The following is a 57,671-nucleotide window of genomic DNA, read 5'->3' on the forward strand; positions in this document are numbered from 1 at the left end:
TTTGGTTGTTCAGTATTATGTCCTTCAGGAATCTTAGATACAGGAAAATCGTATGATTTCAAGTACTCATTGACTTTTGTTAGTCTCTCTAGGTCCTTTTCATCAACTTTTTTGTTATACCTAGACCCTTTATAGGTATAGTTTATAATTATTGGTTTAGTTTCTAACTTTGTTATTATTTTATTTAGCAGTACATCATTTATAGTTATTAATTTTTTATCTAAATTTCTTTTAGTTAGAGTTGCATTACAAGATTTACAAGGAAATTTTTCTCTTGTCTTATTATTTTCCAAATCTACCGCATGATCCCAATATATTACTTCTTCTAAGCAATTAGGGCAGGTAAATATGTCACTCCAAATCACATAATTTATTTTACCTATCTCAGTATTAGAATGATTCGTTTCAAACATCCATCCAAGTTCTCTTTCAACATTATCAATTAATTTTGTTAATTCATTATAAAAACTTAATGAATCGAATGGTTGATTATAGTTTTTAGTTATAAAAGTTGCTATTGGTGAGAGATCATTTAGAATTACATTTCTTAATCCAATTTTCGAAATTTCATTTCCAGAATCGTCTTGCACTATATTATTATCCACTTTATAATTTAGTTCTTTAACTTCCTCTGTACAATCACAAAATCTTGAAGCTACGCCTGTCATACCAGTCCCAGAGTATCCATCTAATACAATGTCACCTGGATTAGTATAGTGGAGTAGATACCTCATTATCGCTCTATGCGGTACTTTAGTATGATAGGAATGCCCCATATATATAGGATGGTTTTTACCTTCACTAACATTTGATGCGAATGGAACTCTATAATAAGTTTCATTTAAATCTCTATTATATTTATCTTTTTTATCCTTCTCCCACTCATCAATAAAATCATTAATCCAAGGATTAGGACAAGCTGTATAATATGGAGGATCAGATAAGGCAATAATATCCTCATCTTCTCCAATAGGAAATCCTTCTATTTCTTTTAGTTCTGGCAGTTTTTTTCTTAGTTCATTTCTAAAATATTCCCTGCGTTCATCATCATTGTTAAATGTTATCCCTAAGCAGACAACGGTCCCGTTGTCTGCCTTTTGAGATTCATCTAGTAGAGTAAGTTGTTCGTTGTTTCCCATAAATTCTTCCCCCTATTACTTTTGAATGATTAGACGTACACGATTCTTCTCATTTGCACCAATCATTTGTTTAATCAATCGATTAAAATTAGCAGTAGCATCATCTACAGATATTGGATTACCTTCCCCAAGCACTTTTAATACTTCATCCATATTAACCGGCACTTTGTGTATTCCTTGTAAAACCGTATTAATGGCTGTAATTAAAGTCGGTGAAACCGGTAAAGACAATGTTTTACTATTAATAAATTCATCAATTAATTTTCTTTGTTCACCGTCTAATAACTCAATGCTTTCTTTCACTATTGGATCGTTAAAATTGGTTAAAAGCGTATCAATCCAACTAGTGTATATTTCATCTAATTTTTCATCCAATTCTTTTAGAGATATTTTCAAGTGGTTGATTTCTTCTTTTGGATTGTAACTACAATTTGGACATATAACAGAATGATTAAGTTTATCTGCCGTTAAGTTATAACAATCCTTCAAAGATTTAACGGTATTTTTCCATTCATCGAAAACACCGCTTGGTAAAAACGAAATTTCTCTTGCTAGCAATTGTAACGCAACATAACGATTATCTTGTAAGAGTTGATTTTTCTTTTGGTTCTCACTTGCATTCAGTCGGGCATTTGAATGCAATTTCATATAATGATCAATGTATTGCTTTTTCAGCTGTTCTAATTCATGGATTTCATTGATACAATCTTCATCATGCTTCAAAGCAATGCTTAAATTGTCTAATGCTACCTCTACTTCGTTAATCCAAGTCTGATTGGGAGATGAAACAAATTTTGCTCTATTCACATAATCAGCCACTTTGGAAAATTCAGTAATCTTATGTTGCAATTTTTCTAGTTGGTTCACTAAAGAAAGATGTTCCATCTCTTTTTCTATCCGGCTGACATCAAATTTTAAATGTACCATTTTAGCTCGACTATTGTATACTTGAAGAGTTTGTAAGAACTCACTTAAACTTTGCAACTTCTGTATTTTATCTTGCTTTTCTTGCTCATTAAATAATTGTCCATCCCAAATCACAAAATTATCTCTTACATAATTGATTATTTCGATTGTCTTACTTGTAGCTTTAGTTGCTTCAGATATAATTTGTTTAATTGAAAAATCAACTGAACCAGGATTTGTGAAATCAGCATTTGCTACATCAAACATTTTAATCAATGACTGTACAGCAGGAATATTTAACCCTGTTGGCTTCTTAATATGACTAAAGTATGTTAAATCAGTAATTGGCAATTTACAAAATTCAGGATAATTCATCGCTTCATATGTTTTCCCATTAACCGTTACAACAATCTCACCTGTTTGGATTAAAGCCCCTAAAACAATGACTAGCAATTCTGGCTCCATATTAAAGTTTTTAGTCAGGCGTTGATCTTCTGAACCATGGACAGTGTTGATCACTTCAATAAGCTCATTTTGATTTAAGACTTGCCCTTGTTCTTTCTGGTTCAATAATTGCATTACCCATTTTGCATAACCCGAATCATTAGTGTTTATATGTCCATTCTTATCAAGTAAGACCAAACCTGTTAAAACGGCAGCACCTTGATTGGTTTTCTTGCCATTAATATAATCAAGAGCATCCTTAACATACGTATTCATATTATTCTTAGTCAATAATGACTTTTCTAACTTTCGAAACGAAGGATAGTCACTATACTTTTGTTCAAACCATTGCGATAACAAATCAGATGAAACAGAATCTATGACCTCTAATAAAGAATCAGGATTGCTCGGCAAGAAGAAACCATGTTCTAAAACATTTGCTGTTTTCCCTTTGTATACGATTTCAAAAACATCTACAAATTGTTCTTTTAATAATTTGACTAGCTCCTTGCGATAGTCATCTCTTTTTGGTTTATACAACTGCTTATTCGTTGTCGTATCGTTATACATTAAGCTGGCGCCACCGTATAAGCGAAGTATACGGATGAAATCTTCGTTTTTATGCTTTAAACGGAAAAATACTTCATCTTCTCTTTCTTCATCTTTAAACTTCGGCTCTTCAAATGGCTGTAACATGTAAATATAAAAATCACGTTCCGGTTGTGCTGTGGATCGCTCATTTGGTGCTCCAAAGAATAAATACCCTTGTCTTTTCACACGACGACTTTCCCATGGTAATTCATGCAGCCATATTTTGTAATTTGTCACATATGTTGTTTCAGCTACTTCAGTTGCTTGTTTTAATACTTCAAAATAAAATCGATCTAGTTGATTATTAGCTAAGCCTTCTCCACGCTCTTCAATCAATTCATCTACTGCTGTTACTTTTTGAATGTCAATATAATACTGTCCATTATCCTCATTCACCGATAAGAACTGATAGCTGGCAGCTAATCTTACATCTTTCAAGACAGAATCAATGAATGTTTTCAAGAAATCAGCGGCCTCATCATCCATCTCTAAAAGCATCGGATTACTAATGAACAATTTATCTCTTAAAAGTTCAGATGATAACCCAATTGGCGTTTTTATATCATCAGTTGTTAAACGATAAACAGCCAAAGCATCTACCAATTTATTAGCGACAGCTTTATATGGACGTTTAACACTGTTTTGTATACAACTTTTTAATGTTTCCACTTTTTCTAATATTAATTTGACGTTATCTTTAGTACGGAAAGACGAATCACCTTCTATAAACTTCCAATAACCATCAAAAGAAATCATACCCGTAGATTCTTCAGGTACTTCCTTATTTAACAATTGTTTAATTTCTTTACTTATAGTTTGTAAAACTACACGTCTTTCCGCAATATTTACTTTTTCGAATGTTTCTAAATAAGCTGGATGAATCGGATACATATTCACGTAAGTCTCTAAATCTTCACTTAATCCATTATATAATTTTGTGAATTTCTTCAAATGCTCCCTAATGAGGTCTTTTTGCTCGTCATTTTTAGTTAATAAACGCTCTGAAACAACATATGCTATATCTTCTCTAACAATACGAACTTCATTAAAACGTTGTTTAACACGAGCAAGCGAATCTGCAACAAATTGAAACTTTGGATTTTCAAATAGCATTTCTTGGATACCTGAAATAAAACGGAAACGTGTTTTGGAGCATACTTCACCGACTTCACGTAAAAAGCCTAAATCTAGCGTTAATTCCATTTCATTTCGACCACGTAAATAATCTAATAACTCGTCAATAACCAATAATAGCCCTTTTCCAGGATACTGCTCGTCAAATAACTCCATCATTTCATAGAACATGTCTTTATTATTCGTTACCGTATCAATTCCTGGGAATGTATAATCTACTCCCATTTTTGATAAGCCTCTTTCTAGCTCTTTACATATAATATCTCTAAGAGGCATTGTAACCGCACCAAATTCAGCACGAATAACTTTAAATTTCCCTTCGATTTCCTTCGATTTCTCAGCTACATCTTTATTTTTTATGTAACTACTAGCTCCATCTAATTCAGCAATAGTAGAAATAACACTCATTAAGTGTGATTTACCAGTTCCGTAATTACCAACAATCAATAAACCTTTATTATCCACCCAACGGTCAAATTGTATGCTTTCGATGATTTCATGTGTTATTTTTTCTGCCATACTATCAGAAATTACATACGAATTTAGCAATGATATAGCGTAGTCCTTATCATTTGCGTCTTTTAATTGAACAACAGATTCTACTGCTTCAAATGCTATTAAATCTCCATAACGTACCATTAAAATCCACTCCCTGTTAATAAATAACTTTTCCCTCAAAATTGGTACAAATAAAATGTTCAGGGTGACCACTTTCTGCATAGCATAAGGAGTTATGCTTATATTCCCCTGGCCAATGAACAATCAAGCAATATTGCTTACTAATATTTTCGAATAATCGTATCGGATTAACTTCTAAACTTTTATCAAACAAAATCTCGATATGTTGAAGACAATAAATCTTGTCTTTATCCTTACAAAAAGACCTAACATATTCCTCTACATATAGAGGATATTCTCTAATAGAAAGCATTAATAATTTTTCACTTAATAAGAAGTTTAGATTAATTGTTTCAAATTCAAGCTGCTTACTCTCCAATACCTGTTCAATGTTCACTTCTTTACATAGAAAGATCAGTTTATGATATTGATCATGCAAATCTTTTATTTCTCCCAGTAAATCGCCCGTATTCATTTTTATCATCCCTTAGCATGCATATATATGAATTATCAATCAATTTATACATTGAAAAATGGCAACTCTTCAAACCCTAATAATGAAACTAACGTACGGCGATCAAGCAATTGATTATTCCATTCGCAAGAAGTCTCGGACACGTATAAGCATGCATGACATGCCGCTCCATTAACAGAAGTCTGTAAATCAAAATCACCATCAGAACAATGCGGATCAGATGAGCAATGCTCCATTCTTTCCAAAGCGCGAACAAAGATTGGATATAACTTCTCTGGCTTCGTTAATTCAATTAGACCTCCTAGACTCCCTTCTGAATCTGAAGAAGCTGTATAGATTAAAACGCCCATCATTCCTGGACCGCAATATAGCCTTTCTCGAAGTGAAGTGGTAGAGTATCCAGAATGAGCAGCAAATTCTTTCATTAACATATGAGAAAAGGAATGAATTAATATATCCTTAGATGAAAGATCCCTAGAGCTATAACCTAATTCTTCTCTCTTTCGGTTGTATTTCAGAATGATATTCTGCAACTGTTCCTGTATGGTTTGATTGGATTGCCATCCATTTATTTTATTTGGGTTGAACTCAAAAAATACTCCTTCACCATGAACAAGAGCTCCTGGTAACCAAGGTTGTTTTCTCTCCATGATAGATATAGCTTGTATATCTTCTTCAAAAAAAGGGTCAGGATACTGCAACCTTGTAAATCCATGTAAGACTCTTACTTCCCTTAATCGATCGACACGCGTAATCTTCTTAAAATAAGGCTTTAAGTCATCATGCACCATTACGTCCTTGCTGATAAACCCTGTTGTTTCTTGATCATTCACATTACCTATGGTTAAAGTGGACCATTCTTGTTTTCTAATTGAATCATAGGTTACCATTTGTTCGTTAACATAATAACTCATAATTTTTTCATAATCAGATTCATCCCTGCCAAGAGCCGAACATATAACCATCTTCTTCATATTTTCATCAAAATTCATTGAATTTAGTAAGTTCGAGATAATTTCTCTCTTACTGTCAACAAGGAACATCAAATCATCTTCCTGTGAAGAACTTAAAGGAATCGATAAGACACTTGTGATTAGTGGTGTATAAACATTAGAAGCTGCTCGTAAACTAGTCACCATTTTACCGTCACAACTTTCAGAATCACCTATCCATGGTCGATTACCATTACAAGACGGCACGTACTTTTCTAGTTCTGATTCTTTAAAAATATTTGCTAGATTGTTTTCTTCTCCACATTTTACACATTTGATCTTGATATCTGATAAAGAACCTGCAGAACCTTTGGACTTATATTTTAATACTGGTTTCCCACTACTACATGTTTTCCCTTTATGCACCCAATCAATCCAAGGAAAATCACTCAAATGACCTTTTTCACACACCAGTATAAAACGAGCTGGAAACAACTTTACTTCTTTCTCTTCATTTTTGTAGCAATAGTAACACTTTCTGCTTGCATACATATCCATCATGCCGCAGGAAGGACATATTCTCCATTTTGGAAAAGGTTTTGCCCCCACTTTTATTCTATCTTCTCCTTCACTAACTAATCTTATATAGTCTATATTCAGCATTCTTTCTAATCTGGTTTCATGATATCGATTCTCTCTAGGTATATACCATTTATCTGCCGGGGTGATTACCACACTATCTTCTAATAGATCCACGATAGCACCAGGACCATAATACTGTAATAATTGAGACGGACGAAGTTTGCCTATTTCTGTATTATTCATAGTTTCTTTCCTCCACTATCCGTATCTCCCCTTCAACATTTCTCAATGAATGTAAAGCAGATTTGGCATCACAATCACTTGTTTTTTCTTTAAATCCTTTTAAAATATGCTTTACTCTTCCCTGTTTTGGGTTATATTTATAACTCAACTTTTCTTCATGCTCTGCTCGATTTTCCCACCATTTATATATTTCAAGAACTGCTGTAGCTATTTCTTCATAATCTACTTCACTAGTTAAAGAAGCACGTTTAGCAATGAAATCCAAAATTTCTTCCGTTATACTATTTTCTCTAAAATTTATTGCTCCTGTCTCTTTCCTTAAATAAGCATCCGTCTGTCTAATCATTCCTACAACTAGACCTGTTAGCCCTCTATCTATACTTCCTCGAGCAAATGAAGTCACGCTTGTTGGCTCAACATAACGATACATCGCTTCATGGAAAGACTTGAATCTTTCAAAATGCGATAAATCTCTTGATCTCATAGAATTAAATAATGTAATTACTAATCCTGGGTATTTACGTCCAACTCTACTAGTAGCCTGAATATATTCAGATGAAGTTTTAGGCTGCCCATGCACAACCATTACACCCAATCTATCTACATCGACACCTACTGAAATCATATTAGTAGCTAAAACGATATCAAGAGCATTTTCATTGTACTTAGATTCCATTGCACTTAACACTTGTGGTATTTCAGCCGCTTTTTTTCTGGAAGTTAATTCTTCATGTATTAACGTATCGATTTTCTTATTATCCCTAGAGAGCATTTTTAAACGTATAGGTATCTCATCTTGAATCTTGGTGGCTGTTCCTGATAACTCTTTAACAGTATTAAAATATCCTAGCACAGTCCAATAAGGATCTATCGAATCATCATACATCTCTATATTTCTTACAATAGCCAATAAAGCAGCATAGGTTTGAACGGTGTGGATGGCACTACTTACCCCTGGTGAACAAACTCCCATATAAAAGCGTCCCGGTTTCTCCTCAAAAGGAACTTCATATGAAAAGTAATTATCTCTTGCATCCATTACCGGAACAGGAAATTGTGATACTTTTCTTCCATATAGACGCTGCACTTGTTCATCTGCACCTCTTATTGTGGCAGTAGAAGCTATAATTTTAGGACCATAACCATCATATTGACATAAATAATCCACTGCTAACTCATATAATCCAGTAAGAGAACCTAATGGACCGCTAATTAAATGTAATTCATCTTGAATAATTAGTTCTGGAGGGATTAATCTATCTATCTCAGTTGTTTCAACCCTTTGCTTATTTACTATTCGATAACAAGGGTGATCCATGTTATTTACAAATCCTTCAATTGGATCGTAATGTGTTTTCATACCAAATAACTCACAAAAGCGCTTATTCCATGCAATTTGAGCTATTTTATCAACTGTTCCTATCACTATTGATGGTACGAAATTATAAATGACTTCATCCACCGTATAAGCTGGTATTCCACCATTGCTAGAAAAATAACATTCCCTATTACTACACATAATTCTTTGGCTATGGTCATCAAAGTGATAATCATTCGCTGTTAACTGTGATCCACACCAAGGACAATGCTGTAATTGCATAGGATTTCCTTTTTTGACTTCATTTCCATCCTTAATTTGTTGCAACTTTTCTTTTGCATCTTCAATATAGTTGGGAGTTGAATCTTGTCCTATCCATAAACCAATAGAGAAAGGCTCTATTCCCCATTTGTTTGGATTTTGTTTTCTTACATACTCTGCAGCACATATCATAGCAGTAGCACGCTGAAATTGCTGAGTTGTCAATAATCTTAATGTATACCTCATAAAAACAGTAACACCAGCATACGTTTCTCTCTGATAAGCTACTCCATTTAATCTTCTTAAACCCATAAGATATGCTGCCACACCTAAATATGCTTCCGTTTTCCCTCCACCAGTTGGAAACCATAATAAATCAACAACATTTCGATCTTCATGGCTACGATCACTCACTCCATCTATATTCATTAAGATAAAAACTAATTGAAACAATCTCCAGGAGCCATCAAACACTGGTTTAAGTCTCTTACCACTCGAACGGAATTCCAATGCACTTCTTGACTGTCCTTGTTGAATAGCCATAACTTTATTAGCAAATTGAAAAGCTTGATAATTCTTATCGTCTGTAACAACTGCATGAATACCATTTTCAATTCTAGCTATTATATGTGCTACATTCTGCAGATTCTTATCAACAATACAATGTAAATGTTGAGGTACATGCTCGTATCTATTTTTTTGTTTATCAACCCAATGTTTGTATGAATACACAATTAAAGATAAATTACTTTTCAATGTACTTTGGCTCATCCCAGCCAAATCCACCATAGATGTATTTAGTCCTTCAATCGTCCGATGTTCAACAATAGGTACCTCGGTATGTGGTAACCAAGTTGTTTCTAATAAACATTTATTATCAATAAAGCTGTAATTAACACCTACACCATGACCTATAGCAAATTCATTAACGTGACGGTATAATAACTCATCTCCTAGATTCCATTGATCTGCTTGTGAGCTGAACTTTATGATGGCTTCTTTCGCTACTTCTATTCTTATCTTCGTTTGAAACATAACCTCACTTTGGAGCGGATAACTATTCCTCCTATATCCATTTAACAAATAAAAGCTAACATGAAAAGTTCCATTTCTTTCTTTAACTTTACAACGCAATATACCTGGTTCTTCAAGTTGCCACTCTTTTGTTTCGGGAATTATACCTTCCAAAGAAAAATCTATTTGTTTTCGCTGATACTTTTCTTCATCATACATGCCCCAGGATACATTCACATTCATTGGAACTAGCTTATTTAAACGAAAGCTATACCCCATAGAAGAAGCACGAAATGGATTCTGATTAATAATTAATTCATCAACGCTTTCTGTATCCATTAATTCTTTTGTTTGAATGTCAAATTCCTCTTCATTTACCACTTCTGTAGTAGAGCCAAAAGGAACTAATTTACCAGTTAAATATAGAGACATAGGATTAGTCTTTCTACTTAATACTTCATCTTCCTCTATCGGACCAATGATAAACTTTTCAAATTGGTTTATGATATTCGTTCTTTGATTTAAATAAGTATTACGCTTTATATTTGATGATTGATTCATACTTTCAATCTCCTTTTTGCGTGTCTTAAACTAATTATATTGTACTATTTTCATATTATTAAATATATAGAATAAACCGAATATTAAAACGAAATTCCCATTTCTCTTTACTGAAATTATGTTTTTAACAATTATTCAACTCCAAAATAGAAGCAGGATCCAAAATGGATTCCTGCTTCTATTTTTAATATAAACTAACCTAAATTAGATTTAGAAATAATGTGCTAATACTTCTTCCGCTCAAAAAACCAATGCAAACGAAACTCACAAATCTGCTTAGTAAAATCAAACAAAATAGCCTTATCTTCTTCCGTAACATCAAACAAAACAGAAAACACACCGTTCTCTAACCCAACAAGCCCTTTCGAATCTCCACTCCACTTCTCCATCGGCATTGTACGTATCTTGTTCGCTACTTTTTTCTCGTTATAATCCCAAAGCGCTTGCGAAGATTTGTCGCTGAAATCGATCTTTTTGCGATAATCTTTTTCCATTAAGTACTGATGGAAGAAAGATGCTGCCTCTGTATCAGATATTGGCTTCATCCAATTATCGGCACCGCGTTCAAGCATAGCCAGCAATAGCACCATTTTATAGCTCTTCGTCATTCCTGTCCGTTCTACCTCATAAAACCATTCATCATAACGTTGGAAAACTTCTTGCTCTTTGTCAGTCAACTCCCCTGCCCATAGCAGAAAAGCAAAGTACGATTTAAACTCTTGTTTGAACATTAAACTGTCCTCTGACCCACGCATATGCATTTCCAAATAAGTCGGTCTTCTGCCAAGCTCCCTCTTCACTTGCTCGTAGCTGTTCTTCAACATCTCCTTGCGAGGCTTACGTTTCTTCGACAGTTCCTCGATTAATTGCTTCGCCTCTACATCAAGTTCTACAACACAGCCCTCCGGCAATATTGGCTTGCTTCCGACTTTTTTCTTTTTCGTTTCAGGCAAATAAAACATTGACTGCTTAATGTCTGCATTACGATAGTTGGCAATTAAGTCGATAATCACGCAATGTGTTTTTCCTTCCGCAAGACGCAGACCGCGGCCTATTTGCTGGGTAAATACCGTTAATGATTCTGTTGGGCGGGCGAACAATAATGTATCGACAGTCGGAATATCGACGCCTTCATTGAACAAGTCAACTGTCATAATGCAATCCAATGTGCCGTCCGCCAGTTGTCCGATTGCTTTGTTACGAGCAATGTTAGACTTTGAATGCAAACTGACTGCCTCTACACCATGTTTTTTGAAGTAGCTTGCTAGAAAGTCTGCCTGGACAATGCTTGAACAAAAAACGATTGTGCGTGTTTGACGATGCTTTAGCCACGCATTGAAAATCGTTTGTGCCACACTATCCTTCAATTGGGCAATCGCCAACTCCTCGGCATCATAACGTTGGCCGAGCCAGCGAATTTGTGAATAGTCGGTATCATCATAAACACCATAATAATGAAATGGAGACAGCCATTGTTTTTGGATTGCTTCAATAAAGTCAATTCGGTAGGCGACATTTCCGTCGCAGATTGCGTATATATCGCGGTAATCATTTCGGTCAGGCGTCGCTGTAATGCCGAGCAAAAATTGCGGTCGGAAATAGTGCAATACCTTTTGATACGTATTGGCTGCTGCATGATGGAATTCATCGACAATAATTAAATCGAAATCCTCTGGATCAAAAATCTCCAAGTGTCGCTTACGGCTCAATGTTTGGATTGAAGCAAAAATCACTTCCGCATCAGGATTTTTTTGCTTTCCATTATAAATACCTGTCGTCTTATCACTAATTACTCGTTTGAACGATGACTCTGCTTGATGCAGTATTTCCTCTAAATGCGCAATAAATAGGATTCGCTTAAAATGTTTGGCGAAAAAAGCTGCTAAATATGTTTTCCCAAGCCCGGTCGCCATCACAACCATTGCTTTGTCATAACCTTCTTCACGGCTATTTTCTAGCTCGGCTAATGCATCAATTTGCGCAAAGCGCGGTGAAATAAATGTATATGGCGCTGGCGGATCAGCGACTTCCTCTGGCTGAACCTGTTCGACCGGCAGCGTCATTTCCAATTCCTCGCGTTTAGTCCATGTTCTTGCTAAATTCGGATTTTTCTGATGAAAACTGTCATATTTAAACTTGTATTGCTTCAATGTTTCGGGATTAAGCGAAACAGTAGAGTCATGGTAAAAGACTTTCAAAAACTCTGAAACTACTTGTTCATACACTGATTCCTCAACACTCTCCTGCATTGAGATATTCCATTCGACACCAGCAGTCAGTGCTGATTTTGAAAGATTGGAGGAGCCGATAATAAAGCGCCCATCATCCTCATTTTCAAAAATATAAGCTTTGGGATGAAAGGATATCCCTTCACTTCTCCAAAGACGCAGCTCTATTGACGGATGAATCAATAACAAACGTTCCAATGCTTTAGGCTGCGTAATATATAAATAATCTCCTGTAACGACTTTAATTTCTGCACCGCGTTCAGCCGCTTCCTTCAATAGCGGCTCCAGCAGTTTCACTCCGGAGTCCATCACAAAAGATGTCAGTATGTAACATGATTTTGCCTCGCGAATGCTTTCTTCAAGCTTCGCGAGCAAATCATGGGTAATGAGTTGGACTGGACTACTCATCCTTAACCTCAATCAAATAAATCTTCTCTTCAAAACCGCCGCGTTTAGCAGCTTTTTCTTTTCGTACTTCTTCTAGCTTCTCCGGAGTAGAACCATGGCAATAAGTTAAAGCTTGAATGATTTCCAAAAGATCAGCTAATTCTTCTACAGCTTCTTCATCTGTAGTAGCTTCCAAATATTCGTTTAGCTCTTCCTTGCTTTTGATTTTCAGCTCTTTCACGTACTCCTCTTCATCTAAAATACGAGTAAAGAATTCCTTGCCTGTTTTTTCAATAATTTGCGGGATCAAGTCGCGCACTAGTTTGTTATGTACCGGCATGTCAGCACACCCTTTCAAGTTTGTCATTACCTTTAGTATAGAAAAATGAAAAGCATTTTTAAAGGAATTCAGCGAAACTTTAGTCGTATGTGTAATTTCCCAGAACAAAAGCGCAAGCGTCCCGTTTAGCACCGTATGAACTGGAGGCCGCCGACCAAGATAAAGGAAACACGAAGAACGACAGTGATTCGATGTTGACTTATCGAAGGGAGGTTGCCGAAGGGCAATAGGTGCTGGGCGCTGGAGCTAGACGTCAATACAATTTCTTCAATTTATACGCAATGTAGATTTTAATATTTTTTAAAACATTATAAAAACCATAGGCAACAATCGCCTATGGCTGTCTTGTTTACCGAATATCCAGCGGCCTGTTTCTGAGGAACTGCCAGAGAATCGGCGGGATGTGGTGGTAGAGCTGGACTTGGGCTCGTTCTACTTGTTTGTCATATGTATGTTTGGAGCAATTGATTTCGAGTGTTTCACCGTTAACGAAGGTGAGTGTTGGCATCGGGTCTTCACTTACTGAGATGACGTGCCTTGGGTTAATCCAGATGGTGTCGATTGAGGTTGGCGACATAGTCGGGATGAAGTAAATGCCGTTAAAAGCACAGATGATGATTGGCGGTTTTACTTTGTGATTATACTTGACGGCGCTAATTTTCTTTTTCGCCTCAAAGGTGGTGTTTCGTTCGAGACACGCTTCATTAATAAGAGAGTAATTGGTTTGAGTGCTGTAATACGTGCCTTTGACATCATAGATGATGCTTTCATAATGCATCACGCGTGCGTACTTAAATGCCATCGTCGCTTCATTTAATGCATACTGATTTTGGACTTTCAAAACTTCCACTCCTTCTTATTTAATTTTTCCACCTTTGTGATTAGCTTGGCAGATTGCGAAAACAGACAAATAGTCCTTTTTTACAAAGCCACCTCTATTATAACCATACTTTCATACCATTATTTTACATGATGTGACAAGATTTTTACGATATTGTGAAAGTATTATATTTCGTTGTTTTATAACAGATATACACTCTTTTAAACTAATTTTTAATGATTTTAACAACAACATCAACTTAATTACTATGTTTTTATTAAAATTTCAGACAAATTAGTAAATTTTCTGTTATAATACAACTACTTACATAAAAGGGGGAAAAACACTTGTATACGTTTCTAGGTGGAATTGCACTTTTAATTATTGGTTATTTTACTTACGGAAAGTTTGTAGAGCGAGTATTCGGCGTGAAGGAATCTCGTGCGACACCAGCTTATGTGAATGCGGACGGTGTCGATTATGTGCCAATGAGCACGAAGAAGAATTCATTGATTCAGCTTCTGAATATTGCTGGGACAGGTCCAGTATTCGGTCCGATTATGGGAGCGCTTTACGGACCAGTAGCGTTCATTTGGATCGTTGTAGGCTGTATTTTTGCCGGTGCTGTTCATGATTACTTAACAGGGATGATCTCCATCCGTAACCGCGGCGCTCATTTACCAGAGCTTGCGAGCCGCTTTTTAGGAAAAGTAATGAAGCATGTCGTAAACGCTTTCGCAGTACTTCTATTATTATTAGTCGGTACAGTATTCGTTTCTACTCCTGCTAGTCTTCTTCATGTCGTGATGGACGGCAAAGTGGCACTTACGATCATTATCGTTGCAATTTTTGCATATTATATTTTAGCTACATTATTACCGGTAGATAAAATCATTGGACGCCTGTATCCGTATTTCGGCGCTCTATTATTAATTAGCGCAGCTGGTGTCGGTATTGGCTTAGTCGTGACAGGCGCGGATATTCCTGAATTGACTTTGGAAAATTTCCACCCTGCTAACGCACCAATTTTACCATTATTATTCTTTACGATTTCTTGTGGAGCTTTATCTGGTTTCCACGCAACACAAACGCCGATCATTTCTCGTACGACAAAAAATGAAAAAGAAGGACGTAAAATTTTCTACGGCATGATGATCGCAGAAGGTGTCATCGCAATGATTTGGGCAGCTGCAGCAATGAGCATGTTCAACGGGTCAACTGGTTTGAACGAAATTTTAGCAAATGGAGGTCCTGGTGCTATCGTTCAAGAAGCATCTACGACGTTGCTTGGCGCAATCGGCGGAACACTAGCTGTACTTGGGGTTGTTGTATTGCCGATTACTTCCGGAGACACTGCTTTCCGAAGCGCACGTATGATTATCGCAGAGTACTTCAACATCGCCCAAAAGAAATTGTCAAGCCGTCTATGGATTGCGATTCCGTTATTCGCAATCTCAGCTGTTCTAACGCAAGTTGATTTTAACGTTTTATGGCGCTATTTCAACTGGGCCAACCAATCAACAGCCGTTATTGCCCTATTCGTCGGTGCAATGTACTTATATATCGCGAAGAAAAATTACTGGATCCCACTTATTCCGGGTTCATTCATGCTCATCATGGTTATTACCTACATTTTGAACGCGCAAATCGGCTTTGGACTTTCGTGGACCACGGCTTGGATTGGCGGTTTCGTCGGTGCAGCGATCCTGATTACGATTTTCTTCATCGCTGCCCGCAAAGCGCGCGCCAATAACTTGCCGCTGGATGAGGATGTCTCGCATTACAAAAAGATTGCCTAACAGAAAGCTGTTAGTCGCCTTAAAACCCCGCTGAAACAAACTTCAGCGGGGTTTTTCCGTAATTTAGCAATAACCCGTCAGAATCTATCTTCATTTCAAACGTTATAATAGAGAATATATACATAAAGACTACTAGGAGTGAACAGCATGATAAAAAACATACTATTTGATTTTGACGGCGTCATTATCGATTCAATGCCGCTTAAAACAGAAGGATTCAGAAGGATATTTAGTGATTTCGATCCGGAGGCTGTACAAAAAATATTGGATTACAATAATTTGAATGGAGGGTTATCGAGATACGTTAAAATCCGCTACTTCTTTGAAGAGATTTTATCCGCTCCGATCGAGGAAGATGAAGTGCTGCGTTATGCAGATAAGTTTTCTGCAATGATGAAGCAAGAACTGACGAACAAAGAGTTGCTTGTCGATGAAGTTATCAATTTTCTTAAAAATAATCACGAGAAATATCGTTTACATATCGTTTCCGGTGCAGATGAAAAAGAACTGCAATACTTATGCAAAGAGCTTGGTGTAGATTCGTATTTTCTGTCTATCCACGGCTCTCCGACACATAAAAATGACCTCGTGAAGCAATTATTAACTGAGCATAATTACGATCCGTCAGAAACGATTTTAATAGGCGATTCAATTAATGACCATGAAGCAGCCGAAGTAAACGCGATCGGATTCTACGGATATAACAACCCTGATTTAAAAGCATTAACATCCAATTATTTAAACCATATTGACGACCTTCCCCTATGAAATATGCTAATGGCGGTAATACATAAGCTATGTATTGCCGCCATCTCTCTTCTTTATAAAAATTTTGTATGTATCCGTGTTGCCGGTGTCCCTTCAAAGTTCTCATCCAACAGTTCCTCATGCAACGTATCTTCAAAAACGAGCATTTTTCCAGGTAGAATGAATATAAAAATATTCCCCGCTTTCAGTTGTTCATAATACACTTCCGCTTCCTTTTCAGAAACATCCAATAGCTGCTGCACTTCCTCTACATTCGCTTCTTGATCGGTCTTCAAGAAAATAACGGCCTTCAAACGATCGAGGAAATCTTTCTGATCATCCAACGTTTCATATCGCAGCCCGCCATTCACTTCTTCTAATATACGTTCCTCCGTATCGGCGACAATAATGAGTTCGTCTTCTTTATACCCTTGCTGTTTCAATTTCTGCACTTGCTCTGCTACTTCTTGACGCTCTTTAAATGGACCAAAAATTCCTCCGTTCATACCGTACACTCCTTTGCATCAGTTACTAACATTATTCCCAGTTTGTTTTGGAAAAACCAGCACCTATCATTTTGGAATAATAAGAAAAAACACCATTCTTGTGATACCATTAAATGGAGATGCTTCCTTCCACTAATGGGATTGTTAGCGAAAGACAGGCATAGATGAGCATTAGGGGGGCTTTGTTTGAGCAATAAAATCAAACTAGGGGAAATTGTTATCGCTTTAAGGAGAAAACTATTAACTGCTATTATAAGTAGTTTATTATTTGCTCTTTTTTTTACAATACTTGCACTATTTTTTACAACACCTGCTAGGTTTGATGGGGATCTTTTTTTTACTTTGTATTATTTAAACTTAATGATTGTCATTACTTTCGGAGTTCTTGTTTCCCTCTTTAGTGACTTTCTTAGCAAGGAAATGTCTAAAAAAACTTATACTCGTGAAATCATATCTTTCATATTTCATTGTGCAGGAGGAGCACCATTAAAAGCACTCGGTCTTGTTTCTGCTATCTTATTCTTTATTGTTGACCGCATACTAAAGAAGGTGAAGGTTGGATGGCTTTCAGTGATCATAGCGTTATTTATAGTGGTGCTTGTATTTATCATTATGATTCAATAACGAGATTTGATTATGGAACTATGAGGATTAAATAAGCACTTAGGGGGATGAAAATAGTTGCTTGAAACAGGAAGATGTCTGATCATGCCTTTTGGAAAAACAGATTTGCTTGATGTCAAAAAATTATTCATAAACGCCGAAGTAAGAAAATTCCTCGGTGGCATCCGTCAAGAAGAATCCATACAAGAATTATTTGATGATATGCTAAATTCGAGTGATCGTTCCTCCTTTTATTGGGTTATTAGAGAAAAAAATACGGATGCATTTATTGGTTTAGTTTCACTTGACCCTCATCACGATGGCGTACACCTTGAAATTTCATATCAATTATTACCGAATTGGTGGAAAAAAGGCTATGCAACTGAAGTGGTCCACATGATCATTAATTATGCCTTTAACGAATTACACCTTACAAAGGTAGTAGCTGAGACACAAACTGCAAACAAGAACTCTTGTAAGCTTTTAGAAAGATTAGGTATGGAATTAGAACAGACAATTACTAGATTTGGAGCCGAGCAAGGCATTTATTCCATAAAAAACTATAATTATGGATTAAATAAAGGAGAAAGGCAATGAGTGAATCATTTATTGAACAAGTACATTATATTAGGATACCTGTAAAAGATTTGGAATTGTCTGCGCAATGGTATAGAGATATTTTAGGACTCCAGTTACTTAAACAAAGCAATACAGCCATTCCCTATCTGGAGATGGCTGTATTGCTTTTTCATAGTTTAATTGGCCTTTCTTATAACCGGATTAAGCACCATCAGCAACACGATGATAGCGCCGGCTGCTGCAATCGCAAGGAACATTTGCTGTACATTTAGGACAACTAATATGAATCCAGTCAGCATTAAAGCGACAGGGCTTACACTTTCGAGCAATACATTGACAGTGCTTTGCGAACGTCCAATCACCTCTCTCGGCACTTTCACCATAAATAATGAGCTAAGTGAAATATTGACTAATGGACTTCCGATGCCGACAATCGCAATCAACAGACAACTTAGTACAAAATTACCGCTAAAACTCAATAAGGCAAATCCTGCGAACATACAAACAAGACCACTGATAATGGGTACAATTTTAGGCAACCGCAGCATAAAGTTGATAACGATGGAACCGAGAAATATACCAATGAAGAAGGCAATTTCAATCGCTGCAAGCTCTGCCGCACTTTTAGCATAAATCGGCAGCAAAATTTCAACTGGGGCAAAAATAAAATTAATGAGTACTAAATAAAAAATTAATCCCCGTAAAATCGGTTCCTTCATAATCGTGCGGAATCCTTCCTTTAAATCCTTCATAAACACTGTTTTGTTCAATCTCTCTTCATGAACCTTCTCTGTTAATTCTTTTTGCTTAATAAACGATATAAAGATAATCGAGATGAAGAAGGCGGCTGCTTGAAATAGAAAGCCAAGCTGCAAGCTAATCGCCAGCAAAACACCGGCAATGGCTGGTGCCAGCAATCCAGATGCGACCTGGACAGTCGAAGAAACACTTTGGGCGCGCGGAATGAGCTGCGCTGGTACATGTCGAAAAAACAAAATAGGAAGCGAAAAATCATGAAGTAAACGGTTGCTCCATGCTTCAAGCAGGCGCTATAGAACAAGGAGTGTCAGTCCTAGGCCAAAATAAGCTCGGCATTCCTTTTTATGAAACGAATGCTCCATAGCTGAATCTGATTACGTGGTATTATAAAAGAACACGAAAAAACTGACTAATTCGTCTTAGTCAGTTTTTGCTTATTATTTACATACATGGTAGGCAAGTAACTTTTGAATTTCGACAATGCTGTTGCCTTTTTTGAACGTTTTCTCAATCGGAGTCGTTGAGCTTGAAATGTAAATTTTCAGCTCAGCATCTAAGTCAAAGGTTCCGGCCGTCTCCGTGCTGAAATGTGAAATACTTTTATACGGAATCGAATGATACTCTACTTTTTTCCCTGTCATTCCTTGCTTATCGGCAAAAATAAGACGTTTATCTGTGAAAATGATCAAGTCGCGAATTAGCTTATACGCTTGCTCAATATTCTCGCCCGGAAACAGCACATCCTTTAAATCCTCAGCAACAGCTTTAACATCAACCGATGATGAGTTCCCTAACAATCCATCCATAAATCCCATAAATATAACCTCCTCGTAAATACCTATACAATAATCTTAGCAAACAACCTGGCAATATATGTGTCACATTGAAATTTATCTTATGGAAAATTATGCTATCATGGAAATTGAGGTGAAATTATGAAAATAAACCATCTATTATTCTCTGTTTCAGATTTAGAAAAATCAATCCGCTTTTATGAGCAAGTATTTAACGCAAAGCTATTAGTAAAAGGCAGAAGCACCGCCTACTTTGACTTAGACGGATTATGGCTGGCCTTGAATGAAGAAAAGAACATTGAACGCAACACCCAGTCATATACGCACATTGCTTTTTCTATTGAAGAGTCGGAAATTGAGGCAATGTATGAAAAATTACAGCGTCTGAGCGTGAACATTTTGTCCGGCAGAGAACGAAGTATCCATGATAAGAAGTCGATTTACTTCACAGATTTAGACGGTCACAAATTCGAATTTCACACAGGTACGTTGCAAAATCGATTGGATTATTACAAGCAGGAAAAAGGGCATATGGAGTTTTATGATGAATAAATATTGTCGAAATACTCTCCACCAAATACAAGTCGCTGTAACGACCTTAATTGAAGTAATGGATACATTAGAGAAGGAAGATTTGCATAAACGTCCAACATTAGACAAGTATTCAGTCGGAGAATTGCTGAATCACATAACAACAATTTGCAGTGCAGACATGCTCATTTCCACTGGAGCTTCACAGGAGCAAATACAAAATTTTTACGCTGAAGTAACGTATTCATCATTGGCAGAAATGAAAGTGGCACTCATGAAAAATTATTATGTGCTACAAAAACATTATTCCAATCTGACAGAAGATGAGCTTTTTACAAAAAGTAGCTCCTATTGGGGTGTGACGTATACAAAATACGAATGGTTACTGGAAATATTGGCTCACCTGTATCATCATCGCGGGCAATTGCATGCGATACTCGTTCATTGTTATCAACTAGACCCTAAAGTAGCTTTATTCGAATAGAGGAAGGTGTATTATATGAAAACCAGTTGGAATGCAAACTTATATGATACGAAGCACGGCTTTGTTTCTAAATATGGAAATGAACTAGTAGACCTGCTTGCCCCAGTTGCCGGCGAGCGTATTCTTGATCTTGGCTGTGGTACAGGCGATTTAGCGAAAAGGTTAACTGAATTAGAAGTTGAAGTAGTTGGTGTCGATCAGTCGGAATCAATGGTACAGCAAGCAAAAGCCAAGTATCCGGAGATTGCTTTCGAGGTCCAAGATGCGACGAAGCTGCCGTATGACAATGAATTTGATGCAGTCTTCTCCAATGCCGTACTTCATTGGGTCAAAGAGCCGGAGCAGGCACTCGCCGGAATTTACCGAAGCCTAAAGCCAGGTGGAAGATTTGTAGCAGAGTTCGGCGGCAAAGACAATGTTCAGGCAATCATTTCAGCCATTATCTCGCAGCTCCCGGAATTCGCAGCCAACCAGTTCCCATGGTACTACCCGAGTATCGGCGAATACGCGACATTAATGGAAACAGCGGGCTTTCGCGTCACGTTTGCCTGTCATTTTGACCGACCAACACCGCTTGATGGCGAAAATGGGTTACGCAACTGGATTGACATGTTCGCCGGCAGCTTTTTTGAAGGCATTTCTACCGAGCAACAAGCCTTTATTATTGAAAAAGTCGAAGAGCAACTGAAACCTGTTCTGTTCGTTGACGGAAAATGGATTGCCGACTATAAAAGATTGCGTGTAGTAGGGATAAAATGAAGAATTGAAGTCCGGCAGTTTGCGCTTAGCTGCCGGATTCATCCGAATTTCATCATCATTCATCCGCTTTTGAAATTAATTCGTCCGAGCTTCATAAGAATTCGTCCACTTTCGAAGACAATTCCTCCACATCCCGAAATAATTCTTCCACTTTTCAAAATAATTAAGCCGAATATAGGACAAAGTATCATCCCCCAGCAACTTCACGCTTCAACTGCTCAACATCAAACCCAGCATCACGAAGCTTCAACTCTGCATCCTCTTCAATCAGTTCCTTCAACAATGTCATCACCGGATCAAAGTCGGTATGCTTGCCAATCATGAAGCTCATCCGATGCTCGACATCAAGCCACGTGCTAATATCCGCTTCGTTATGCTGAATTTGTGCTTCTAGTTTATCAAGCGCATTGGCGACCTTTGCCTCAAACGTTTCTTTATGCTCAAACTCCATCCAAAGCTGATATACATCCTCGCCTAAGCTGTCCGGCAGCATATCGCGTATTTTCTCGATTGCTTTTAGCTCGTTCACTTGCTTCTGCTTCTTCAGCTCGGTATCATTCATCGTATCAAAGGCTGGAATATCGTGCGCCTCCGCTTCCACCAAATCATGTACAATAATCATCTTCAGCAATTTCGTGCTGTCAACTTTCCGAACCAAATACGGCTCAATCAGCATCGCCATCAGCGACACTCGCCACGTATGCTCTGCAACACTTTCTTGCCTGCCATCCGACAGCCAGCTATGTCGCAGCTCGCTCTTTAGCTTTTCGCCGAGCTTAATTACCTCTAGAATTTGCACTAAATTGTCTCTCATGGATGCTCCTCCAAATAGTTACCACTTTATCCTATCATACCGAAAGTTTTGCCGACATTATTCCAAAATCGCTCAATTGAACGAAAGGCCGGTTTTATTTTCGGTGCTCTATCCGGGATGCAGACGCTCTTTAATAAGCATTGACGCTCTATCATCCTAGTCTCGAGCTCTATAATTTGCTTTCGCGCTCTATCATTAGCTCCTCGCGCCCTATAATTTGATTTTGCGCTCTATCATTGCCGGTTCGCACTCTATCATCCTATTAATATCGCAATTTTTCGAGCCAAAACGTAAATCCTACTATTTATTGATCACCTTCTTCGAGAAAACTTACAAATTTGGCTGGCTTTTCATTAAATTCCTTTTCCCCGGCGGTATTTTCTTTCAATTGAACGAACGGCCGGTTACTATTGCTGTTCGAGGGTGCTATTCCCATCGCGAAGACGCTATTCTTTAATTGACCGCTCTATCGACTTACACGACGACGCTATTTTTTCATCCACCGCGCTATTGTCCTCGGTGACGACGCTATTTTTTCGATAACCGCGCTATCTTTCCCAGCGACGACGCTATCCGCTTCTTCAGCGCGCTATCGCCGACACGAAGGCGCAATTTTTTCAAGCAAGAGTCTATAAATCTTTAAAAATACGGCAAAAAACCGCCAATTCATCATCAGCGGCTTACTTTTTTACTCAATTTCTCTAATTCCAGCAGTTTTTCATCGCATAGCAACTCATTCAATCGGTATCGGTCATCTAAGATCTCGAGCAAAATGTCTTGCTTCTGCTCAAAACCCAAATCGGAACGCAACACGAACTCCCGAGCTTTCCCCAAAAAGTCAGAATACACAATCCAAGAAGCATCAAATTGATGCTCTAGCTCTTTTTTCAGCTTACGCGTCAGCTTTGGACTTGCTCCACTTGATGTGACGGCGATTTGCAAGTTGCCTCGTCTCACAGTTGCTGGAAACAGCACATTGCCGCTATTCGCTTCATCAACAACGCAAACGAGCTGATGAGCAGGAAGCGCCGCGCGCAATGCTTGGTTCGCCTCATGGTCATTCGTCGCCAGCACCACGAGCAGCGCCTCAGCAAAATCTTCTGCAACAGCTTTGCGCTCAATCAAGCGATAACCAGGCTCCTCGGCTAGCGCAAGTACTTCCTCAGAGAATTGTGGTGCGATAATTGTAATTGCTGCTTGCTCACCGCCCAGTACTCGTGCTTTGCGGGCAGCAATTCTGCCGCCACCGGCAATCACAACCGAGCGATCTTTCAAGTCAATAATTAGAGGCTGCATGTATGTCTACACTTCCTTTCCCTGAAGCTCTCGCTACCACTAACTCTTTAATCGCCGCATGTCTGCTTAATGCATCAGCTGCAACAATCGATAACCCTGATTTATGCTTCTTTCTCACTGCGCTCTGCACCTCGGATAACAGCAAGCCGCCAAACAGCAAATACGGCACGACAACAATCGAACCGCTCGCTTCATCGCAAATCTGCTCCAATCCGTCAGCAAAACTTGGCTCCGCAGCAGCCAAATAGCACACATTAACCCGCTCAACACCAAGCCGTGATTGAAGCCCGGAAGCAATCACGGCAAAATCGCGCTGAATACCCGCATCACTGCTGCCGCGTCCGACAAGCAGTAACGAATCTTGAGCAGACAGCAGTCCTGCTGTTCCCAGAATCAACTCAACCATCGCATCCAAAATCGACTCCTGCACCCCGAATGCTTCCAACAGCTTCACACTTACATGCGGATACTGCTCCTGCAACGTTCGCAGCACATCAGGAATATCATGCTTCATATGCCCAGCCGTCAGCAGGAAGATCGGCACGACATCAATGTTCATCGCACCTTGCTCGACACAGCGCTTGAAGCCCTCTTCAATTGAAGGCTCCGTCAGTTCGAGAAAGCTAATTTCCTGAATCGGTTCATTCACTTCATTTATCACACTTTGCAAAAATCGCTTCGCTTCCTCTGCTCCTTTTTTCGAGCGTGTCCCATGACCAACATATAAAATCGCCCGCATCTTTCGCTTACCTCACAACCGGTATTTGCGAGGCGATTTCTTCCTCAAACCAGTGCAATTTATCATGTAAAGAGACAACCTCACCAATGACAATCATACTAGGGTTGGCAATGCCTGATTCCTTCACAAGCTCCACAATGTTCGAAAGCGTTCCAACTACTTTTTGCTGATCGCGGTATGTGCCCCAATGAACGAGCGCAATCGGCGTTTCTTCCGATTTGCCATTTTGCACAAGCTTACTCACAATGCTTGGCAGATGCGACACACCCATATAAACACAAATTGTATCAACAGCCTTCGCTAAATGCTCCCATTGATGGCTTGCTTCTTCATCACCAAGCTGATGACCAGTAATGAAAGCAAAGCTTTTGCTAAGCGTCCGGTGTGTGACCGGAATGCCGGCATAAGCAGAAGCCGCGATCCCAGACGTAATACCCGGCACAACTTCAAAGTGAACATCGGCATTGGCACAAGCCTCTGCTTCCTCGCCGCCACGCCCGAAAACAAACGGATCGCCACCCTTTAAACGGACAACATTCAGGCCCTTCTTCGCATACTTCACAAGAAAATGGTTAATCGTCTCTTGCTTCATCGTATGATAATGCGGAAGCTTGCCGCAGTATATGAGCTGGGCATCTTTTTTTGCTAGTTTCAAAAGTTCAGGATTGATGAGGCGGTCGTAAAGCACGACATCCGCCTCTTGTAAACAACGCAAGCCTTTCACCGTTAATAAATCAGGATCGCCGGGACCTGCTCCGACTAAATATACTTTTCCAGCCATGCTTTACCACCCCTTCTCATCTTCGTCTAAAATATAGCCACTCCGCTTGCCAATTCGCTTCTTCTCGCGCATTGTGACATCGCGAATTTCCGGCGTGCTCAAGTAAAATTTCTCAAGCTCAACATCCAAATGGTTGAAAGCTGCATCATCATCCTCGGCATGAATGATGGCGACCACTTCCTTCTCTTCTAATTGCACTTCAAATCTATAAAGATACGCCATTAACTACCTGCTCCAATATCCCATCGTACACTTCTTGAATCGCCGGTAATCCTAAACGGTGCACAAAGTCAAAATATGATTCGCCGGCAGCTTTCTCCGACTTGAAATGAATCAACAATTTCTCAAGCACATTCGTTAGCTGCTCAGCGGGCACTTTTCCTTTTAACTTTTCATTGAATTTGCCGCCTGCATTCAATGTGCCACCTACGTATATTTCATATGCTTCAACCATTTTCTTTTCATGGTTACGCATTTTCATCCCTTGCAGACCAATATCAGCAATTTGACGCTGACCGCATGAGTTCGGGCAGCCGACCATATGCATTCTCACCGGCACATCCAGTTCAATACGCTGATCCAACTCTTCTGCGATTACACGCATGCGCTCTTTCGTTTCCACCAATGCCAGATTGCAATATTCAATACCTGTGCACGCAACCGAATGGCCAAGGAAAGAATTCGGATTGATCGTAATGCGCTTGAAAATCGGCTCAGCCAGCAATGCTTCGACATTTTCAGTCGGTATGTTTGGAATAATCAGATTTTGTGAGTTACATGTTCTAATCTCGCCATTACCGTACTTCCCTGAAATTCTAGCAAGCTCAAACACTTCATCAGCATCTAGTCGTCCGACTGGCACATTGAATCCGAGGAACTTCAAGCCTTCTTGCTTCTGATCATGAACACCGTAGAAATAACCAGCATTCCACTCTTGAACCGGCTCCTCACCTTTTGTCGGAAGCGGACCGATTAGTTCTGTAATTTTCTCTAAAAATTTCTCCGGTCCCCAATCAGCAACCAAGAACTTCAAGCGCGCCTGATGACGCTTTTCGCGGTAGCCGTAATCACGGAAAATCGTTGTAATCGCAATCGCTACCTCAAGTGTACGTTCCGGCTCAACGAAAGCATCTAATGTTTGCGCTAAAAACGGTCTTGAAGATAGACCGCCACCCACTTTAACATGGAAGCCTTTTTTCAGTTCACCATCGATTTCTTTCACTGCTGGCGTAAACGACAAGCAGTTAATTTCCGCATTCGATGCGTTTCTCAAATTGGCGCTAATTGACACTTTATATTTTCTCGGCAAATTAGAAAAGTCTTCATTGCGCTGGAAGAAATCATAAACCTCTTTTACAATCGGCGCCGTATCAAATAGCTCATCCGGGTCTAGACCGGCAATCGGGTTTCCGACAATTGTACGAGTAATATCGCCACACGCTCCTGCACTTGACAGTCCGACCGCTTCCAAACGGTTAAAAATATCCGGAACTTGATCGATTGTCAGCCAGTGAAACTGAACAGCTTGACGTGTCGTAATATCAAATACACCGCGGCCATAATCACGGGCAATGCCAGCAAGCGCCTCTACTTGCGGTTTTGTCAAAATCCCTGACGGCACATTGACACGCATCATGAAATAGCCGGCTTCTTTCGGTTTTTGCAAATAAAGCCCCGCCCATTTAAACAAATCCCATTGATCCTGCGGAATCGATTCAAAACCATCCTTCGCATATTGCGGGATATCGTCTAAAATTCGTAGTCCGTCCTTTTCTAACTTTGATAGTTCTGTTTTGTTCAGCTTCTCGTTGTCAGCCCAATGCTTTACGTATGCCAAATTGTTTCCCTCCTATATAACCTTCTTTTCAATTAAGTATTGTTTAATGATATTCACAGCTTCCTCTACACTTGCCAAATCCGAGCGAATTGTTATCTCAGGAGCTAGCGGCTCCTCATAAGGCGAATCGATGCCTGTAAAATCTTTAATTTCTCCGCGGCGTGCTTTCGCATATAACTGCTTCGGATCGCGGCGTTCGCATTCTTCAATCGGACAGTGAACGTACACTTCAATAAATTCTCCCTCAGCGAACAGATCACGCACTAGTTGGCGGTCGCTCCGGAACGGAGAAATAAATGCTGTTGTCACAATAGCGCCGCTGTCAACAAACAACTTCGCCACCTCACCAATTCGACGAATATTTTCCGAACGGTCTTCATCAGAAAAACCTAAATCTTTATTCAAGCCATGACGAATGTTATCTCCATCAAGGACATATTCACTAATCCCTTCCTGAAACAAATGGCTAGAAAATGCATTGGCGATTGTCGATTTGCCGGATCCCGATAAGCCAGTAAACCAAAGAACGCAGCTCCCATGTCCGTTATGTCTATGACGATCTTCTTTCGTAATCGCAGCTTCATGCCACGTAATATTGCTTGATTTGCTCAACACTACCCCTCCTATACTCTCGCTTCTGTTTTCAAGCCTTCAATAAGCACTTCGACCACTTCTTTGCGGCTGAATGTAGATGGCGGCAATTCGCCAGCACGCAGCAATTCGCGCACCTTAGTACCTGATAAAATTACGCGCTGCTCCGAGCCATGCGGACACGTTTTGTCAGAAGCCATTCCTTCGCAAGCGTGGCAATAAAAGCTATGTTCAAAAAACAGCGGCTTAATGCCAAGCTCTTCTTCCGTAAATTCGCTGAATATATGCTGCGCATCATATGTGCCGTAATAATCGCCGACACCGGCATGATCGCGCCCGACTATGAAATGCGAGCAGCCAAAGTTTTTACGGGCAATCGCATGAAAAATTGCTTCGCGCGGACCGGCATAACGCATCGCCGCTGGATAAACGCCGAACAGAACACGATTTTTAGGATAATAGTTTTCAAGCAAAACGCGATAGCTCTTCAGACGTACATCAGCAGGAATATCATCCGACTTAGTCTCGCCGACTAGAGGATTCAAAAATAAACCATCGACTGTCTCTAACGCTGCCTTCTGAATGTATTCATGTGCGCGATGCACCGGATTTCTCGTTTGGAAACCGACAACTGTTTTCCAGCCTTTTTCTTCGAATAGAGCGCGTGATTGTTCCGGCTCAAACCAAACATCAGCAGCCACTCCGCGGTCCGGCTTCTTCACAAGTACAACCTCACCGGCCACATACACATTGCCTCTTTCAAACAAGTGCTTCACACCCGGATGCGCTGCTTCTTCTGTCTTGTAAACCTCGCGCGCTTCTTTTTTCAAATCAGGAGTATACAGTTCGGAAATAGTAATGACGCCATAAGTAATGCCTTCATGCACTAACTTGACTGTTTCACCGATTTCAAGTCCCGATGCTGTCGTTTCTGTCACCGGCAAAGTTACCGGAATCGACCATACCGTACCATTTTCAAGGCGCATCTTTTCTACAACAGATTGATAATCATTTTTTCCTAAAAAGCCTGTTAGTGGACTAAACAAGCCTACGCCAATCAGTTCTAAATCGCTCAAGGCAATGGCATCTATGTTTATTTGTTTTTCAATCGTCTCTGTATTGAATGACGGATTATATGCATTGATTAGCTCGCCGCCATGTGGTTTCGGTATACTCATCTATTATTCTCCCTTTCTATTGCTTATTAATTGGTATGCAGACCGCACTCAGTTTTGCCGCTTCCGCTCCAGCGCCCTTCCCTGCTGTCGCCGTCATTGCTAACTGGTGATGTACAAGGAAAGCAGCCGATGCTCGGATAGCCGCGGTCATGCAATGCATTGTATGGCAATCCTTTTTCTCGGATATATGTCCACACTTCATCCCACGTCCAATGGATAATCGGGCAAATTTTCACATTTTGAAACTTAGCGTCTTCATTTAAAAATTGCGTATTGGCACGAGTCGGCGATTGCTCTCTCCGCAAACCGGAAATCCAAGCCTGCTTAGAAGACAGTGCTTCTTGAAGCGGGATTACCTTACGTATTTGACAGCAGCTGTTCGGCTCTCTTTTCCAAAGTGCTGGCCCATGCTGTTCCCGTTGTTCATCCAGTGTCAATGCAGGCAGCTTCCGCTCGATTTTCAGCTTCGGATAGCGAGCCTCCACCGCCTCAATGACGTCATACGTTTCAGGAAAATGAAGCCCTGTATCAAGAAAAACGATGTCAGCATCTGGCTTAATCTCACTAATCAGATCTATCAGCACCATCGCTTCTGCCCCAAAGCTTGAGGCATAAACGAGCTGTCCTTCTTCATACGTGTTGTACGCCCACTGAAGTACTGCCTTCGCCCCCTTTGTCTCATCATCACTCGGAAAAACTTTTTGCAAATCAATATTTACCATTTCTCGCATCTCCTCGGCTTAATAAAAAGGCAGTCTTCTCCCACGCATTCATGTATAACGTAAAAAAAGACCGCCTCTAGTTTGTCTAGTCAGCGCGTTTTATTGGATGGAAGGCGAACCTTCTCATTTTTCTCAATTTGTATTACTTTACCGTCTTGCACCACTAAGGTAATTGACCCGAATTTAACAGTCTCCAGCATTTTTTCCAGATGCTGAACGACAGCATCCCATTCAGACGATTTCAGAGTCGTTCGCCTCCTTTTCATAATCCAGTTTTAGCAATATTATGCATTTTCCCATAAGATTAAATTAATCCTACCATACTAATAAGATTTGTCAATATTAAATCACAAAAATTTCAGAATAATAAATCAAAACCATGATTATCAGTATGCGTAAAGCATAAAGCGTGCGACTATTGCCTCTATATTCTACAATTAGTGTAAAAACTTGGAGGGAATACAATGGCAGAACATCGTTTTCATTTAAAGGCTCATTGGCCGCATTCAAGCAAGGAAGCCGGCAATATTGAAGCTGGCAATCTCGTAACGCAAATCTCGATTCCGGCCGAAATGAACGGTCCCGGCATCGGAACTAATCCGGATGAAATGTTGCTTGGGGCAGCTTCGACATGCTACATCATTACCCTTGCCGTTATGCTCGAATATAAGAAACTCGAGAAAGTCGATTTAACAATGGAATCAGAGGGAATAGTCGAAGTTTCAGCTGGTGGCACACCTACTTACAAAAAAATCATCCATCGCCCGCTGCTTACGCTAAAAAGTGACGCGACAGACGAAGACATTGCCATTGCCCATAAACTTGCTGCAAAAGCAGAAGGCTCCTGCATGATCAGCCGTGCTCTAAAAGGCAATGTGGACATTACATCTGAGATTACTGTCATAAGAGCGTGAATCGGTCTTTTTCACCATGAATATACTACTTAGATTCAAAAAAAGCGGCGGGAGTATCTGATTAGAAACTCCTGCCGCTTCGTTGTATTCATAATTTCCCAGTGGAGAATTAAACCGCAACTTCGGCTTCTTCTTCCTCCGCTTCCTTTCTCTTCTCTTGCTCAGAGATAAATAAAGCACATGCTGTATCCCCCATGATATTCATAGCCGTACGCGCCATATCAAGCAGACGGTCAATACCAAGAATCAAGCCGATTCCTTCAACCGGAAGGCCAACAGATGACAACACCATCGCTAGCATAATCAAACCTACACCCGGCACACCTGCTGTACCGATACTTGCTAGCACAGCTGTTAACACAACAGTCAGTAACGCCGTGAAGTCTAATTGAACACCATATACTTGCGCGATGAAAATTGTCGCGACACCTTGCATAATTGATGTACCGTCCATATTGATTGTTGCCCCCAAAGGCTGAACAAAGCTGCTGATTGATTTCTTAACTCCCAATTTATTTTGGGCAAGATCCATCGAAACCGGTAATGTCGCACTGCTGCTTGATGTACTGAATGCTACACTCATCGCCGGTGCAAATTCCTTCAAGAACCAAATTGGACTTTTCTTAGCCAAGAACCAAATCGTGCCTCCATAAGTGACAATGCCATGAATCACAAGAGCGATCAAGACAACAAACATGTAGGCGCCCATTGCTTTCATAGCGCCAACTCCTTGACTTCCGACCGCTGTCGCAATCAGACCGAATGTTCCGTATGGAGCAAGTCGCATTACTAATTGCACTAAATACATCATGACATCGTTTCCTTGCTCAATTAAGCTGACAAGCCCTTTCGTTTTCTCACCTAGGGCAGTCAATGCAAGACCGACTAAAACAGACATCAAGATAATTTGCAGCATATTTCCGTCAGCAAACGCTTGAAATGGATTTGATGGAATAATATTTAGTAATGTATCTGTAACCGAAGTTGTTTCTGCTACTTCATAGCTCGCATTTTCTGTATCAAATGTTCCTTTCGTACCCGGCGATATGACAATCGCAAGTGACATCGCAATGATAATAGCAATCGCAGTTGTGGTTAAAAAGTAGCCAATAGTTTTCAAACCGATTCTTCCAAGTTTTTTCGGATCTCCTAAACCGGTGGTCCCTAAAATAATGGAGAATAAGACCAATGGAACTACAAGCATCTTAATGGAGCTAGTGAAGATTTTTCCAAGAGGATAAAACAAATAACTATCTAAATAAGTGAATAATGTCGGAGCATATAGATTTAATCCTAAACCTACCAACGCACCCAAAACTAGTGCAAGAAGAATTTTTTTCGTTGATTTCATTAACATCATCCTTTCTTAGTTGTAAAGATATGACTTCCCATTTCACTGCTTCATACGGCAATTCGTGATGCTATTCTAAAAATACAAATATTCAATCTTTAATGATAAATTTTTTTCAAGAATAATAAATCAATAAAGTTTGCTGTTTCATTAAAAAAATGCTTGTAACCGTTAAGAAGTGGATGAATATGAGAAGGAGATTAATAAATCAGTAGAACACAATTAGAATAATTTAATAAGGAATAGGTAGTTTTAACTATGTTTACCAGTTACATATATTATATTAAAATAATTAAATTTCGTAAAATGAAATCTTTTCCATTTTAATTTTTTATTGTTTTTTCGCCAGCTGTAAACGTTTTTAAGAGACATTTCTTTCGTAAAGACGAAAAATAAAAAGCACCCGAACAAAAATATTCGGAATGCCTTTTTTCTCACTCTTTCTAACGCAACTGAACCTTCACACCATTCTCAAAATCAGTCTCATTAATCAGCCAGTTATCGGATAAAATTTGCTTCAAGATAGCGAGTTGCTGTACATCGATTTGCAGACGTTCCACACCGTTTTCAGTCAAGTTATAATCGCGGTCAGCCAACTTGCCGAACTTCAGCTGCAGCAGCCTTTGCAAACCGTTAATCGTCACAAATCTCACCTGATAGCCGTCCTCAACAATTGAACGGAAAAACTTGCTGTCCTCCTCGGCAAACTGCCAAGAGCACATTGAAGTCGAAGTTCGTTTCAATATCGTCCCAAACACTGACATCCTTCTTCTCGATTTGAGTTAGCAACTCTTGATTGCTGACAGAATGACTGCGCAACGTCTCAATCATATACGCGATCGGTAAAGAAATTTGGTTTATTTCCATCATCAAATCTCCTTTTCATTATGTATATCGCTTTATCATAGCACAACAAAAGAGCATCCGAACCGAATGCCCTTTCTCTCGCTATATCACAAAATCAAAAAATACCTTGAGCTCTTTTGGCTTCACATAGATTGTATCGCCTTTTTGCAGTTGCAGTTCTTCACGGTTTTCCTTTGAAATTTCAACCTCAACCATTTCATCATTGTCCTTACGTTTTAATTCAACGCGCACAACCGGACCGACTGCATGGATATGGTCGACAACCGCTTCAATCGATGTGTCATCAGACGCTACCTTCTCAAGCAAGAAATCATGTGGACGTGTATAGCCGATACCATTACCGTCTTCCTCTTTCTCAAGACCGGGTACATCTAGCGCATAATTCCCGGTTTGCAACTTGCCATTGCGTACCTGTCCGGAGAATGTATTCACACTGCCGAGAAAATCATATACAAACGGATTGGCCGGATTTTCATATACTTCAGATGGACTGCCGATTTGCTCGATTTTTCCTTCATTCATGATAACGATACGGTCAGCAACATCCATCGCTTCTTCCTGGTCATGTGTTACGAACACACTCGTAATCGGAAAATCATTGTGAAGCTTACGGAGCCAGCGACGCAGCTCTTTACGCACTTTCGCATCTAAAGCGCCGAACGGTTCATCTAATAGCAGCACTCTCGGCTCGACCGCAAGTGACCTTGCCAGCGCAACCCTCTGCCTTTGTCCTCCTGACAGCTCATTCGGATAACGATCGCCGAACTGCTCAAGTTTAATCAACTTAAGAAGCTCCGTTACTTTTTCATCAATTGCCTGCTTGCTCGGTCTAAATTTTCGCGGGCGTACTCTAAGACCATAAGCGATATTTTCATAGATTGTCATATTGCGAAATAGCGCATAATGCTGGAATACAAAGCCTACTTGTCTTTCACCTATGCCGACATGCGACAAGTCCTGTTCATCGAATAAAACTTTTCCTTCATCCGGCACTTCCAGACCGGAAATAATTCGTAATAACGATGTTTTTCCCGAACCTGAAGGACCTAACAGCGCAACTAGTTCACCGCTCTTAATTTCTAGATTGATATCATGCAAAATTGGCGTATTGCCAAACGATTTTGAGATATTTTGAACCGAAATCGACATGAGTCATCCTCCTTATCCGACTTTCTTTGAACGATAGTTGCCTTTTCGCTCAATAATATTTTTTATAACAAGCGTTACAATCGCCATTAATGACATGAGTGATGCGACTGCAAAAGCCGCTGAAAACTGGTATTCGTTATACAAAATCTCAATGTGCAGCGGCATCGTATTCGTCAGGCCGCGAATATGTCCAGATACGACCGAGACAGCGCCGAATTCGCCAATCGCGCGGGCATTACACAAAATAATCCCGTAAAATAATCCCCATTTAATATTCGGCATTGTTACCTTCCAAAACGTTTTAAATCCTCCTGCACCAAGCACAAGTGATGCCTCTTCCTCTGAAGACCCTTGGCTTTGCATAAGCGGAATGAGCTCACGGGCAACAAACGGCATCGTGACAAACAAAGTCGCAAGTACAATGCCTGGCACCGCGAACAAAATTTTAATATCATTCGCTGCCAAATACGGACCGAGAAAACTGTTCGGACCATAGAGCAAAATAAAGATTAGACCAGCAATGATCGGCGAAACCGCGAACGGCAAATCAATCAATGTAATTAAAATGCTTTTACCCTTAAACTGATATTTAGAGATAGCCCAGGCAGCCGCTACACCAAAAATCGCATTGAGCGGCACGACAATCACCGCCACTAAAAGCGTCAGTTTTATAGCCGATAATGCATCCGGATGTGTAATTGAAGCAAGATACACATCCACTCCCTTTTCAAACGCCTTCACAAAAATCGCAACAAGTGGCAGCACGAGGAAAAGAGAAAGAAACAACAACGACACAGTGATTAATATAATGCGGACAAATAGTGGCTCTGAAGTTCTGCTTTTCACTGCTGTTTTTACCGCCTTTTTGCCTGCTTCCGTTTGAATTTGCATGTCTTTCCCCCTCCTTTATCCGTTCATAAATCTTCTGCTTGAATACCATTGCAAAAGATTAATGCACAGTAATATTACAAAAGTCGCCACTAGCATAACTGTCGCAATCGCTGTCGCTCCGACATAGTCATACTGCTCTAGCTTTGTCATAATAATGAACGGCGTGATTTCGGTTTTGAACGGCATATTTCCCGCAATGAAAACAACCGATCCATATTCCCCAAGCGCTCTCGCAAACGCCAATGTAAATCCGGTTAAAATCGCCGGCACCAGCTCCGGCAATATAACTTTCCGAAACGTCTGCAGCCTCGTCGCACCAAGAAGCGAAGACACTTCTTCCACTTCTTTTTCGATATTTTCAAGTACTGGCTGCACCGTCCGAACGACAAACGGTAAGCCGATAAACACAAGTGCAATCATAATACCAAGCGGTGTAAATGCAATTCGAAATGAAAAAAATTGCCCGATCCAACCGTTCTCTGCATATAACGTAGCCAGCACAATCCCTGCGACAGCAGTCGGCAAAGCAAACGGTAAATCGACAAGACTATCCAAAATTCGCTTTCCCGGGAAATGATAGCGTGTCAGCACCCAGGCAATCAGCACACCGAAAATCGCATTAATGATCGCTGCGGCAAACGCTGTCCCAAAGCTTAGCTTATAAGAAGCAACAGCCCGATCATCTGTCACCGTTTCCCAAAATCCGCTCCACCCAAGCGAAGTCGTATTTAGAAAAATCATCGCCAATGGAATGAGCACAAGCACACCCAAATATAAAATCGTAAAGCCCATCGTCAATCCGAATCCGGGCAATACGGTCGCTTTCCTGCCTACTTTTCTCTTCATCCTCATCCCTACTTTTCTAAAGACAATGACTTATAGAAGCATACGCCCCTATAAGTCATTGTCTTTATATTCCTTTACTGCTGATAAATTCCGTCAAATGTTCCGCCGTCATTGAAGTGAGTTGTTTGCGCTTTTGTCCAGCCGCCGAAGTCTTCATCAATTGTGACGAATTCGATTTCCTGGAACTGATCCGCATATTTTTTCAGCACTTCTTCATTACGAGGTCGGTAATAATTTTTCGCAGCGATTTCTTGGCCTTCCTCGCTATATAAATACTCTAAATAGGCTGTTGCTACTTCTCTCGTTCCTTTTTTTTCGGCGATTTTATCGACAACCGCTACAGGCGGTTCAGCTAAAATACTTAGTGACGGAGCGACAATTTCAAACTTATCTTCGCCAAGCTCGTTGATGGAAAGGAATGCTTCATTTTCCCATGCGATCAGCACATCGCCAATACCGCGCTCAACGAAGGTTTGTGTCGAACCACGCGCTCCGGAATCTAGCACCTCAACATTTTTGTAAAGCTTTTTCACGAAGTCTTTCACTTTTTTCTCATCATTATCATATTGCTTTGTAGCAAATGCCCATGCAGCTAAGTAGTTCCAGCGCGCGCCGCCTGATGTTTTCGGGTTCGGTGTAATAACCGAAACATCATCACGAATTAAGTCATCCCAGTCTTTAATATTTTTCGGATTACCCTTTTTCACCAAAAATACGATGGTCGAAGTATATGGTGTGGAATTATCCTCTAATTTGCCTTGCCAATCTTTTTCTAAAAGGCCCGCTTCCGCAATTGCGTCTATATCGTAAGCTAATGCCAATGTCACTACGTCTGCCTCATTTCCGTCAATAACAGAACGCCCTTGTTTCCCTGAGCCACCATGCGATTGATTAATCGTCACTTTCTGGCCGTGCTCGCTCTCCCATTGTTTCGCAAATGCTTGATTGAATTCATCATATAGTTCACGGGTCGGATCATACGATACATTCAATAGCTCAACCGGTTCTTTTGAAGCTTCTCCGGAAGTTTTCGATTTATTTTCGCTTGCTGATTCATCCGAACCGCATGCAGCCAGCACCCCTATAAGTAAAACTAGTGACGCTGATAATAACCACTTTTTCATTTTGGAACCCCCACATTCATTTTTCGTTTGATTGCTGCTGTTTAGAGAAAAAAGAAAGGCTCCTAACATGCAAAGTGAAAGACACACCTTGCATATTAAGAGCCTTCGGTTTTCCGATCAGCCAACAGTTTATTTTCTTATATCAAACTATAATACTCATTAATCCTAGTTGTCAACTAAGTTTTTGGGAAATTTTTATTTTTTTCCAAATTTTCTTCTCTAGCTTAATCCTTTTCAAATGCGGGGTGTTCTCTTAATGTCGGAAGAGTTATCATTAAATTCAGAGAAAAAAGGGAGAAATGCTCAGTTCCTCCCGAATATTATCATGCTTTTTGAACAATCGGCAAAAGCTCAAGCAAGTCATTAATCACATAATCCGCCTGAGCAAGCTCGTCCTCTTGAGCAAACTCGAAACGGCAACCTATTGCCAAAAAGCCGTTACATTTCGCTGCCTCTATGTCCGATAATCGATCACCTACTACCGCACCTTTTGTTATACCATATTTCTTCTTAATTGCCGCGACTAGATCACTCTTCTTCATCGTCGCAATCCGTTCTATACTAAATGTTTGTGTAACCCAGCAATCCAGTCGATAATAACTGACAATCGCCTGCAAATAAGCAGTTTGACCATTACTTGCGATAATAAGCTCATAGCCTTTTTCTTTTAGAGACTGAAGCATCTCTATCGTATTTGGATATAACGCGCCATTCCCTTCCTGTATATGCCGAATCAGCTGTTCATGAAAAATTTCATTCGCTTTGTTCCGTACAGTTACAGGCTGATTCGGCAAAAGTGTTGCCCAAACGTCAGGCAGCGGTACGCCGATAATCTTTCGATATGTATCAATAGGCGTTTTTTTCGACCATAATTCCCGTTCCCGCAAATATTCGAACGTGTCATGAAGTGCCGTCTCTAATATTTTATCCGTCTGAAAAAGTGTGCCATCCATGTCAAAAATGATGGCGAACTCCTCACAATTCAAATATTTTTCCATCGTCGCGACCGGAACTGAAAAACCATTTGGATTCGTTGCTACCTCCGTTTTCGTCACCTGAAAGCCAATCGATTCGTACAATTGAATATTCTCAGGCAGTTCGGCACGCACAAGACACTCGATTTTTTTTATCTCGTAATCTTTCGCGTAATTTTCGAGCCATGCAAGCATAGCTTTCGCTAATCCTTTTCCTCGTTTCTCCGGCTTCACAGATAGCCGTGAAAAATATAATGCCTGACCCTTTAGTTTGAACCGTACCGAACCTGCTGGCACACCATCAACTAAGCATAAAATCGCTTGTTCCTCCCCTGAACGATAAGCATTCAGCAGCTGATCGAGCGGCTCTGTCACAGCGCTTGAAGGCACCACTAAATTACGGTATTCCTCAAACGCTTCCCTCATCATCCTATGTACATCAAATAAATGCTCCTCTGCCGCTAAATGAATGTCCGTCTTCATAATTCCTCCCAATAAATTTAAATATTTCCAATCATAAAACCAGGTTAACATATACGGAATTATTTTTCTTAAAATTAAATTCCCCATCAAGGAAACCTCAAAATATAAAACTATATTTAGATTCCACTTTCTTTGTTTATTCGCCAATTTAACTATTTTCCTTCTCGGCCCCTTTTTATCGTTGGTAAAATTAGTTAAAATCAAATAAAGGAGGTCGCTACATATGGCAGCTTGTCAAAAATGTCACAAACAGTGGAGCTGGAAAGAGATCACAAAAAAATCTTTTACCTTCGAGATGAAAATGGACTGCCCTCATTGTGGTCAAGTTCAATACATGTCGGCAAAAGCTCGTAAAAAAGCAATCAATTTCGCTATGATTCTACAACTAATTTGGTTGCTTCCGCTCTTTCTAGGAGCAACATCCTACTTCACCATCATAAGTGTCTGCACCGCACTCATCATGAGCATCACCCTTAGCCCGTTTCTTTTAGAATTAAGCAACGAAGAAGAGCCTTTATGGTAAAGAACAAAAGCTGTCCGAAAAGCCAATGCTTTCCGGACAGCTTCTTTCTTATTGATTAAATACCGGAGAACGTTTCTCCAAGAAGGCTCTTACCCCTTCTTTCACATTGTCCGTTTCAAATACATCAGCAAATAGTTCGCGTTCAAGCGCAAGGCCTGTCTCTAAGTCTTTCTCAGCTCCTTTATTAACCGCTTGTTTAATGAAGCTTAAGGCATCAGCTGAGTATTGCGCGATTTTGCCGGCCAAAGCCTGTGCTGCCGCCAACCCTTCCCCGCTTGGCACAACTTGGTTCACTAAGCCAAGCTCCAATGCTTGCTGTGCTGTAATCGGGTCGCCTACAAACATTAATTCCTTCGCTTTAGATGGTCCGACGATACGAGGCAGTCTTTGTGTTCCGCCGCCGCCTGGGAATAGCCCTAACTTAATTTCAGGCAGTCCGATTTTCACATGCTCTTCTGCGATACGGATGTCGCACGTTAATGACAGCTCGCAACCGCCACCAAGCGCTAGACCATTCAGGCTTGCGATTGTCGGCTTAGGAAGATCCGCAATTTTATTCAACACTTCATGTACAGACGCATTTCGCTCGAGTTTCTCCGCTTTCGTGGCATTCATTTTTTGCGGAAATTCTTTAATGTCAGCTCCTGCCATGAAAGCTCTGCTGCCGTTGCCTGTCAATACAACAGCGCCGACTGCCGGGTTGGAAGCAAGCTCTGTAAAAATTCCATCCAACTCCTGCGTCACTTGGCTACTCAGCACATTCATAGGCGGATTATCGATTGTGACCGTCGCTACACGATTTTCAATTTCATATTTTACTAGTTCTCCCATTCTCAATTCCTCCTTATTTAGGCTGCATACGAATCGCGCCGTCCAAGCGGATTGTTTCGCCGTTTAGCATAGGATTTTCAATAATGCTAGCCGCAAGCTGCGCGTATTCTGTCGCTTTGCCCAATCTTGGCGGGAATGGCACCATTGCGCCAAGTGCCTCAATCGCTTTTTCCGGCAATCTTGAGAATAACGGCGTATCAATCAGTCCAGGCGCAATTGTCATGACACGGACTCCATCGCGGGCAAGATCGCGCGCCAGCGGCAATGTCATACCGACAACGCCTCCTTTAGAAGCGCTGTAAGCGACCTGCCCCATTTGACCTTCGAAAGCGGCGACAGAAGCTGTATTGATGATGACACCTCTTTCGCCTTCTTCATTCGGCTCGTTTTGTACCATTTTTTCTGCCGCTAAACGAGTGACGTTGAATGTACCGATTAAATTGACTTCAATTACTTTCGTGAAGCGGCCCAAATCATGTGCTACCCCTTTACTCACTACTTTTTCACCATTTCCGATGCCGGCACAGTTGACGACTGTATTGACCTTGCCGAATTTCTCTATTGTTTGCTGCACAGCCGCGCGAACGTCTTCTTCACTTGCGACATTCGCTTGAACAAAATGAAGCACTTCAGGTCCTAACTCTTCTAAAAGCGCCAAGCCTCTCTCAACATTCAAATCAATGACCGTCGCTTTGCCGCCATTGGCGACAATACGTCTCACTGTTGCCTCTCCTAATCCGGATGCGCCGCCTGTTACAATCGCTACTACATCTTTACTCTTCATAAATTTAGCCCCCTATTAATTAAATTCTTTCAATAATTGTTGCATTCGCCATGCCGGCGCCTTCGCATATTGCCTGCAAACCATACTTACCGCCTGTTCTTTCCAATTCATGCATTAATGTAATCATGACTCGTGCGCCGCTTGCCCCAAGCGGATGACCTAAAGCGATAGCACCGCCGTTTACGTTCAATTTCGCTGGATCTGCTTTGAGTTCTTCCATCCAGCAAAGCGGAACTGGCGCGAACGCTTCATTAACTTCATATAAATCAATGTCTTCAATTGACATACCGACTTTATCTAATGCCATTTTTGATGCTTCGATTGGACCTGTCAGCATCAAAGTAGGATCAGATCCGACAACTGTCCGGGAAATAATTTTGAACTTCGGCTTCAAGCCCAGTTCAAGCGCTTTTTCTTTTGACATAATTAATAGTGCAGCTGCACCGTCGCTCATTTGGCTTGCATTGCCGGCATGAATGACACCGTTTTCTTTAAACACCGTCGGAAGTGTCGCTAGCTTCTCAATCGTCGAACCTCGGCGCGGTCCTTCATCTTGTGTCACTAATGTTTTCGTGCCATCCTCAAGTGTCACTTCAACTGGCATAATCTCACGGTCGAAACGGCCTTCATTTTGCGCTTGAATGGCCCGGCGGTGACTTTCAAGTGAAAATTCATCTAGTTGCGTACGGCTGTAGCCCCATTTTTCCGCGATTCGCTCCGCTGACAAACCTTGATTGATCAGCTCGTAGCGCGACGCCAGCTCCGGACTGTTTTTCGAATTTTTTCGTGTCGAGCCCATCGGCACACGCGTCATGCTCTCGACTCCCCCGGCAATGACAATATCCATGTCACCACTTAAAATCGCCTGAGCCGCGAAGTGAACCGCCTGCTGGCTTGACCCACATTGTCTGTCAATCGTCGTGCCCGGCACATGAATCGGAAAATCTGCAATAAGAGCAGAAGAGCGCGCAATGTTCAACGCTTGCTCTTCAACCTGCGATACACAGCCGATAATAACATCTTGCACGATATCTTTAGAAACACCTGCGCGTTTCATCAGCTCACTTAGTACACCCGCAAGCAATTCATCCGGACGATTGTTACTGAAAACTCCTCTGCTTTTTCCGACCGGTGTTCTGACACCTTCTACAATAACCGCTTCTCTCATTCTCTTTTCCCCCTTATAATCCTAGTCTTTTCGCTACAATTTGCTTCATAACTTCATTAGATCCCGCATAAATTGACGTTACCGCGATATCACGGTATCTTCTCGCAATCGGGTATTCTTCCATGTAGCCATAGCCGCCATGAAACTGCATACATTGGCCGATGACACGCTTAGCCATTTCTGTCGTCCACCATTTTGCCATCGATACTTGTGTTGCAACATCTTTATTTGCCATATGCTGGACAATGAGATCGTCGAGGAACATGCGCCCAAGCTCGACCTCAGTTGCCATTTCGGCAATTTTAAATTGTGTATTTTGCAAGCTTGATAGCGTCTTGCCGAACATCGGGCGCTGTTTGACATATTCAATCGTCATTTTCAACGACTCTTCTGCTGCTGTTTGTGCCTGAATAACACACACTAGCCGCTCCTGCTGCAGTTTTTCCATTAAATAATAGAAACCTTTATTTTCTTGACCTAATAAATTTTCTGCCGGCACGATTGCATCTTCGAAAATCAATTCCGACGTATCAGCCGCATGCTGCCCGATTTTCTCCAGTTTTTTACCGCGCTTAAAGCCCGGTGTTCCTTCCTCGACAACAATGAGACTGATCCCTTTATGTCCGGCATTCATATCCGTTTTACAGGCGACAATGACAAGATTGGCTTTCAAACCGTTTGAAATGAACGTTTTCTCGCCGTTAATGACGTAATGATCGCCCTTCTTCACTGCTCTCGTTTGGATGTTGCCCAAATCGGAACCGGCACCCGGCTCGGTCATCGCAATTGCAGTCGACCATTCTCCGCTGACGCATTTTGGAATCCAACGGTCCTTTTGCTCTTCCGTTCCATAAGTCGCAATGTATGGAACGATAATATCATTATGAAGACCTGTTCCGATGCCGCTGGCTACCTTCTCAAACTCTTCTATTAAGACGACTGAATAAGCAAAGTCTGCATTAAAACCGCCATATTTCTCTTCCGCCCACGGTACGAGGAAACCTTGCTCGCCAAATTTACCCCACAAATCTTTCGGCGTGCTCCTCTGCTTCTCCCATTCATGGAAAAACGGTCTGACTTCCTTATCAAGAAACTTCCTTACAGACTCGCGAAAAATCTCATGCTCTTCTTTTAAATACTTATGTGCCATCCTCTTTTCACCCTCTATTACTAAAATTGTTCTGCTAATCTTATAGATGCAAGAACTGTGCCAACACAGAAAATGCTAAAATTCCCGTTTCAACCGAACCATTTTTGTATGAAATTAAGACACCAATAAAATCAAGTTGTGTGCGATGTTAAAATTAGGTAAAAAAAGTAAGACAATCTCTCTTATTTAATTCGAAATGCCACTTTTTCAAAATAATCGGCACAACCATTAAAACTGAACAAAAAAATGCACAGAATCCCACACCCCATGCATTTCTCAACAATCTATTTAACTAGTAATCCCGACCTTCGTCAGCTCTGCTAACGCATGGTCGTGCTCTTCTTTCAATTGGCGAACAACTTCGGCAATCGGCTGCACTTCTGTTATAGAGCCGACACCTTGTCCGGCAGACCATATATTTTTCCATGCTTTCGCTTCCTCGTCATGGACGACTTCAACTTTGTCCTTCTTCTTCAAATTGCTTACATCAAGACCGGCTTTAATGATGCTCTTCGTAAGGAAATTAGCATTCACACCGCTGATTGCATCTGTATAAATAATATCCTGTGTTGTTGATTCAATTATCATTTCTTTGTACTCTTCATCAGCTGCCGCTTCTTCCGTCGTAATGAAACGTGTGCCCATATAAGCAAAATCGGCACCTAGCGCTCTAGCCGACAGCACGTCACGGCCATTAGTCAGACAGCCCGCCAAAATGATGAGGCCGTCCCAAAATTGTCTAACCTCTGCAACAAACGCATACGGATTTAAAGTGCCTCCGTGTCCGCCCGCTCCGTTACAAACTAAAACAAGACCGTCCACACCAGCTTCTGCCGCTTTCTTCGCGTGCTTTGTACTGATGACATCCGAGAATACTTTACCACCGTATGAGTGAACAATTTCCACTTCCTTCACCGGCTTGCCTAGTGATGTAATGACAATTGGCGGCTGATATTTTTTAATGATTTCCAAGTCGCCTTCGTAGCGATGATTGGAAGAATGAACAATTAAATTGACACCCCAAGGCGCAATTTTTGCGTCCGGATTTTCTACCTTTAAGCGGCTCAATTCGCCAGTGATTTCTTCCATCCACTCAATCAATTGCTCTTCTGTGCGGGCGTTCAATAACGGAAACGTCCCGATTACACCTGATTTACAGCTTTCAATAACCATTTTCGGCTTTGAAATAATAAACATCGGAGAAACAATCACCGGCAACACCGTTTCATTTTTTACTTGTTCTAAAAATTCATTATGCATCTTACATTCCTCCTACGTAATAGATTGGTATTTTTTCAGCTTGTCATAGAGGACAGAACGACTGATTCCTAATAGCTGACATGCTTTGCTTTTATTGCCGTTCGCCATTTGTAGCGCCCGGTGGATCGCCAGTTGTTCGGCTTTTTCGAGAAGCGGCTGATCAGATGCACTCTCCTCATCTTCAAGAAACAGGTCATAGCCTGCTTTTTTTATAATATAATCCGGCAAATCGCCAAGTTCTACCTTGCCATTTTCAGCAAAAACCATCGCCCGCTCCCACACGTTGCGAAGCTCTCGGACATTGCCCGGCCAATCGTATTCCACAATCGCCTGTTCAAACATCGGATCCCAACCGGTTACACTCGTGCCATTCTTCTTGTTCAGTTCGCGAATAAACAGTTCGCTCAACAATAAAATATCCTTTTTCCGTTTTCGTAGCGGCGGAATCTCAAAGGAAATGACATTGAGTCGGTAAAAAAGATCCTCCCGAAATTCTCCCTCGGCAACCATTTTCTCAAGTGGGCGGTTCGTAGCGGCGATTATCCGGACATCCACCTTAATTCTTTCGGTACCTCCGACTCGGTAAAACTCTCTTTTTTGCAAAACACGAAGCAGCTTCGCCTGCAACTGAAGCGACATATCGCCTACTTCATCGAGAAATAAAGTGCCGCCATGCGCCAAATCAAACTTACCGATTTTCCCTTTATGCTTCGCTCCTGTAAACGCGCCTTCCTCATAGCCGAAAAACTCCGACTCAAGCAAATGCTCCGGGATGGCCGCACAGTTAACCGTAATGAATGGACCTTTACCAAATAGGCTAGCACTATGTATAGCGTGTGCGAACAGCTCCTTGCCGGTGCCGCTCTCCCCGCGGACCAAAATAGTCGTCCGGCCTTTTGCTGCTTTCATGCCGCTTCTCATCAGCTTTTCCATGAGCGGGTCATGAGTGACTATTTGATCAAATGTGAAACGCGATGTTTCAACCTTTTCCTTCACTTTCGTCGTTTCATAATTATCAAAGCTTTTCAGCAGCTCTTTTACTTCATGAAGCTGACGATATACAACTTTACCGATTGCACCGATTATCACCTTATCTTGATACACAGGGATGCGATGTACCATATATTTAATGCCCTTAATCTCTAGAAATTCGCTTATCTCTGCAACGCCTGTCTGCAGCACTTTCTCAAGTTGCAGCTGCGGCAGAACATTTTCCACTTGTGCCCTTTGAACATGGTCAGAAGTTAAATCGAATAACTCAATTAAAGATGGACTAATAAAAATAATTTCCTCTTTTTCATTGATCATCACAAGTCCGTCATAAGCATTATTGATAACGGATTGCAAAATTGTTTTCCACTTCTTTTCGCTTTCAAGCTCGGCAGTTAAATGCTCAAGCTCGGAAACATTTTGCAATAGTATAATGAAACCTTGTTGATCATCTGATATGTTGTATTTGGAGACCCGGACGATAAAATGTTCTGATTGAAAGCGCATACGAAAAGTTGCTTCTTTATCGCCCTCCATTGTTTTTATTTGAGGGATAATGTCTGCAAGACTGTGTTTTAGAAGTTCATTTTTTTGAATGCCGACATAGTCGGCAATGCGTTCATTTGCAAAAATAATGTTCTGATCCTCATCAGTCATAATTGCACCCAGATTGGATGTGAACAGTACCTTTTCTAGCTTTTCCTTTAAAAATTGCGTTTCCTGCACATAGTTCATGACCACATCCGTCTTTGTTATTAGACCTATCGGCTCGCCTTGCTTATTGACAACAATGCCGGTGCCGATGCGGCTCTTCATAATGAACGTGCTGAGTAATTCGGTATTGACGTCTTCCAAAATCGTTCCGACATCTTTTTTTATATAATCGCTAATCGGGGTTTCGTGACCAACATTCTCCATGATCATTTGATGGAGAGAGCTTCTTGTATATACACCAATCAACTTGCCGGTTGAATTAATGACAGGGATCGTATTCCATTTCGTATCCTTCATCATTTCTACAGCATCCAAAAAGGTATTGTGAGGAAACAAGCACTGCTCCATCGGTGTCATAATTTCCCTTACAAGCTTCACTGACAGCCCCCTTTCTCATTTTACAAAATATACCACTATAAAAATTTCGATAATCCATTAAGAAACTCCTTTATTTTTCCATAAAAATTTATCCGACAATTGTATGAATGCATACCAAAGAGACAGCTGTAAAAAGCTGCCTCTCATCTTATATAATCTTATTGATTACTAGTTTGCTGATCCAGCTCCTTCAAAGCTGTTTTTAAAATCTTTCCTGTGCGGTTTTTAGGAATTTCAGAAAGGAAGCTGACATAATCAGGCACCTTATATTCCGCCAATTGCTCGCTGCAGTAAGCGCGAATATCGTCCACAGTCAGTTCCGGATTTTTCGAGACGATATAGGCGACCGTCTTCTCACCGAAAACCGGGTCTGGTCTGCCGATGACAGAAGCTTCTACGACATCCGGATGTTTATAAATCACTTCTTCGATTTCGCGCGGATAAATGTTAAAGCCGCCGCGAATGACGAGGTCTTTTTTGCGGTCGACGATGAAATGGTAGCCTTCTTCATCGTAGTAGGCAAGATCGCCTGTATACAACCATCCATCCTTAATCGTATTAGCCGTTTCTTCCGGCTTTTTATAGTAGCCCTTCATCATATTCGGACCGGTGAAAATGATTTCTCCGACCATATGCGGCGGACATTCTTTACCGTCAGCATCAACGACTTTCAAATCAACACCCGGGATCGCGGAACCGACAGAGCCGATTTTCTTCGGCAAATCGCGCGGTGTTGTCATGAGCATTACTGTACTTTCCGTTAAGCCGTAGCCTTCGGAAATATCGACACCAAATGATTTATTCGTCTTATGCAATAGTTGCTCCGGAAGACTCGCCCCGCCGCAGCCTGCAACACGCAGTGCTGAAAAATCCATTTCATCCAGCTTCGGATTTTGTGCAAACATCGCATACATTGTCGGCACACCAAGGAACACAGTAATTTTATGTTCAGTAATGACTTTCAATGTTTCAACAGGGTGGAATCGTTCTTCTAAGTAAATCGTCGAGCCGTGAGCAATCGGAGATAAAAATCCTTGCAGCTTCGCATACGCATGGAAAAGCGGAAGTACACAAAGAATACGGTCCTCTGTCGTCAGCTTGTTCAGAACGGCAGCAGAGATTGTCATCCAATTTAAATTAGCATGCGTTATCATTGCTCCTTTAGGGCTGCCGGTCGTACCTGATGTATAAATGATTTGTGCGACAGATGAAGCTGATACTTGCAGCGGCGCGTTGATTGGTGACGGTGAGACAAGTTCTTCCCAAGAAGCATATTCTTCATCTTCTACGCTGAGACAGTAAATTTGCTTCACATTCTTAAATCCGGCTTTTGCCTGATCAATCACCGGTTTGACAATCGATTCAATCAGCAAAAATTGTGACTCTGAATCGTTGACAATATACGTGATTTCTTGTTCCTTGAATGACGGGTTAATCGGCACGACCGTTGCCCCATTCGCTAAAACGGCGAAATAAGACACGATATATTCAGGGCGATTCGTCATCATAAGCGAGACATGGACGCCTTCTTTCACACCGATATTTTTCAAGCCGGCAGCCACTTGAAAAACTTTCTCCTGCAGCTCTTTATATGTGGTGAATTGATTTCTGAAGTGGATGGCATTGTTATTCGGCAATCTTTCCGCAGAATTACACAATAAATCGACAATACTCATTATTTTCAACCTCCAATGGAATAGAGAATCGCCTTTCATCCTGCCGGTTCAGCAAGCTGAAAGGGCTTATTTGAGGTGCGGTTTAATTGACGATGACTTTTGAGCCAACTACGTCTTGGCACACTTTGACGATGACATCTTCCGGGATGCGGAAGCTTAATGCTGAAGGGTCAGCCAGAACAGCCGGAACTAGTTGCGGGATGTGTGCAGGGTCGATGTTAAAGTCAGCAAAATCAGCCGGCAAATCAATTTCTTCTCGTAAATTATTGATAATGGCGATGCTTTCTGCTAACAGTACTTGTGGATCATCGGAATCGCTTTGGACACCGATTGCTTGCGAGAATTCTTTAATTTTCGGCAAATAAAGCTGAGGCAAATGCGTTAACACGCGCGGCATTAACACGGCGTTCGCCAAACCATGAGGGATGCCGTATTTCGCGCCTAATGTGTGGGCAAGATTATGAATCGGAATCGCCGCCATTGCCAGCTGGAAGCTTGTGATGGCCATTGTGCTCGCCTGCAGCATAATCGCACGAGCTGCTACATTTGAACCATTTTTCACAGCTGTTTTTAAATTATTGACGATTAATTTTGCAGCATGGAGTGCAAAGGCATCCGACATTGTTGTGGACTTATTGGAAAAATAACCTTCAACCGCATGCGTCAATGCATCCATCCCTGTGAATGCCGTTACTTTCGGCGGAAGTCCGACAGTCAAATCCGGATCAAGAATCGCGATATCGGAATTCAAATACGGATTCATCAAGTTACATTTCACGCCAAGCAGCTCATTGTATACAACCGCAATTGAGGAAACCTCTGCCCCTGTACCGGCCGTAGTAGCAATGGAAATGTGCGGAACACCCAACGGCTGGGCTTCAGGCGATGTTTCAAGCAAATTGCCTGTCAAGGCTGCTTCTACATGATTGATTTTTCGACTATACGCCCATTTGACTGCTTTCGCCGTATCCAACACGCTTCCGCCGCCGATAGCAATAATTGAATCTCCGTTACATTCCTTGAAGTATTTAATCCCTTTGTTAATATTTGAAGACTTCGCATCTTGGTCGATATCATCGAACACGCCAGCCAATTGAATGCCGGGCACGATTTCAAAAATATTCTTGATTTTCTTCGTCAAGCCGGCAGCCGTAATCCCTTTATCAGCAAACAAAACCGGTCTTGTGCCGCCTAAATCTTTAATCAAATCCGGTACTAATATATGCGTTCCTGAACCGCTTTTAACGATTGTACGATGGGCAAATTCAAAATATGAAGTAGTTTTCATACCATCTCTCCTAATCTAAAATATTTTTACACTATAAAAGTTTTCTGCTGTCTAACCTTACACCTGCCACGCTTGGAGGCCTACAGGATGTAGGTCAGATCGGCGAAGACATGCGGCCGTGGCGCCCTTAGCCGATGTTCCCCTCTTGCCTCCCCCAAAGAAACAAAAACCGGGTTTCTCGTGTGGGGCCCTCACGATGAGAGTCACAGCGACGAAGATATGCGGACGTAGCGTTCTTAGCTTCAGCGGCCAGCCAGTTTTCATCTTAGAGTATCTTGTCAAATTCATGACTGATAAGTGATGAATTTGACAGCTCGAGGTCATAAGCGAACGGGCCGATTCCGCTTTTCGGTTCCCGCATGTCTCCTTTTTCATCGATGTGAATCTAAGAAGCATACTCATGATGAAAAAGAACCGGTGACGGTTTTTCTTTAAAAAATAAGACCAAGTGCCGGACGTTGATTGTTTTCTGCAGTCAACGAGGTTGTGATATTTTTCAGTTCCGTATACTCATTGAACACTTGAATACCTAGCTCACGGCCGATTCCGCTTTGCTTATAGCCTCCGAATGGCGCATCATTTCGGAATACATGCCAATCGTTGATCCAAACTGTTCCTGCTTTGATTTTTGTCGCGATTTCATTTGCTTTGTTCACATCGCGAGACCAAACGCCGCCAGATAACCCGTAAATTGTATCGTTGGCAATTTGAATCGCTTCTTCCTCAGTCGAATACTTAATGACTGCCAGGACCGGACCAAAAATTTCCTCACGGGCAATCTTCATGTCATTCGTCACATCAGCAAAAATTGTCGGCTCAATAAAGTAGCCATTGTCAACTTCCGGACCGGATGCACGCTTGCCTCCGCAAACCAATCTTGCCCCTTCATCAATGCCTGATTGAATGTAGCCGAGAACTTTCTCCATTTGCGACTCAGAAATGACCGGACCCATGCCTGTTGCAGGATTAAGCGGGTTGCCGAGCTTAATTTTCTTCGACGTTTCCGCTAATTGCTGAACAACTACATCGTAAATCGACTCATGGACAAGCAATCGTGTGCTCGCTTCGCAAACTTGACCTGAATGGAAAAACACACCCAATAAAATGCCCGGGATTGCCAGCTCCAAATCAGCATCTGGCAGCACGATACACGGGGCTTTCCCTCCTAATTCAAGTGTTACTTTTTTCAGCGTGCCAGCTGATTGCGCCATAATGTTTTTACCGACTTCTGTTGAACCTGTGAAAGCAATTTTATCTACTTCAGGATGTGTAACCAATGCCGATCCAACTTCTGAACCAGGTCCTGTCACGACATTTAGGACACCAGGAGGCAAGCCTGCTTCAACTGCAAGCTGAGCCAGTTTCAATGTACCAAGCGGCGTGTCAGAGGCCGGCTTCACAACGATGGAATTGCCCATCGCAATTGCAGGAGCAATTTTCCACATTGCCAGTACAAGTGGGAAATTGAATGGTGTGATCGCACCGACGACTCCTAAAGGCTCGCGCACTAACTGACTTCTGTTTGCGCCATATGCTTCAACTACTGGAAGCGTTTCAACAAAATTATATTTCAATGACATATTGGCTGTTTGATGCAGACATAGAACCATTTGTCCGATATCAGCGCCGCCAAGCTTACGCAATGTCGCGCCTGTGCTGATTCCCTCTAAATAAATCAGTTCTTGAGCATGCTGTCTGATTTTGCCGGCAAACTGAAGCATTACTTGCGCCCGCTCAGCCTGCGTTTTCTTCGACCATACGCCAGATTCGAAAACCTCTCTCGCATTGGAGACAGCTCTCTCAACATCCTCAGCTGAACCTTTAGCCACTTTAGCTACAACCTCTGAAGTCGCAGGATTGATGACATCAATCAATTCGCCGCTTGAACCTGGCACCCATTCACCATTAATGAATTGCGCAAAAACTTGTACTTGCACGTCTGTACTCATCGAATCTCCTCCTTTTTTATTCCATAATTAATTCTGTATTGTAGATTTCCTCTAATGTTTTTCCTTTTGCTCTTGAAAGCACCTCCATACGTGCCGTCAATTGCTTCAGCGCATACTCCATGCCTTTGCCTTCTTCAATGCCAAGCGGAGTCACTTTTTGCCCTTCTGGTCTTTCTGTCAGCATTTGCGCAATCGGCATCAGCTCGCCCAATCTCAGCTGAACGCGCTCAAAAAGTTCAGGCTGTTCACTAATCAGCCTTTGGATTAAAAATGTTCCAAAACCGATATGGCGCCCTTCATCTCGTTTTACATTGCGGATGCCTGCAATGAATCCTGGGAAAAGGTTCGCTTTCGATAAAGCTTCGTAAAAGAACCAATACCCCGTCTCTGCTAAAACACCTTCAGCAAAAATGTTATACGTAACAGCTGCATCGACTAATGCTTCATTCGATTGATCGACCAGTAATTTCTCCATTGTCGTCGGAAGCACTTCATCAAAAAGCTTCTTATAACCAGGCGTAATCAGATGCGACAAATCCTCCGTCACACCGATATTTTCAAGAAACAGACTGAAAAATTCGGCATGCTTCGCTTCTTCAAAAAGAAACGTCGTCAAATACATTTCTTCTTCAATCCAACCTTTTTTGGAAACAGCCATAATCATTGGCAAAATATCTGCTGTCACCGCTTCTTCGCCGCCAATGAATTGCGCAAACTGAGTAAGTACCTCTTTTTGTTGATCAGGAGTCAGCTTCTTCCAGTCTTCTTTATCTTGTGAAAAATCGATATCAACCGGATTCCAAATACCGGCCCTCTTCGCTTTTTGATACAGATTATAGGGCAGTGAACTTTTATTGACTGTTTGCTTGATCATTGCATACTCTCTCATTGCATTCCCTCCATAGCGTATTCAGTATTAGGACAAATCAAATGCGGAAGCACCTCATTTAGCGACGTATGGACTAGGGCTCTCTGGCTGAGAGTCACAACGGCGTTGCCACAGGACGTGGCGCATTTAGCCGTTGTTCCTATTCTCCCAAGATAAAAGAAACACGAAGAACGATAGCGATTCGATGTTTATTTATTGCAGGGAGATTGGCGAAGTACACTAGACGCTGAGGTGCTGAAGCTAGACGCCACTTCATCTATTTGAAGCGACTATCTACATAGAATCTGATGATTATTTCAAAACACAAAATAAAGCGCTTACACCATCCTTCTGCTAAATTATCGAAGATTCGTATTCCAGCTTCGATCAACTTTGTGTCCACACCACTATCATGCATTTATCGTGCCAAACTGATAGAATTAGAAAAATAAATTCATATTTTCCTAAACACGGACTGTATTGTTAGCGAAAGATGGAGCTCGCGCTTCCATCATATATTTCTATTTATAGAGTTGCAGTAAAACGTCTGTTACAAATTCACTCCCCTTGTGCACTTTTCGGACACTTTCAAAACTTAGCTGTAGGAAAGTCATTCAATTAGAAAAACCGTCACCGGTCCTTTTTCATTTATGATTCTGCTCCTTGAGCTCACTCCAATGAAAAAGGAGACATGCGGGAGGACTAAGAAAGGAACATCGGCTAAACCCGTCACGTCCTGTGACAACGCCGATATGACCAACATCCTGTTGGCCTCTGAGCATGGCAGGTGTAAGGTTAGACAGATTTCTAGGTTCAAAGTTATCCTTTTTTTACGAAAAACCGTCACCGGTCCTTTTTTATTTTGAATTCACTTCACTAGAAAAGAAGATATGCTGCGAATGCAAGACAGGACGGAGCAGCTAAAAGTGCCACGTCCTTAGGTTTCAATCACGCTACACATTTGCCCGTAAAGCTTTTTTCAAAATCTTTCCGGCTGCATTTCTCGGCAGTGCATCTGTAAATTCTACAATTCTCGGTTTTTTATAGGAGGTCATTTTTTCCTGACAATAAGCGATTACTTCCTGCGCTGTCAGCTCGGCTCCATCTTTTTTGACGACGATTGCTTTCACAACCTCGCCCCACGTCTCATCAGGCACTCCAATCACAGCACATTCGTGAATATCCGGATGCCCGTACAATATGTTTTCAATTTCAACCGGATAAATATTTTCGCCGCCGCTTATAATCATATCCTTCTTGCGGTCCACGACATAAATAAATCCTTCATCATCCATGCGCACTAAATCTCCACTATGGAACCAGCCGCCGCGAAAAGCTTCTTCTGTCGCTTCCGGATTTTTATAATATTCCTTCATTAGAGTTGGGCCGCGGTATACAATCTCTCCGACTTCACCAAGCGGTACATCATTCATCGCTTCATCTACGACGCGCACCTCGACATTGGCAATCGGCTTGCCGACAGACAGATTTTTGCGCATGGCGTCCTCCGGCAGCAGGCACGTCGTAACCGGGCTCATTTCACTTTGGCCGAACGGATCGTATAATTTCGCATTCGGGAAACATCTCAATATCTTTTCCTTTAACAGAATCGGACTTGGCGCGCTGCCGGCATAACAAGACTTTAATGATGTCAAGTCATAATCACCGATATTCGGCACACTGACGAGCATATGCCACATTGTCGGCGCCATAAACATCGTGTTGATTTTTTCTTTTTCGATTGTTTCCAAAACAGATGTCGGCTGAAATTGTGTATGAATGACAGTTGTCCCCTTTACCGGAGAAACTAGTGTCGAAAGAGCCGCAATATGAAATAATGGCGCAACAAGAAGCTGCTTATTGGAATCATCCATATTGGCATACGAAGCTCTGTTCATGCCGTTTATGCACAAATTTTGGTGCGTCAAAACAGCGCCTTTCGGTTGTCCGGTCGTACCTGATGTGTAAATGATGGAACATTCGCTGTAGCCATTCAGTTGCGGATTCGGCTTATATTCATACGTACGGTCAAAAATTGACGCATAGTTCAAGCTCTCCGGCATCATTGGATCACCGACTACAACCATTCTTTCAAGCTTCGGACATTTATATAAAATTGATTCAATCATTTCTACATATTGATGATTGACAAATAAAAGACGACAATCTGAGTGATTAATCATAAACGCCAATTCATCTGAATTCAGGCGAAAATTAAGAGGCACAGATACTGCTCCAGTTAAAGCAGTCGCATAAAATGCTTCAACAAACGGCAGTCCATTTAGCAGCAGTAAGCCAATTTTATCTTCATGTTTAATTCCGACATGCTTCATCCAACCAGCAAGATTTTCAACCTTCTTCTCTAGCTGTCCGTATGTGAGGCGCTCATCGCCAAATATAAACGCTTCTTTGTCCGGCACTTGATGAGCTGCACGTTTAACGATTTCCCCAACCAATAGTGAGCGTGATAATTGCAAATTGCTAGTTGTCATACAAAACCCCTCCAGATTGATAGTTTTAATACTACTCTATACATTTCTAACATTCTGGTGGTAAAACCTTCTTTCAAACAAATCTTTTCACCGCAATAACTGACAAAGTTCTTGACTTTATCGACATTTTACCCATTTTTCCCCATTTCTTGATTTTTCTGTAGATATTACGTTACATATTCCTATTATGAAACTAAAAAGAAGAAGATTTCTATGCTCTTTATGCTGATTGTAAAAGCTTTAGAATTCAGAAGCTGGTAAACTCCCGAGCCTAGAACTCATGGAAGCGATGTCGAAGTAAAACGAGGATTCAAGAATTTGAGGAAGGTAAGATTGAAATACATCAAATATTTTAAAGGAAAAATAAAAAGATGATTCCGTTCTATAAAGAAATCATCTTCTTGCTTTATTGGGCTATTTCTTTTCCTTCTGTATCTGTTCCAATTTCTCTTCAATGCGATTTAACTGCTCTCTCTTCTGTCTAGATGCGCGCCAAAAGTATATGATAAGGACAATAAAAACAATCGGAATCGCTAATGATATTAATTGAAATAATATATCTCCTATATTTAAGCTGATGCTAGTCGTCTCCATACAGTCTCCCTCAATATTTTTATTTTATTTAAATTATACCAAAATTCCCTCTATTAACCATTTCATTAGTATATAATTATTTAGAAACAATTTTTTAATTATGAGGTGATTCATATTCGAAATGCTTCATTGCTGATGATAGGCAATTTCATTATTGCCTTTGCGATGGCTACTTTTGCTTATGAAGCGTACACAGACTCCGAGACTGTGTTAAGCATTATTTTCGCTTCAACAAGTTTTGTCGTACTCGTCATTACTACTCTTTTATTTATATACAACCGGAAAAACAAACAACATTAAGTAAGACCAACCCGATTCATTTCGAGTTGGTCATCTATTATTTACAATAAACCGATCCATTTCCAATATGTAGCTGAGAATAGCAGAATCAACAGGAAGCCTGCTACCGTAAGCGGGATACCGGATTTCAGAAAGTCTTTTGCAGTGAAAGTGCCTGTACCATAAGCCAGCATGTTTTGCGGCGCATTGACCGGCAATAGAAAGCCGAAACTGATAACAAATTGCTGAATGATAATTAAACCGATTGTATCAAAATCGCCATTCATCGTTGTTGCAAGAGCAATGAATATTGGAATTAGAGCAGAGGCTAAGCTTGTCGCACTGGCAAAACCTAAATGGATAATGATATTAAAAACTGATAGTAAAGCGATCAGACCAAGAATCGGCATTCCTTCGATGCCCAATAAATCAAAGAAACCATTCGCCAGCCAAGTAGCCGCTTCCGTTGATAATAAAATCGTCCCTAATGAAATACCGACAGCGAACACAATGATTGTCCCCCACGGAATAGTTTTCTCAGCCTGTGCCCAATCAAACACCCCTATTTTAGGTGTCAGCATAATTGCAACTGCAATCAGTGTTACTGTCGTTGTATCAATATTATGGACAAACCCTTCTGTTGACCAGAAGAATAACAATAATATAGATATGCCGATTAATCGTTTTTCGACATTCGTTAAAATGCCGAGTTCATCCAATTGTTTTTTCACGAGATCTTGTCCGTTTGCGATCTCATCCGTTTCCGGCGGAATGACTTTTAGCATAATGAAATAGAGGAGAATTGACATGATGACCGACCAAGGTGCAGCGTATATAAACCATTCACCCCACGAAATGGTGACGCCGAATTTTTCTTCAATAAAGCCGAGAGCGACCATATTTTGAGCAGCTGCTGTTTTAATTCCGACATTCCAAATCGATATCGATTGCGCGGCTGTAATTATAAGAAGCGCAGCCAGCTTGCTTGTTTTCTCCATCCCGAACGCTGCTACCATCCCTAGCAGAATCGGAACAAGCGCACCTGCTCGGGCAGTTGCACTTGGAACAAATAAAGCGAGAATAAAAGAAACGAGAATTGCCCCAACAATAATTGCTTTCGTTTTCGAGCCGACTTTGGAAAGGATGACAAGCGCGATTCGTTTATGGAGATTAGTAGCCTGCATCGCTGCAGCAATAAACAATGCCCCAGCTACAAGCATGACAGCGGAATTACTGAAACCGGCCAATGCCATCTTCAACGCCGGACCTGTACCAAGAACTGCAGTCGGATCTTCAAGTGTCGGGCCCATTCCGAGAATGACAGCAATTAAACCAATAATCATCGCCGAACTTACCGGATAAGAGACTGCCTCAGACATCCATAAGATTATTGCAAATACTAAGATGGCCAATGCCCGGTGGCCGATTTCAGGGAGTGTTTCAGGAGTAGGCAATAATAGAATAATAATCATCGCTGCCGTAGCAGCAAAAAGCCAAAGGAATTTTCTCTCTTTCTTTTCTTCTGTCGAATTCATCTTTATTTCCCCCTTTGAAAAACTTGTGAAGTATTTCATCTATAATTATACCTGGAAATTAATAGATGAAATCGACATAATGTTACAATTTTCAGTATTTTAACCAACCTTTCGTGAACGCAAAAAAATCCCTCAGCCCGCTATGGCAGAATGAGGGATTTCAATTATTCACTAATATACATCGCCTGACTGCCCATCTGCACCCAAGCCTCTTCAAATTTTGCGCGATCAAGCGCAATATTCGTCTCTGATTTCATCGGATCATTGACGTATACGTAGTTATCATCATAACCGGTCATTACGACGCTATGCTGGCGATATGTCACCTGCATCGATCCTTCTTCTGTTTCCCATGTGAGAAACTGCTCATCCGGCAGTTGTTGGAATCTGGCATTTGTCAGCACCCAAACTGGATTGCCACCTTCAAGAGCAGCATACAAAGCTTCAGGCTTTTCACCGGTCAAGTTTTTCACTTTCCAAAACGAAGTGTATTTTTTTGCAAGCTTTATAATTGGCTCGACATACACACCTAAGCCGTCCTCATCAAGTGTATCCATTGCGCCGACAAAACCATCATGCATATTTCCTTTGAAGCCTTTACTTTCAAACGGTTCATAAACGATTTCATCCGCCAGCTCCATTTTGTCAATATCATAGCCTCTGTATTGCAAAATCATGGCTAAACTAGTAATCTCGCAACCTCTTGGCAACTCCGGATATTGAAGAACAAGTGGAACACTATCAACTTGCGCACTGCCTGTTAAGTCATTGTCAGCCAGAATACTGCAGCCTGACAATACCAGTACCGCAGACATAATCAATCCCATTAATTTTATTCTCATATAACCCCATTAAACCCCTATAATATTTTTAATATGTCGGATCTGTTCAATAGATATTTTACCATATATGTCAGCATTTTCTCGTGCACTTCGTCCAATATGATAAGATTTCCCCTTCGTCAAAGCTTTGACGGAATCGACGTTTTCTTTAGTAATCCCGCCGCCAATCAATATTTCCACTGAGGAATCAGATTGCTCAATCAATTGTTTCAATTTTGCGCTTCGTTCATTCAAGTCGC

The 57,671-nt window shown here is 41.0% G+C and carries 54 protein-coding genes and 1 pseudogene (2 of these 55 cut by a window edge); 10 read left to right on the top strand and 45 right to left on the bottom strand.

Features of this window, described 5'->3' with window-relative positions:
• The 8 genes from IEO70_RS06055 to IEO70_RS06090 all read right to left on the bottom strand — a co-directional run.
• On the bottom strand, nt 1–1,139 hold the 5' portion of the coding sequence (locus IEO70_RS06055) for a DNA methyltransferase (protein ID WP_190997468.1). It extends 1,636 nt beyond the left edge of the window; only the first 1,139 of its 2,775 coding nucleotides appear in the window; the start codon lies at nt 1,137–1,139; the stop codon falls past the left edge of the window.
• 15 nt (nt 1,140–1,154) lie between these two features.
• Nucleotides 1,155–4,853 carry a DUF6079 family protein gene (locus IEO70_RS06060; RefSeq protein ID WP_190997469.1) on the bottom strand — a complete coding sequence of 1,233 codons (3,699 nt, stop codon included), beginning with the start codon at nt 4,851–4,853 and terminating at the stop codon, nt 1,155–1,157.
• Between the two features lie 16 nt (nt 4,854–4,869).
• Nucleotides 4,870–5,307: a BREX-3 system P-loop-containing protein BrxF gene (gene brxF / locus IEO70_RS06065; RefSeq protein ID WP_190997470.1), complete on the bottom strand. Its 438-nt coding sequence runs from the start codon at nt 5,305–5,307 to the stop codon at nt 4,870–4,872.
• Between the two features lie 44 nt (nt 5,308–5,351).
• On the bottom strand, nt 5,352–7,064 hold the full coding sequence (gene drmB / locus IEO70_RS06070; protein WP_190997471.1) for a DUF1998 domain-containing protein: 1,713 nt from the start codon (nt 7,062–7,064) through the stop codon (nt 5,352–5,354).
• Entirely contained in the window at nt 7,057–10,218 is a 3,162-nt protein-coding gene (gene drmA, locus IEO70_RS06075) for a DISARM system helicase DrmA (protein ID WP_190997472.1), read from the bottom strand. The genes drmB and drmA overlap by 8 nt, the downstream gene beginning before the upstream one ends.
• Before the next feature lie 224 nt (nt 10,219–10,442).
• Nucleotides 10,443–12,854, bottom strand: coding sequence for a DEAD/DEAH box helicase family protein (locus IEO70_RS06080; protein ID WP_190997473.1), 2,412 nt, complete (start codon nt 12,852–12,854; stop codon nt 10,443–10,445).
• Nucleotides 12,847–13,173, bottom strand: a complete 327-nt coding sequence (locus IEO70_RS06085) for a nucleoside triphosphate pyrophosphohydrolase (RefSeq protein ID WP_190997474.1) — start codon at nt 13,171–13,173, stop codon at nt 12,847–12,849. The genes IEO70_RS06080 and IEO70_RS06085 overlap by 8 nt, the downstream gene beginning before the upstream one ends.
• A 349-nt stretch (nt 13,174–13,522) precedes the next feature.
• Nucleotides 13,523–14,014 (bottom strand): competence protein ComK, encoded by a 492-nt coding sequence (locus IEO70_RS06090; protein WP_190997475.1) that lies wholly within the window; start codon nt 14,012–14,014, stop codon nt 13,523–13,525.
• A 326-nt stretch (nt 14,015–14,340) separates the two neighbouring features.
• Here IEO70_RS06090 and IEO70_RS06095 point away from each other — a divergent pair, with 326 nt between their 5' ends.
• Together IEO70_RS06095 and IEO70_RS06100 are read left to right on the top strand one after the other, a co-directional pair.
• Nucleotides 14,341–15,792, top strand: coding sequence for a carbon starvation CstA family protein (locus tag IEO70_RS06095; RefSeq protein ID WP_190997476.1), 1,452 nt, complete (start codon nt 14,341–14,343; stop codon nt 15,790–15,792).
• A 147-nt stretch (nt 15,793–15,939) separates the two neighbouring features.
• Nucleotides 15,940–16,560 carry an HAD family hydrolase gene (locus IEO70_RS06100; RefSeq protein ID WP_190997477.1) on the top strand — a complete coding sequence of 207 codons (621 nt, stop codon included), beginning with the start codon at nt 15,940–15,942 and terminating at the stop codon, nt 16,558–16,560.
• A 53-nt stretch (nt 16,561–16,613) separates the two neighbouring features.
• On the opposite strand, the gene IEO70_RS06105 is transcribed toward IEO70_RS06100, so the two are convergent.
• Nucleotides 16,614–17,045 (bottom strand): general stress protein, encoded by a 432-nt coding sequence (locus tag IEO70_RS06105; RefSeq protein ID WP_190997478.1) that lies wholly within the window; start codon nt 17,043–17,045, stop codon nt 16,614–16,616.
• A 186-nt stretch (nt 17,046–17,231) separates the two neighbouring features.
• On the opposite strand from IEO70_RS06105, the gene IEO70_RS06110 reads away from it, so the two are divergent.
• The 3 genes from IEO70_RS06110 to IEO70_RS20415 are packed head-to-tail and all read left to right on the top strand — an operon-like array spanning nt 17,232 to nt 18,499.
• Nucleotides 17,232–17,669: a hypothetical protein gene (locus IEO70_RS06110; RefSeq protein ID WP_190997479.1), complete on the top strand. Its 438-nt coding sequence runs from the start codon at nt 17,232–17,234 to the stop codon at nt 17,667–17,669.
• Between the two features lie 57 nt (nt 17,670–17,726).
• Complete coding sequence (locus tag IEO70_RS06115; protein WP_190997480.1) at nt 17,727–18,245, top strand: GNAT family N-acetyltransferase; 519 nt, start codon at nt 17,727–17,729, stop codon at nt 18,243–18,245.
• Nucleotides 18,242–18,499 carry a VOC family protein gene (locus IEO70_RS20415; protein ID WP_407948676.1) on the top strand — a complete coding sequence of 86 codons (258 nt, stop codon included), beginning with the start codon at nt 18,242–18,244 and terminating at the stop codon, nt 18,497–18,499. The genes IEO70_RS06115 and IEO70_RS20415 overlap by 4 nt, the downstream gene beginning before the upstream one ends.
• Here IEO70_RS20415 and IEO70_RS06125 read toward each other — a convergent pair.
• Nucleotides 18,404–19,222, bottom strand: coding sequence for an MFS transporter (locus IEO70_RS06125; RefSeq protein WP_190997481.1), 819 nt, complete (start codon nt 19,220–19,222; stop codon nt 18,404–18,406). The genes IEO70_RS20415 and IEO70_RS06125 overlap by 96 nt on opposite strands.
• A 201-nt stretch (nt 19,223–19,423) precedes the next feature.
• The gene (locus IEO70_RS06130; RefSeq protein WP_190997482.1) at nt 19,424–19,801 is read right to left on the bottom strand and encodes a PH domain-containing protein; all 378 of its coding nucleotides are present in this window, start codon (nt 19,799–19,801) and stop codon (nt 19,424–19,426) included.
• 120 nt (nt 19,802–19,921) lie between these two features.
• Here IEO70_RS06130 and fosB point away from each other — a divergent pair, with 120 nt between their 5' ends.
• The 3 genes from fosB to IEO70_RS06145 are packed head-to-tail and all read left to right on the top strand — an operon-like array spanning nt 19,922 to nt 21,554.
• Nucleotides 19,922–20,332 carry a metallothiol transferase FosB gene (gene fosB / locus IEO70_RS06135; RefSeq protein WP_190997483.1) on the top strand — a complete coding sequence of 137 codons (411 nt, stop codon included), beginning with the start codon at nt 19,922–19,924 and terminating at the stop codon, nt 20,330–20,332.
• Nucleotides 20,322–20,795 carry a DinB family protein gene (locus IEO70_RS06140; protein WP_328820878.1) on the top strand — a complete coding sequence of 158 codons (474 nt, stop codon included), beginning with the start codon at nt 20,322–20,324 and terminating at the stop codon, nt 20,793–20,795. The genes fosB and IEO70_RS06140 overlap by 11 nt, the downstream gene beginning before the upstream one ends.
• A 15-nt stretch (nt 20,796–20,810) precedes the next feature.
• A complete protein-coding gene (locus tag IEO70_RS06145; protein WP_190997484.1) occupies nt 20,811–21,554 on the top strand; it encodes a class I SAM-dependent methyltransferase in 744 nt (247 codons plus the stop codon).
• 187 nt (nt 21,555–21,741) lie between these two features.
• Here IEO70_RS06145 and IEO70_RS06150 read toward each other — a convergent pair whose 3' ends face one another.
• The 10 genes from IEO70_RS06150 to IEO70_RS20420 form a co-directional block, all read right to left on the bottom strand.
• Nucleotides 21,742–22,368: an HD domain-containing protein gene (locus IEO70_RS06150; protein WP_190997485.1), complete on the bottom strand. Its 627-nt coding sequence runs from the start codon at nt 22,366–22,368 to the stop codon at nt 21,742–21,744.
• 672 nt (nt 22,369–23,040) lie between these two features.
• Nucleotides 23,041–23,664 carry a precorrin-2 dehydrogenase/sirohydrochlorin ferrochelatase family protein gene (locus tag IEO70_RS06155; protein WP_190997486.1) on the bottom strand — a complete coding sequence of 208 codons (624 nt, stop codon included), beginning with the start codon at nt 23,662–23,664 and terminating at the stop codon, nt 23,041–23,043.
• The gene (locus tag IEO70_RS06160) at nt 23,645–24,403 is read right to left on the bottom strand and encodes a sirohydrochlorin chelatase (RefSeq protein WP_190997487.1); all 759 of its coding nucleotides are present in this window, start codon (nt 24,401–24,403) and stop codon (nt 23,645–23,647) included. Before IEO70_RS06160 ends, IEO70_RS06155 begins: the two co-directional genes overlap by 20 nt.
• Nucleotides 24,404–24,410: 7 nt before the next feature.
• Nucleotides 24,411–25,184 (bottom strand): uroporphyrinogen-III C-methyltransferase, encoded by a 774-nt coding sequence (gene cobA / locus IEO70_RS06165; RefSeq protein ID WP_190997488.1) that lies wholly within the window; start codon nt 25,182–25,184, stop codon nt 24,411–24,413.
• Between the two features lie 3 nt (nt 25,185–25,187).
• Nucleotides 25,188–25,406 carry a DUF3906 family protein gene (locus IEO70_RS06170; protein WP_190997489.1) on the bottom strand — a complete coding sequence of 73 codons (219 nt, stop codon included), beginning with the start codon at nt 25,404–25,406 and terminating at the stop codon, nt 25,188–25,190.
• Nucleotides 25,390–27,021 carry a nitrite/sulfite reductase gene (locus IEO70_RS06175; protein ID WP_190997490.1) on the bottom strand — a complete coding sequence of 544 codons (1,632 nt, stop codon included), beginning with the start codon at nt 27,019–27,021 and terminating at the stop codon, nt 25,390–25,392. Before IEO70_RS06175 ends, IEO70_RS06170 begins: the two co-directional genes overlap by 17 nt.
• Nucleotides 27,022–27,033: 12 nt before the next feature.
• Nucleotides 27,034–27,633 carry an adenylyl-sulfate kinase gene (gene cysC / locus IEO70_RS06180; protein ID WP_190997491.1) on the bottom strand — a complete coding sequence of 200 codons (600 nt, stop codon included), beginning with the start codon at nt 27,631–27,633 and terminating at the stop codon, nt 27,034–27,036.
• Between the two features lie 11 nt (nt 27,634–27,644).
• Nucleotides 27,645–28,790, bottom strand: a complete 1,146-nt coding sequence (gene sat / locus IEO70_RS06185) for a sulfate adenylyltransferase (RefSeq protein ID WP_190997492.1) — start codon at nt 28,788–28,790, stop codon at nt 27,645–27,647.
• A gap of 26 nt (nt 28,791–28,816) precedes the next feature.
• On the bottom strand, nt 28,817–29,512 hold the full coding sequence (locus tag IEO70_RS06190) for a phosphoadenylyl-sulfate reductase (RefSeq protein WP_190997493.1): 696 nt from the start codon (nt 29,510–29,512) through the stop codon (nt 28,817–28,819).
• Nucleotides 29,513–29,601: 89 nt separating this feature from the next.
• Entirely contained in the window at nt 29,602–29,712 is a 111-nt protein-coding gene (locus tag IEO70_RS20420) for a YezD family protein (RefSeq protein ID WP_407948731.1), read from the bottom strand.
• A gap of 264 nt (nt 29,713–29,976) precedes the next feature.
• On the opposite strand from IEO70_RS20420, the gene IEO70_RS06200 reads away from it, so the two are divergent.
• A complete protein-coding gene (locus IEO70_RS06200) occupies nt 29,977–30,426 on the top strand; it encodes an SACOL1771 family peroxiredoxin (RefSeq protein ID WP_190997495.1) in 450 nt (149 codons plus the stop codon).
• Between the two features lie 109 nt (nt 30,427–30,535).
• Here the strand turns inward: IEO70_RS06200 and IEO70_RS06205 are convergent, their stop codons facing one another.
• The 9 genes and pseudogenes from IEO70_RS06205 to IEO70_RS19960 form a co-directional block, all read right to left on the bottom strand.
• Nucleotides 30,536–31,777: a dicarboxylate/amino acid:cation symporter gene (locus IEO70_RS06205; RefSeq protein ID WP_190997496.1), complete on the bottom strand. Its 1,242-nt coding sequence runs from the start codon at nt 31,775–31,777 to the stop codon at nt 30,536–30,538.
• Between the two features lie 443 nt (nt 31,778–32,220).
• The gene (locus tag IEO70_RS06210; protein WP_190997497.1) at nt 32,221–32,430 is read right to left on the bottom strand and encodes a hypothetical protein; all 210 of its coding nucleotides are present in this window, start codon (nt 32,428–32,430) and stop codon (nt 32,221–32,223) included.
• 13 nt (nt 32,431–32,443) lie between these two features.
• Nucleotides 32,444–32,647, bottom strand: coding sequence for a hypothetical protein (locus IEO70_RS06215; RefSeq protein ID WP_190997498.1), 204 nt, complete (start codon nt 32,645–32,647; stop codon nt 32,444–32,446).
• A gap of 78 nt (nt 32,648–32,725) precedes the next feature.
• A complete protein-coding gene (locus tag IEO70_RS06220) occupies nt 32,726–33,793 on the bottom strand; it encodes a sulfate/molybdate ABC transporter ATP-binding protein (protein WP_190997499.1) in 1,068 nt (355 codons plus the stop codon).
• A 12-nt stretch (nt 33,794–33,805) separates the two neighbouring features.
• Entirely contained in the window at nt 33,806–34,684 is an 879-nt protein-coding gene (gene cysW / locus IEO70_RS06225) for a sulfate ABC transporter permease subunit CysW (protein WP_190997500.1), read from the bottom strand.
• Between the two features lie 15 nt (nt 34,685–34,699).
• Entirely contained in the window at nt 34,700–35,536 is an 837-nt protein-coding gene (cysT, locus tag IEO70_RS06230; RefSeq protein WP_190997501.1) for a sulfate ABC transporter permease subunit CysT, read from the bottom strand.
• Between the two features lie 68 nt (nt 35,537–35,604).
• Nucleotides 35,605–36,654, bottom strand: a complete 1,050-nt coding sequence (locus tag IEO70_RS06235) for a sulfate ABC transporter substrate-binding protein (RefSeq protein ID WP_190997502.1) — start codon at nt 36,652–36,654, stop codon at nt 35,605–35,607.
• 323 nt (nt 36,655–36,977) lie between these two features.
• Nucleotides 36,978–37,652 carry an HAD family hydrolase gene (locus tag IEO70_RS19955; RefSeq protein WP_235973514.1) on the bottom strand — a complete coding sequence of 225 codons (675 nt, stop codon included), beginning with the start codon at nt 37,650–37,652 and terminating at the stop codon, nt 36,978–36,980.
• Nucleotides 37,653–37,700: 48 nt separating this feature from the next.
• Nucleotides 37,701–38,198, bottom strand: a pseudogene (locus tag IEO70_RS19960) (GNAT family N-acetyltransferase); the annotation flags it as partial.
• Between the two features lie 136 nt (nt 38,199–38,334).
• Here IEO70_RS19960 and IEO70_RS06245 point away from each other — a divergent pair.
• On the top strand, nt 38,335–38,634 hold the full coding sequence (locus IEO70_RS06245) for a TIGR04104 family putative zinc finger protein (protein ID WP_190997504.1): 300 nt from the start codon (nt 38,335–38,337) through the stop codon (nt 38,632–38,634).
• Between the two features lie 48 nt (nt 38,635–38,682).
• Here the strand turns inward: IEO70_RS06245 and IEO70_RS06250 are convergent, their stop codons facing one another.
• From IEO70_RS06250 to IEO70_RS06320, 15 genes are all read right to left on the bottom strand, one after another.
• Nucleotides 38,683–39,471 carry an enoyl-CoA hydratase/isomerase family protein gene (locus tag IEO70_RS06250; RefSeq protein ID WP_407948686.1) on the bottom strand — a complete coding sequence of 263 codons (789 nt, stop codon included), beginning with the start codon at nt 39,469–39,471 and terminating at the stop codon, nt 38,683–38,685.
• A 7-nt stretch (nt 39,472–39,478) separates the two neighbouring features.
• A complete protein-coding gene (locus IEO70_RS06255; RefSeq protein ID WP_190997506.1) occupies nt 39,479–40,249 on the bottom strand; it encodes a 3-hydroxyacyl-CoA dehydrogenase in 771 nt (256 codons plus the stop codon).
• Between the two features lie 19 nt (nt 40,250–40,268).
• On the bottom strand, nt 40,269–41,417 hold the full coding sequence (locus IEO70_RS06260; RefSeq protein ID WP_190997507.1) for a thiolase family protein: 1,149 nt from the start codon (nt 41,415–41,417) through the stop codon (nt 40,269–40,271).
• A 13-nt stretch (nt 41,418–41,430) separates the two neighbouring features.
• Nucleotides 41,431–42,567 (bottom strand): acyl-CoA dehydrogenase family protein, encoded by a 1,137-nt coding sequence (locus IEO70_RS06265; RefSeq protein WP_190997508.1) that lies wholly within the window; start codon nt 42,565–42,567, stop codon nt 41,431–41,433.
• Between the two features lie 288 nt (nt 42,568–42,855).
• Complete coding sequence (locus tag IEO70_RS06270) at nt 42,856–43,827, bottom strand: NAD(P)H-dependent flavin oxidoreductase (protein WP_190997509.1); 972 nt, start codon at nt 43,825–43,827, stop codon at nt 42,856–42,858.
• A 12-nt stretch (nt 43,828–43,839) separates the two neighbouring features.
• Nucleotides 43,840–45,909, bottom strand: coding sequence for a sigma 54-interacting transcriptional regulator (locus tag IEO70_RS06275; RefSeq protein WP_328820879.1), 2,070 nt, complete (start codon nt 45,907–45,909; stop codon nt 43,840–43,842).
• Nucleotides 45,910–46,067: 158 nt separating this feature from the next.
• Nucleotides 46,068–47,585: a class I adenylate-forming enzyme family protein gene (locus tag IEO70_RS06280; RefSeq protein WP_190997510.1), complete on the bottom strand. Its 1,518-nt coding sequence runs from the start codon at nt 47,583–47,585 to the stop codon at nt 46,068–46,070.
• Between the two features lie 82 nt (nt 47,586–47,667).
• Complete coding sequence (locus IEO70_RS06285; RefSeq protein WP_190997511.1) at nt 47,668–48,873, bottom strand: iron-containing alcohol dehydrogenase; 1,206 nt, start codon at nt 48,871–48,873, stop codon at nt 47,668–47,670.
• Between the two features lie 431 nt (nt 48,874–49,304).
• Nucleotides 49,305–50,822: an aldehyde dehydrogenase family protein gene (locus IEO70_RS06290; protein ID WP_190997512.1), complete on the bottom strand. Its 1,518-nt coding sequence runs from the start codon at nt 50,820–50,822 to the stop codon at nt 49,305–49,307.
• 16 nt (nt 50,823–50,838) lie between these two features.
• A complete protein-coding gene (locus tag IEO70_RS06295) occupies nt 50,839–51,711 on the bottom strand; it encodes a R2-like ligand-binding oxidase (protein ID WP_190997513.1) in 873 nt (290 codons plus the stop codon).
• Between the two features lie 932 nt (nt 51,712–52,643).
• A complete protein-coding gene (locus tag IEO70_RS06300) occupies nt 52,644–54,182 on the bottom strand; it encodes a class I adenylate-forming enzyme family protein (RefSeq protein ID WP_190997514.1) in 1,539 nt (512 codons plus the stop codon).
• Nucleotides 54,183–54,596: 414 nt separating this feature from the next.
• Nucleotides 54,597–54,776 (bottom strand): DUF4083 domain-containing protein, encoded by a 180-nt coding sequence (locus IEO70_RS06305; protein ID WP_190997515.1) that lies wholly within the window; start codon nt 54,774–54,776, stop codon nt 54,597–54,599.
• Between the two features lie 341 nt (nt 54,777–55,117).
• The gene (locus IEO70_RS06310) at nt 55,118–56,590 is read right to left on the bottom strand and encodes a DASS family sodium-coupled anion symporter (RefSeq protein WP_190997516.1); all 1,473 of its coding nucleotides are present in this window, start codon (nt 56,588–56,590) and stop codon (nt 55,118–55,120) included.
• Nucleotides 56,591–56,754: 164 nt separating this feature from the next.
• On the bottom strand, nt 56,755–57,432 hold the full coding sequence (locus IEO70_RS06315) for a C39 family peptidase (protein ID WP_190997517.1): 678 nt from the start codon (nt 57,430–57,432) through the stop codon (nt 56,755–56,757).
• 9 nt (nt 57,433–57,441) lie between these two features.
• A protein-coding gene (locus IEO70_RS06320; protein ID WP_190997518.1) for a copper homeostasis protein CutC crosses the window boundary here: on the bottom strand, nt 57,442–57,671 show its final stretch. Its footprint extends 451 nt past the window's final position; 230 of the gene's 681 nt are visible here — the last part of the coding sequence; the start codon falls outside the window, past its right edge; its stop codon occupies nt 57,442–57,444.

The organism is Peribacillus faecalis (assembly GCF_014712675.1).
GTDB classification, from domain to species: domain Bacteria; phylum Bacillota; class Bacilli; order Bacillales; family DSM-1321; genus Bacillus_AD; species Bacillus_AD faecalis.

What these genes read in the sequence shown, in the direction of transcription:
- IEO70_RS06060 (WP_190997469.1), bottom strand. Translation starts at nt 4,853, where the DNA reads ATGGTACGTTATGGAGATTTAATAGCATTTGAAGCAGTAGAATCTGTT.
- brxF (WP_190997470.1), bottom strand. Translation starts at nt 5,307, where the DNA reads ATGAATACGGGCGATTTACTGGGAGAAATAAAAGATTTGCATGATCAA.
- drmB (WP_190997471.1), bottom strand. Translation starts at nt 7,064, where the DNA reads ATGAATAATACAGAAATAGGCAAACTTCGTCCGTCTCAATTATTACAG.
- drmA (WP_190997472.1), bottom strand. Translation starts at nt 10,218, where the DNA reads ATGAATCAATCATCAAATATAAAGCGTAATACTTATTTAAATCAAAGA.
- IEO70_RS06080 (WP_190997473.1), bottom strand. Translation starts at nt 12,854, where the DNA reads ATGAGTAGTCCAGTCCAACTCATTACCCATGATTTGCTCGCGAAGCTT.
- IEO70_RS06085 (WP_190997474.1), bottom strand. Translation starts at nt 13,173, where the DNA reads ATGCCGGTACATAACAAACTAGTGCGCGACTTGATCCCGCAAATTATT.
- IEO70_RS06100 (WP_190997477.1), top strand. Translation starts at nt 15,940, where the DNA reads ATGATAAAAAACATACTATTTGATTTTGACGGCGTCATTATCGATTCA.
- IEO70_RS06105 (WP_190997478.1), bottom strand. Translation starts at nt 17,045, where the DNA reads ATGAACGGAGGAATTTTTGGTCCATTTAAAGAGCGTCAAGAAGTAGCA.
- IEO70_RS20415 (WP_407948676.1), top strand. Translation starts at nt 18,242, where the DNA reads ATGAGTGAATCATTTATTGAACAAGTACATTATATTAGGATACCTGTA.
- IEO70_RS06130 (WP_190997482.1), bottom strand. Translation starts at nt 19,801, where the DNA reads ATGGGATTTATGGATGGATTGTTAGGGAACTCATCATCGGTTGATGTT.
- fosB (WP_190997483.1), top strand. Translation starts at nt 19,922, where the DNA reads ATGAAAATAAACCATCTATTATTCTCTGTTTCAGATTTAGAAAAATCA.
- IEO70_RS06140 (WP_328820878.1), top strand. Translation starts at nt 20,322, where the DNA reads ATGATGAATAAATATTGTCGAAATACTCTCCACCAAATACAAGTCGCT.
- IEO70_RS06145 (WP_190997484.1), top strand. Translation starts at nt 20,811, where the DNA reads ATGAAAACCAGTTGGAATGCAAACTTATATGATACGAAGCACGGCTTT.
- IEO70_RS06150 (WP_190997485.1), bottom strand. Translation starts at nt 22,368, where the DNA reads ATGAGAGACAATTTAGTGCAAATTCTAGAGGTAATTAAGCTCGGCGAA.
- IEO70_RS06155 (WP_190997486.1), bottom strand. Translation starts at nt 23,664, where the DNA reads ATGCAGCCTCTAATTATTGACTTGAAAGATCGCTCGGTTGTGATTGCC.
- IEO70_RS06160 (WP_190997487.1), bottom strand. Translation starts at nt 24,403, where the DNA reads ATGCGGGCGATTTTATATGTTGGTCATGGGACACGCTCGAAAAAAGGA.
- cobA (WP_190997488.1), bottom strand. Translation starts at nt 25,184, where the DNA reads ATGGCTGGAAAAGTATATTTAGTCGGAGCAGGTCCCGGCGATCCTGAT.
- IEO70_RS06170 (WP_190997489.1), bottom strand. Translation starts at nt 25,406, where the DNA reads ATGGCGTATCTTTATAGATTTGAAGTGCAATTAGAAGAGAAGGAAGTG.
- sat (WP_190997492.1), bottom strand. Translation starts at nt 28,790, where the DNA reads ATGAGTATACCGAAACCACATGGCGGCGAGCTAATCAATGCATATAAT.
- IEO70_RS06190 (WP_190997493.1), bottom strand. Translation starts at nt 29,512, where the DNA reads ATGGTAAATATTGATTTGCAAAAAGTTTTTCCGAGTGATGATGAGACA.
- IEO70_RS20420 (WP_407948731.1), bottom strand. Translation starts at nt 29,712, where the DNA reads ATGCTGGAGACTGTTAAATTCGGGTCAATTACCTTAGTGGTGCAAGAC.
- IEO70_RS06200 (WP_190997495.1), top strand. Translation starts at nt 29,977, where the DNA reads ATGGCAGAACATCGTTTTCATTTAAAGGCTCATTGGCCGCATTCAAGC.
- IEO70_RS06205 (WP_190997496.1), bottom strand. Translation starts at nt 31,777, where the DNA reads ATGAAATCAACGAAAAAAATTCTTCTTGCACTAGTTTTGGGTGCGTTG.
- IEO70_RS06215 (WP_190997498.1), bottom strand. Translation starts at nt 32,647, where the DNA reads ATGATGGAAATAAACCAAATTTCTTTACCGATCGCGTATATGATTGAG.
- IEO70_RS06220 (WP_190997499.1), bottom strand. Translation starts at nt 33,793, where the DNA reads ATGTCGATTTCGGTTCAAAATATCTCAAAATCGTTTGGCAATACGCCA.
- cysW (WP_190997500.1), bottom strand. Translation starts at nt 34,684, where the DNA reads ATGCAAATTCAAACGGAAGCAGGCAAAAAGGCGGTAAAAACAGCAGTG.
- cysT (WP_190997501.1), bottom strand. Translation starts at nt 35,536, where the DNA reads ATGAGGATGAAGAGAAAAGTAGGCAGGAAAGCGACCGTATTGCCCGGA.
- IEO70_RS06235 (WP_190997502.1), bottom strand. Translation starts at nt 36,654, where the DNA reads ATGAAAAAGTGGTTATTATCAGCGTCACTAGTTTTACTTATAGGGGTG.
- IEO70_RS19955 (WP_235973514.1), bottom strand. Translation starts at nt 37,652, where the DNA reads ATGGAAAAATATTTGAATTGTGAGGAGTTCGCCATCATTTTTGACATG.
- IEO70_RS06245 (WP_190997504.1), top strand. Translation starts at nt 38,335, where the DNA reads ATGGCAGCTTGTCAAAAATGTCACAAACAGTGGAGCTGGAAAGAGATC.
- IEO70_RS06255 (WP_190997506.1), bottom strand. Translation starts at nt 40,249, where the DNA reads ATGAAGAGTAAAGATGTAGTAGCGATTGTAACAGGCGGCGCATCCGGA.
- IEO70_RS06260 (WP_190997507.1), bottom strand. Translation starts at nt 41,417, where the DNA reads ATGAGAGAAGCGGTTATTGTAGAAGGTGTCAGAACACCGGTCGGAAAA.
- IEO70_RS06265 (WP_190997508.1), bottom strand. Translation starts at nt 42,567, where the DNA reads ATGGCACATAAGTATTTAAAAGAAGAGCATGAGATTTTTCGCGAGTCT.
- IEO70_RS06270 (WP_190997509.1), bottom strand. Translation starts at nt 43,827, where the DNA reads ATGCATAATGAATTTTTAGAACAAGTAAAAAATGAAACGGTGTTGCCG.
- IEO70_RS06280 (WP_190997510.1), bottom strand. Translation starts at nt 47,585, where the DNA reads ATGAGTATTGTCGATTTATTGTGTAATTCTGCGGAAAGATTGCCGAAT.
- IEO70_RS06285 (WP_190997511.1), bottom strand. Translation starts at nt 48,873, where the DNA reads ATGAAAACTACTTCATATTTTGAATTTGCCCATCGTACAATCGTTAAA.
- IEO70_RS06290 (WP_190997512.1), bottom strand. Translation starts at nt 50,822, where the DNA reads ATGAGTACAGACGTGCAAGTACAAGTTTTTGCGCAATTCATTAATGGT.
- IEO70_RS06295 (WP_190997513.1), bottom strand. Translation starts at nt 51,711, where the DNA reads ATGAGAGAGTATGCAATGATCAAGCAAACAGTCAATAAAAGTTCACTG.
- IEO70_RS06300 (WP_190997514.1), bottom strand. Translation starts at nt 54,182, where the DNA reads ATGACAACTAGCAATTTGCAATTATCACGCTCACTATTGGTTGGGGAA.
- IEO70_RS06305 (WP_190997515.1), bottom strand. Translation starts at nt 54,776, where the DNA reads ATGGAGACGACTAGCATCAGCTTAAATATAGGAGATATATTATTTCAA.
- IEO70_RS06310 (WP_190997516.1), bottom strand. Translation starts at nt 56,590, where the DNA reads ATGAATTCGACAGAAGAAAAGAAAGAGAGAAAATTCCTTTGGCTTTTT.
- IEO70_RS06315 (WP_190997517.1), bottom strand. Translation starts at nt 57,432, where the DNA reads ATGAGAATAAAATTAATGGGATTGATTATGTCTGCGGTACTGGTATTG.